We start from the raw sequence: 57,404 nt of genomic DNA on the forward strand, positions 1-57,404 counted from the left end.
CTAAAAAAAACGGGTAAATGAGGTTTCCTCATTCACCCGTTTTTCAATTCTGTATTAAAAATAGTCCATTCCTTGTGGTAGGGAGAGCCCTAAATAAAGGACGAATATAAACGCAACGATGAACAGTATCCACATGGCACCTGTACTTTTCCCTTTTTTCGTACGGACCAACACCATTTCCATCGCCGCAATCACGATGATTCCGACAATCATTTTTACTGCGTAAGCACCAAAATCCGTAATCAGCATTCCGCCAGTAAGGAAAATCAAAATATAAAATAAACGCGTAATCATATGTAACATTTTTGCTTTCGGATTTCCGCTTTTAAGCATCGAATATGTTACAAAGAAAAGAATGATTCCGATAACCCAAGCTGTTATGTGTATATGAGTCATTTTTTTGCCCCCTCTTTCAATATCCATTTCATCATATCATAGGCTTTTACAAAAAAACAAAACTAAGGGTTCACCTGAATAGGTAAAATCAACAATTTAATGAACATCAATTACATCTCTTCTCATTTAGTCCTCAGCGACGCATAACCGGTTTTTTACCATATGTAGCAAAACGCCATAAATATTCAACCGGTCCGTATTTATACAGACCCATCCACAATGAGGAAAGCAGCATTTGCAGGCAAAACAGGGCTATAAGGAAGACAAATCCTGTTGTGTACGAGACTGATCCATATAAACCAAGACCATATGAATAAAAAATGGAGGTACATACGATCGATTGGAATAAGTAATTACTCATCGACATCCTTCCGATATACGAAAGGGGGCGGAACAGGCGATAAGCCCCAGTTTTTTCAGCCAGAAGCGTGATGGCAGTGATATAAAACATCGTCAGTAGCGGTCCGCCAAAATAATCCTGAACGAATATCGTACCAAAATGGTATACCGTCACATATGGCAGGATCTTAATCGACAAACCCAACAGCAAGCTTACGATCAATATCGCTTTCAACTGTCGTTTATATTGATTAATATTTTGGAGAAAGCCTTGCTTTGCAACGCCTGCTCCAATTAAAAAAAACGGAAAAATCGATAAAAAGAGGATAATAGCATTGAATGGGTTATTCACCATATACCAATCTAGTGCCCTTTGACTCATTATTTCCGTAAATGTACCAGATTGATAAACTTCCATAGACTGTTTCATCATCGCCGAATCAGTCGTCATTTCCATTCCTTCCCTATCAAATATACCCATTATAAGAAATAGTGAACCCAATATAGCAAAAGGCAGAACATAACAAACCGAGCCTAGCAGAATTAAATTCCTGCCCTTCATCTTATAAAAAAACAAAAATGCAAACCCAAATACAGCATAATTAATAAGGATGTCCCCATGCCAGATGAAGAAGGCATGAATGCACCCAAGTGCCAGTAGGAAACCTAGCCTTTTCGTAAATAGTAAAGGAAATGAAATGCCCTTTTCTTCACTCCTAATAGCCAGTATGACAGCCCCGAAACCGAACAGAAACGCAAATAAAGGATAAAAGCTGGCTTGTGCGGCCACATCACTGAGTCTGTACAATATCCCGTCCCATCCTCCAGACCATCGTTCAGCACCATCTATGTATAAGAGCGGGGAGTGAAAAGAAGGCATATTCACTAAAAAAATACCTAAAATGGCTAACCCACGTAAAATATCGATGCTTACAATCCGTTTACTTTCCTGTATGGGTACAAACGTGCCCTTCATAGATTCACCTCTTTCATCCATAACAGATTTAACACCACTTCTATAACCTCATTGCTTCATCTTTAACCACTGTGGCCGATTTTTGCTTTTTTATTAGTATGACAAACAAGCTACCCAATAAGCAAAAGATTCCTGCAAGGAAGAATGCCCATGTATAGGAGTTGAATATTTTGAAGAGAAGCCCCCCGCCATATGCCGCCACTGCTGCACCCGCCTGATGCGCCGCGAATATCCAACCGTATACAATCCCGCTTTTCTCCAATCCAAAGACTTGCCTTGAAATGCTTATGGTCGGAGGCACTGTAGCTATCCAATCCAAGCCGTAAAAAACGGAGAAGATGATCAATAGCGCTATTGAGCCTTCATTTAGCGCATAAGGAAGCAATACGAGGGAAGCACCTCTTAGACCGTAATACCAAAACAACAACCAACGGTTATCAAAACGATCTGATAACCACCCGGATACAGTCGTACCAATCAAATCAAAGATCCCCATGAAAGATAACAGTGACGCTGCCGTAACAACGGGTATTCCAAAACTAATGCAGTAAGAAATGAAATGTGTGCCGATCAAACCGCTCGTTGAAAGTCCACATATAAAAAAGCTTCCTGCCAATAACCAGAATTCCTTTACTCTCACTGCTTCAATTAACGATTGAAAAGCCATACCGATGGGGTTCTTCTTTTGGACTGGGGCAGCCTCTTGGATTTCTTCTACTAATCCATATGGAAGAATGCCAGCTTCCTTCGGATCGTTTTTCATGAATAAAAGGATGATTGCCAGCATGATTAAGCAAAGGACCAAAATTAAACCAATTGCCCATCTAAAAGAGTAATCTTCAATGATGATTGCTAAAACCGGAAGTAAAATGAGCTGACCTGTGGCCGTACTTGCTGTTAGTATCCCGACCGCCAGCCCCCGCCTCCTTTCGAACCAACGATTTGCCACATATGGGCTCAATACCGTTAAAAACACTCCAGACCCCGAGCCAATGATAATCCCCCAAATTAGAATGAGCTGCCACTCATGCTCCATGAAAAAAGTGAGGAAAATCCCTGCCAATAAAGTTGACATGGCCAACACCATCATTTTCTTTAATCCAAGCACTTCAATTAGAGCAGCCATGAACGGACCCGATAAACCATAAAGAAAAAGACTTATAGCGAAGGCTAAAGAAATGACGGACCGGTCCCACCCGAACTCATTTTCAAATGGTACGATGAATACTCCTGATGATGATCTAACGATTCCGGCTACAATAATCGAGAAAAATGTAATGATTAGAATCACCCAGCTATAATGAATACGTTTCAATGTTCCCCCCCACAATCCAAAAACTCTAAAAGTAAACATGATGAAAAAAGAAAAGTTATAATAATTTGAAATATTTTATAATAGTAACATTTTATCGTTAAACAGGAAGTTTTATTTATCGAAACTAATTCCATTCATTATCTTAAAAAGTCAAAATGAATGAATCTGATTATGATGGCCTTTATCAAACAATGGCATGAGTTCCTGTGGCTGTGATTACGAAAGGGGACATTCATCATGGTCAAAGGTCAAAGGGAACCCCCACCTTCATTTCCCGTCAGGATCCATATCACACCAGATTGAATGGCCAAACCGAAAAAACGCTGATCACTTCTGATCAGCGTTAGCGGGCTCAATTGACGAATCTGCCTGTTTTCCCCTTAGATTCCCAGTAATCGTTACGTAGATGGATTTTTTGTATTTTTCCCGATGCCGTTTTTGGAAGCTCATCGACGAACGACACACTGTTGACTGATTTAAAATGGGCCATTTTTTCTCGTGTGAAGGTCTTTATATCATCCTCTGTTAATTCCACACCCATTTTTAGCACAATGAAGGCATGCGGCGTCTCTCCCCACTTTTCATGCGGAACGGCAATGACTGCCGCTTCAAGAATGTCCGGATGTTCATAGAGTATTCCTTCCACTTCTATGGAAGAGATATTTTCTCCGCCACTTATGATTATATCCTTTTTGCGGTCAACGATATCAACATTTCCATTTTCATCGATTGTTGCCATATCCCCAGTATGCAGCCATCCATTTCTCAGTGTCTGGTTGGTCGCTTCTTCATTTTTCCAATAACCTAACATCACACCATGACTGCGGACGATGAGCTCCCCGATGTCCACACCATCATGGACTACTTCCTCACCATTTTCATGTACAACCCTTACCTCACTGCCTATGATGGGATATCCGGCTTTCGCCTTCATTCTATATTTTTCCTTTTCCGAAAGATCATCGAATTCAGAACGAATCAGCGATATCAAAGTTACCGGTGTTGATTCAGTCATTCCATAAATTTGAATGAATTCCCAGCCTAACTCTTTTTCTACCCTTGTAACGAATGCAGGGGGCGGAGCGGAACCCGCAACAACAATTCGGATATCTTGCTCAATCACCGGAACATTCCGCTCATAATATTGAAACAAAGAATTCAGAACCGTTGGTGCCATATGCATAATGGAAACCTTATGCTTCTCAAGTGCATCAAATATTGTTTCGGGTGTGGTTTTCCTCAAACAAACTTGAGTGGCACCATTTGCCGTATAATAAAATGGGGCACCCCAACCATTTACGTGGAACATCGGCAGTACATGCAAATATGTATCGCGGTCATTGACTCTGAAGTGATGCATCGCACCTAGGGCATGCAAGTAATTGTTGCGGTGGGTCAGCATCACCCCTTTGGGATTTCCTGTGGTCCCGCTTGTATAAAGAAGGCTCGAAACATCATTTTCATCCACTGTCTCCCGATTAAAACTCCTGTTATCATAACTTTCCAGCCAATAGTTGTAATCGATTTCATTTATCTCTTCACCTTTATAATGTACAATTATGTGTTCCACCGATTCAAGTTCATCCTTGACAGGATAAATTAGTTGATACAATTCCTGATCTACGAAAAGAACCTTGGATTCACTATGGTTCAAAATGAATAAATAATCGGCAGGCTTCAAGCGGATATTCAATGGAACGATTACGGCCCCAAGTTGAAATACTCCATAAAAGCCTTCAAGCATTTCAATTGAGTTAGGTGCCAAATATGCCACCCTATCACCTTTTTTGACTCCAAGATCCCTTAAACCATTTGAAAGCTGGTTTACACGGCCGTTCAACTCTAAGTAGGATAAAACCTTGTCATCTCCAATAATGGCTTTCTTATCGCCATATAGTAAGGCTGCTCGATCTAAGAAATGCGATAATACTAATGGTACGTTCATTTCCTCACCCCTCATTTTATTTAAAAATTCTGAATTAATAAATATTTTACCATATCTGTTCCCGTTCATTCAATGACATCCTCACCTGTTATACAACAATAAATTGATAGGCAGATGAATCACATCAATCTTGAGTTTACATACAATACATTGATACTCCCTTCAGTGTAGGCTCATTGCCTAAGATTTAAGGGTAAAACCAGAATAAAAAAGGGTGATTTTCTTGCCGGCCATCGTAGGAATCGTTCAAGTCATCAATGCCAGTAACAGTGGAATTGTCCATATTGGTGACGTCTTTAAAATTAGTCCATATTCCGTTGCGAAAACTTTTTCGGGTGCTGGCTCGTTTAATACAGGTGAATCCATATCACTATATAATGCCTATAGCACCACAAATACAAATGATACAGATGGTATTGATCAGCCACTGGTCTTAAATCTCTAATGTTTTTAAGAAAGGAGTCAGCATGATCTTCAATATTCAACAGACCATACAAATCAATATGATAAAAATTCAAAGCATCGCCAATTCATCCGTTTTTCAAATAGGAAGTGCCGGGGTGATTAAACCATATTCCACATTAGCCAATACCGGTGGATTCACTGAGCCTGCTCCCGGAGTTGCAGCTGATGTAACCCCAGTAACCAGTTTCGTCCCATTTAATCGGCCTAATTCATAGGCATTCACCTACATCCAGCTTTTTCATATACTGTCATAAATGAATTTATCTTATTGTGAAGGCGAGGTGTTGAATCGTGAATCAGGATCTATATTCGTACTCCATACAAATGCAGTGTTTTCTTGAAGCCCAGGATAAACGGATCATGAAACTTGAACACGAACTCAAACGCCTGACAGATGAACTTGCCGAACTGAAAAACAAACCGCCAATCCATGTAGATAAAATTGAATATAAATTCGATCAGCTAAAAGTCGAATCTTTAGATGGAACGTTGAATATCGGTTTAAACCCCAATGATCTAAACAACATTGATGAATTTGCCGTCAACAACCAACCCGTTCCACCTGCTCCGAACCTATTTCCAGGCAGAGAAATCGTTGTCCAGGAAATTCACAACGATATACTTTCAGACTTGGAAAATATGATCCACGATGTGGAAACCCAGGTAAAAGTATCATTGGAACCCTCTTATCATGACTTCATTAAGCAGGACGTCGAACGCCAGCTTCATCAACGAATCAATATGTATTTCGATAATCTTAATTATGCGGAACGTGCACCGGAGCAACGGGATAATATCAAGGAAAAAATCAAGGAAAAGGTAAAATCCGATATTCAAGCTGCATTATTTCAATTCATTACCCATTCACAAGCCGAGACAGGAGGAAATCCAAATGGAGTTTAATGTAATCAATCACCAGCTTTGCGTAGGTGAAATTAAAGTTATCGGTGTAGCAAGCTCTGCTTTATTTCTAATAGGGGATGTGCAAACGGTTCAACTATCTTCCGCATTCGATACACCTCCAGAATCCCTTATCATCGGACCAGTCGTCCCATTTGCTCCAAAAGGATAAAAGAGATGTTTTCAAGAATGTCAAAAGTAAAGTCTATATCTACCAAGACAATTCTTTTTAGCTCCACCATGCAGATTGGAGACTGTTCTTATATTGACGGAAAATCATTTGCCTTGGCAATCCAGAAGAAAAGCGAAACTTTCGATTCAGTGGATGTTTACTTCGAAGACTATGACATTTTTAAGAAACCAATTTATATCCCTAGATTGAATGAACCCGTCATATCAAGATTTTCAAATCCGAATCCCTTTATTCGTGTTGGCAACGTCGACATAATCGGGGTATCAACTTCATCTGTTGTCGGTGTGGGGAATGTCGGTCATATACGTATGGAATCCAGAGTGAAACACATTCGGGAGATTTCTAAAAAAACCGAAGAGAAACTAATTGAGGGTTCAACCACCACCGCTTAAATTTTAAAAGGAGGGAATTCATATGCCAGCTATTGTCGGTCCAGTCCAAATATTCAACGTCGCGGAAGGAAACCTGTTATTCGGGGATGCAGCCGTCATTTCGCCGAAATCTTCCAACAAAACTGTCACCGGGTCTGGTTCATCTAACACAGGTGCAATCGTCTTTACGGCCAATGGGCTGAATGGAAGCAATGTCCTTGATGTCAATGGGGTTGACCAACCCATTGCAGGGAATAATTAGTCAAAGAAAAAGCCTCCTATATCCGGGAGGCTTTTAAGTTTGGCCTATTTTACTATCATGTTAAATACTTGCTCCACATCTTTATCACCCCGTCCTGACAAATTAACAATCAGGATGTCATCTCTTGTTAACTCTTTTGCTAACTTCATGGCGTAAGCTAGAGCATGCGAGCTTTCAAGAGCTGGGATGATCCCCTCTGTTTTGGATAACACCTGAAAAGCCTCAAGAGCTTCTTCCCCTTTTACCGTCACATACTCCGCCCGTCCGCTTTCTTTCAAAAAACTATGCTCGGGTCCAACACTTGGGTAATCCAAGCCGGCTGCTATGGAAAATGTCGGTTTTGGCTGCCCATGCTCATCCACTAACGTCAAACTTTTGAATCCGTGCAATACTGCCGGGACACCTTGCGAAATACTTGGGGCTTCAATTGGTTCTACACCAATTAAACGGACATTTTCTTCTTTGATATAATGTGCAAAAGCTCCAATCGCATTGCTTCCCCCTCCTGCGCAAGCAATGATGGCAGTTGGGAGCTTTCCTTCCTTTTCAACGATCTGGCGTTTTGATTCTTCACTTATGATTGCTTGAAAATGCTTAACGATCGTTGGATAGGGATGCGGGCCTACTGCTGAACCAAGCAAGTAAAAAGTATTTTCATAGTTTTGCACCAAATCATTTAATGCCTCATCAACGGCATCCTTTAATCGCCCCTGTCCCTTTTCGACCGCTATAACTTTTGCTCCCAACAATTCCATCCGAAAGACATTCAATGCCTGCCTCTCCGTATCCAGCTTACCCATATAGATTACACACTCTAAGCCAAACATCGCACATGCTGTCGCAGTCGCTACACCATGCTGTCCAGCGCCAGTTTCTGCGATGATGCGGTTAGCACCCATCCGTTTAGCGAGCAGGATCTGTCCGATCGCATTATTAATTTTGTGAGCACCTGTATGATTCAGATCCTCACGCTTCAAATATATTTTTGCCCCTCCAATCTTTTTCGTTAAATTCTGTGCATGAGTCAACGGGTTTTCGCGTCCGACATATTCTTTCAGATAGTATTGAAACTCCTCAATGAATTCCGGGTCATCCTTATATTTCAAGAATTCCGTTTCTAAAATATCCATTACTTCCTGTAGTTCAACCGGTACAAAGCTTCCACCGAACTCACCAAAGTATCCCTTGCTCTTGATCTCACTCGCCATACTCTACTCTACTCCTTTAAAAGGTATTTTTTCTCTCCTAGTATATAGTAACTTTTTATATTTTTTCAAACTATTCTGTTTATTTAACGGAAAAAGAGTGTCCCTCATCAAGGGGACACTCTTTCTCTCTTATACTTCCAATAAATGCGATCCGTCAAAGAAAAACAAGTAACGGCTGGTTACTTTCTTATTCAATATCCCTTCAACAGCCCTCGTATATAGCTGAAGCTGCATCCGGTATCGATCGGCAAGGATCTCTTTTGCCCCTTCATACCCGCTAGCAAAACGGCCGGTGATTGTATCCGTTTTATAATCGAGTAGCACAAGACCTTGTTCATCCTCAAAGATACAATCAATCACACCTTGGATAAGGATCTCCTCTTCGCCAGTTGTCCAATCGCTGTAAGCCTCTTTTGCAGGCACCGACATCATAAATGGCACTTCACGGCGAATACTCAAGGCCTTCTGCATTCTTTGGCCGATTTCACTGTCAAAGAAATCGACAATCGTTTCCGGATCCACAGCTTCTTTCTGTTCCTCCGTCAACAACTCTCGTTGAATCAAGTCTACCATCAGTTCCTGAATCGATTGTATGGTAATCTCTTTAGATAGATCAATATGCTGCATGACTAAATGTGTAATCGTCCCCCTTTCAGCTGGTGTCAGTGACTTTTCTTGCATGAAAGTGGGCCGCTTCGTGATAGGACGCTTAAATTTACGTAACAACTCCGTGGAGCTTTGCTCGTCCTTCAGTTCATATTGACGTTTTAGTTCAGAAACGGATTGTTTGGAACGATACACCGTCGCCTCATGCTCAGGGTACTTCCATTCGAGCTGTTCCTTGATATCATCATAAAACTCGGAAACCATACCGACCTTCTCTGATTTTTGGACATGATCGAGTATTTGCTCCTGTACCAGTGCCTCTTCCTCGTCCAGAACAGCAAGCTCTTCACTCGGAATGACGGAAATGGACCAAGTCGATGGATGCGACTCCATTTCCAAGCCAAGACAAGCAGCACCAAGGGAATGCCGATGACGGACAAGGGATGGACCAATCCAATCAAGATAGCTTTTTGCACCTGCCCGTACATAGTCCTTTAAAAGCCACTCTCCATGTGCCGCATTACTTGCCCAGTTCTGCTGCGTTTTTTCTGCATCATTGATGCTGGCAATTAAATAAAGCTTTTCCTTAGCTCTAGTTAGCGCCACGTAGAGGACCCGCATCTCCTCGGCAATTAATTCAAGCTGCTTTTTTTTCTTAAAAGCCAATTGAGGGAGGGATGGATAAGTTATCCGTAATTCGGAATTCACATACTTAGCCGCAAAGCCATAATCCTTATCCAGTAAATACGGCTTGCGTATATCCATCATATTGAATTGCTTGGAAAGACCGGCAAGAAAAACAATCGGGAACTCAAGACCCTTTGACGAGTGAATCGTCATCAGGCGGACTACATCTTCCTGTTCCCCTAAAGCCCGGGCTGCCCCTAAATCATCTCCACGTTCTTGCATCCTTTCTATGAAACGCAAGAAACGGAACAGACCGCGGAAAGAACTTGCTTCATATTGCCTTGCCCTGTCATACAACGCTCTTAAATTGGCCTGACGCTGTTTCCCCCCCGGCATCCCTCCTGCAAAATCATAAAACTGCGTTTCGCGATATAGAAGCCAGATCAAATCTGATAATGCTTCCTGCCTGGCAAGCTTCCTCCACTTTACTAGCTTTTTATAAAAAGTTGAGGCTTTTTCATAAAGCCCGGGATGTTCTTCCGGGTCACTCTTTCTGTAAAAATCAGCTAATGCTTCGTAGTAGCTCCCTGTATGGAATAAACGCACCTGTGACATTTCTTCTTCATCCAACCCGACGATAGGTGAACGGAGAACGGAAGCCAATGGGATATCCTGCTGCGGATTATCAATCACCTTCAATAAGGAAATCATGATGGCCACTTCGGTCGCTTCAAAATACCCTGTCGACAAATTGGCATAGACTGGAATCCCCTGCTTTTTAAATTCCTCCATGATTTGCGGTGCCCATGGCATCGAACGAAGAAGAATGACCATATCACGATATGTGGCGGATCTGTACTTTTTTGTTTTCGTATCATATATCCGATGCTTTTCGCCTATAGCCTTTTTAATGAGCTTAGCCATTTGCCTTGCTTCAAGCTGCGCTTTTTCAAGTTCCTCAGCCTCAAACCCGCCATCCAATCCTTCCGTTTCCGCATGAGCTTCCGAATCGGCTGTTCCATCAATTAAATGGAGTTCAATTGGATTGGGATCGTCTTCGGGATATGGGGCACCTTTTTTCAATTGGGCATCTTCATCATAATCAATCTCACCGACTGTAATGCCCATCAACTGTTGAAACAAGAAGTTCGTCCCATCGAGAACTTCCTTTCGGCTCCTGAAATTGCGGTTTAAATCTATTTTAAGTCCAGATTCAACACCATCATGGGTAAAACGTGTGTACTTTCCAAGGAAGAGATTCGGTTCCGCAAGCCTGAACCGGTAAATGGACTGCTTGACATCACCTACCATAAACAGATTCCCATTATATTCTCCGTCAGCCGTCACCAGTTTTAAAATGGATTCCTGAACAAGGTTCGTATCCTGATACTCATCTACGAGAACCTCTTTGAACTGATTCCTGTATTCGATGGCCGCCGCTGAAGGTTTTCGTTCACCATCCACAATCTCCCCTGTCAAAATCCGAAGACAATAATGTTCCAAATCAGCAAAGTCAACTAAGTTCTTTTCTGCTTTTGCAGCGAAGAATCTATCGTCAAACTGTTTAACAAGCATTACAAGTGTATCGACATAACCCTTGAGCTCCCTTATATCGCGCAGATAGCTTTCCGGTTTTCGGGAAAATAACTCTTCCTGTAACGATTTGATGATCTTCTTCGCCTTATCGCGATACTTGGTAGCCTCATCAGATACTTCCTTGATAAAATCTTCACCAGTAAGCCGTTTTGCCGTTCCAAATTTCACATTTTGGATTTCTTCATAAAGAGAATTCCAGGATTGGTCTTTCACTTCCGAAAGTTTAGCAACCAGGGCCAAATCGGCTAAATAGTTCTCAGCCCTTGGTGCCGGCCCCCCAGGGACTTTTGTCAACGCAAGCGACCGTTCCAATAAATCCCTGGCAGTGTCCAGTTGTAAACCAATATCGAATTTCAATGAATCGATAAACGAAAGATCATCAATCCCATCATCATCAGCCAACTCATACATGTTAGCTGCACCATTGAGCCATCTGTCCGGATCAGGATTCGATTGCGAGAAATCATACAGCGATCGAACTATATTCTGAAGTGCATCATCATTTCGATCGCTTGTAAAAGCATCAACCAAATTAAAGAACTCATCATTATCACTTAGGCCATACTGTTCCTCGAAAAGTTCTTCCATCACTTCATCACGAAGTAGCTGAATTTCTGTAGAATCTGCAATCCGGAAGCCCGGGTCGATTTCCGTCAGGTAATAATACTTCCGGATCACCTCTAAACAAAAGGAATGAAGTGTGGAAATTGAAGCTCGATTAATCAAGCTCAGCTGCTTACGCAGATGCTGTGAATGCGGATTTTCATTAATCGCTTTTTCTAATGCCTCGCTTACCCTATGGCGCATCTCGGCAGCCGAAGCATTTGTAAATGTAACGACGAGCAGTTCATCAACATCGATTGGATCTTCTTCTGAAATGACTTTTTGGATGATCCGATTGACCAGCACCGCTGTTTTCCCTGAACCTGCAGCCGCCGCAACCAGAATGTCCTGATCTTTAGCCCATATCGCCTTCCACTGATCTTCCGTCCAGGTCACGTCTCCTGGCAGAGCAGGGATTTTCGTTTTACTCATCGCTCTCCCCCTCCCCTCTTAATAGCTCAAGAACATCATTTTGTTTCTTCTGTGCTAAATTTCTAAATTGATTCTCCTCCAGTGACTGGTCGAATTGACATACCGATTTAAAGGAACAGAAGGTGCACGGCGTTTTTTCCTTCAATTTATATGGCGTTATATCCACATCACCATCGACCATTCGATCACCAGCCTCCTGATAAACGCGGCGCACATGATGATTCAGAAGCGAAAACTCTTCCCTGCTGGCTACTTTGGAAGCCGCGAGGAGCGAACCATCCTTTTTAAATCCAGCTGGAATGATAACCGACTTACCTGAATTTTCAATATCAAGCGAAGTATCCATCATCTGAATGACATTTGAATGATCCAGTACAAGTCCATTCATTTTAAAACTTTTATAAATTTCTTCTTCAATTTTATCCAAACTGAGCATTCCCTTTGATTTGACAACAGGATTATGCACATGAAAATACAAAACGCCGGCTGGAATAGCTTCCTTTCCTATTAGCGACTTCGAATGGGTGACGACGATATCAAGGTATGTCAACATTTGCAGCGCAAGTCCATAATATACTTCACTCATGTTCAGTTCCTTTTCACTCGACTTATAATCGAGCACACGCAAATAGACACCCTCACCTTCTTCCGCTTTATCCACACGGTCGATCCGCCCGATCAATTCCATCTTCGTACCGTTTTTCAATGTGAAAGAAAGTGGCGGCAGCTCTCCATTTTTTCCGAATCCGAGTTCTAACCCAATTGGAGCAAAGCCGCTCACCTTTGCATGTTCACTTAATACGATTGAGGCCCGTCCAATCACGTGTTCCAGTTTCCTGCGTAAATAGTGATGGCGGTTCGTACTTAACAAAATCTGATTTTGAAGTTTAGGAGCAAGTTTCTCCACAGCAATTCTTGCCAACTCCAAGCATTGTTCCTTCGTCAATGCAGACCAAGGAATCTCATGTTCCTTTAAGTAATCCGAAATCATTTTCAACGCTCCGTGGAACATCTCACCAATATCCGGTGCATCCAAACGGAAAATTTGCCTTTCCCTCAATTTCAAGCCATGAGCGGCATAATGGGAAAACGGACAGCTATTGAACATTTCCATGCGGGATACACTCGTAAGAATGCTCTCACCATATAATTGCTTGCTTGTTTCCTCTGATAATTTCTTTGTTCCATTTTGATAAAAAAGGCTCGATAAAACCTTGGTTGCTGAAGGACCGGCCTTTTCATCCTCCAAAATGGAATTATAAACATCCCACCAAAGTGAATGGATTGGATAGTTCCTTTTTTTCAGCTGCAATTGGGCAGCCAGGTACGATAGTGCCACATCATAATTCGCCGCATATTTCACCTGTTCCTCAGCAGATAAATCGGATGGATCGTTCATATAATACACATCGGAAACGTTAGGCAATACGTCCCTTACCCTTTTCAAATAGGATGAGGGTAAAAGTGCCTTTCCTTCCTCATCGGCAAGCGGATATGATAAATAAAGTGCCTCAGCAGGTGTAGTAAAAGCTTTATACGCAGTAAACTCCTCATCAAGGAGGCGCACCTTTGAACTTGGAGCAACATCAAGTCCACCAGACAGCAGCACCTCACGATCACTATCTGAAAATATTCCGTCAGATAAAGCCTTACCTGGCAAAACCCCTTCATTCAAGCCGATGACAAAAGCTGTCTTCACATCATCCAGGCGCGATAAATCGAGATTAGCGACTAGGACTTGGTCAATTGCCGGCGGTACCAAAGAAAATTCAAGGGACTCCAGACCAGCTTCAATGATTACCGCAAACTGTTTCATTGAAAGCTCTTCCCCGCTCAGCAGTTCAACGAATTGGTCTAGTAAGTCGACAACCGCATTCCACGTTTGCTCATGCTCTCTAGCCGATACCAAATCACCCGCTTCTTCTGCCTCCTGTTTCAGTTTTTCCAATTTTTCAGGTACATGCAATTCCTCAAGATATAGATAAAGGGCCTCACACAATTCCCTGCCATTAGCAGCCTTTTTAACACGTTTTGATAGCTTTAAGATGGGTTCGGTAAATAATTGCTTCATCTCATTCAGCTCTTGCTCAAGCTTCATTTCCTTATCCGTCTGGTTCCGGTCCTCCAGTTCCAGTCCGCGGAAACGCCGGTAGGTCCAACGATCTTTGGACGTCCACCTGCTTCCTTTAATTCCACGGGCCAGCACATAGTTTTCTAGCTTATCAACCTGTTCGCGCATCCTTTCGTTATTTTTTTGCAGCGGAAATAGGAGCTCCGTCTTGATTGCACGAAATACCGGCTCATAACGCCAATATCCATTGATGATCTCCAAAGTGGAACGAATCAGTTCGATCAGAGGATGATTCAGCATGGTCCGTTTGGAATCGACGAACAAGGGGATTTGATAATCCCGAAAAACGGTTTGTAAAATATCTGCGTATGCCTCTCCATTACGGACTAAAATCGCAATATCACGGAAACGGTGCTGTTTCTGTCTGACGAGCGTCAAGATGTCCCGGGCAACTCCTTCAATCTCAGCTCTGCGGTTAACTGCCTGGGCAATCGTTACATCAGGTGACTGCCCAAACGTCCGTGCAGGACGAATGTCAAAGTTAGTTTCCAGATGATTCAGCCCCGCACTCTTTCCAAACCTTTCCGTCCCTTTTAAAACTCGATCTTCTGAAATGGGTATACCGTTCCTCAATCCAGCCTGATAAAGGTTATGGTACAGATTTCCCGTTTGCCTGAACAATTGCAAATCATCCGGAGCATATTGTCTGTAGGGCTGATCTAACGTCAGCGAGACCGTTACGCTCCTGCACAGCTTCATCATTTCCTCCACAATCAACAATTCCTGTGGCGTCAAGCTATAAAAACCATCGATATAAATATCCGCATTCCTTATATATGAAGACTCAGACATTTTCTCGATAAGCAAAGTGAAATAGTCTTCGGAATCTAAGTATTTGCCAACCATTTCATCCTCAAATGCCTGATAGACCAATTCAAGGTCATGCAGTTTATCCTGAATGCCGCTGCCGGAGGGTGATGTTTCGGTCAAATAGTTTTGAATGTCATCCGGTTTGATGCAATACTGCTTGAACTCAGCCAGCATTAGCTCCATCTGTGCAATAAATCCCTGCTTATCAGCAGATCGACGAAACATCTTTAACTCTTCTTTTTTATCCTCCATGATTTTCCGTATTAACATATTAACGCCAACGCTGTCCAAATGGAGCCGGCTCATACCCCCAGTTTCCTGAAGAACACGCCAAGCAAGCCTGCTAAAACTGAAAACCTGCGTCCGGATCATTCCGGCAAGGCCTGGTGTTTTAATTAATTTATATTCAGATAGAAACGTCATCTGATCAGGAACGAGGTAGATAATTGGATTGCCTTCGGGATTTTCTGCCAATTTGGTGCGGATTTCGCCCAATATATTCGAAGTTTTCCCTGCACCCGATCTTCCCAGTAAAAAACGGAGTGACATCTCTTTTTCCCCCTTATACAACATAATATCTAGATCCATCATACCAGAAATACCTTCGTCCTTTTGACTAGGTTTCTGTTTCCAATTAGATTTACATTCTATTATTTTACCGTTTCCCTTTAAAAAACACCAATCGTACGTTCGTGTTTCCCCAAAAAGAAAAAGCCCTGATAATTTTCGGGCTTCCGCAATCATTCACCTGTAAATTTATTATTGAATTCTTTGATCGGCCAATATCGAACATCGACTTTACCGACAACATTTTCAACTGGAATGTAACCAAAGTGACGGCTGTCCGCACTTTCAAGGCGATTGTCACCCATGACAAAAAGCTTGCCCTCCGGGACGGTGGTCATATCCGTCAATTCTTTTAATGTAAAATCGCCCGTAAAATCCTGTCCCGGGAAACCTTCCTTGTATTTCTCAAGATAAGGCTCATCCACTTTCTTACCATTTACGTAAAGCCAATCATCTTTATAACGAATGCGGTCACCTGCAATCCCTATAACTCGCTTTACATAATCTTCCTGTGAATTCGCATGAAAAACTACAATGTCAAAACGGTCGATATCCTGAATCTGGTAATTGATTTTATTCACGACAAGTTTATTGCCGTCTTCAAGGGTCGGCTGCATCGAATCCCCTTCAACATCATAGCTTGAAAAGAAAAATGTACGGATTAAGATGTAAATAACAAAAGCTATCATGGCTGCTTTTATCCAATCGGATAAAGAATTCTTGTTTGTTTTTTCCATCTGATTCAACCCCTACTACATTTATATACTAATTTATTGTCCTTCTTCTCTCTTCATACTTTTATTTAATCGGACTTCCAGTCTTTTTCCCACATACCATAGGATAAAGATGACAATCCCGATAATGATCGTACGTACAGGCTTATGTATTAAGGATACCAAATCGTAACCTACGAAGCTGATCGTAAAAATCATCACCGCTTTCCCTCCAATGACTGCAAGTCCATATTGCAAGGGACTTACCTTTGAAAGTCCTGCCACAATATTCACGATGGCCGACGGTGTAAAGGGGAAGCAGAGCAGTATGAACAAAGGACCGAATCCATGGCTTTCCACCCAAACCATCAACCTCTGCACCTGCTTATGTTTTTGCAAAAATCGAAAAAACCTCATTTGACCATATCTTCTAATAACTAAAAAGACCAAAAAAGACCCCGCTACTGCACCAATCCAAGAAAATAAAAATCCCCACCAAAGACCGAAAGCCGTTGCATTTGCAAGCACGAACACCACTAAGGGTAAAAAGGGCAAAAAAGCTTCCAGCATCGGCAGTAAGATTCCGGGAATTGGACCGAATGAGCGATATTGCTGAATAAGCTCCGATATATTATCAAGTGTAAACCACTCACGTATAGTATCCAAATCCATAATTATCTCCCTCGGCATGCTACTATCAAAGCAGCATAAACTTATTAAAAACCGTTTATTTTAGATATATCACTTTCCCCTGAAATTGCAAGAATTATTATCCATATATCTTCATACTTTCCCTATCTCAGGAAAACATAATCTTGTTAACTAAAATTTCATCATTTATCAAAACTTCTTGCATATAAACTGAAAATACATTAGGATAAACAAACAGGAACAAGTGTTCTTGTTTTAACAAAGTATACATATTAATATTAAAAACGTGCTTTTTTAGAAAGGAGCGGTCATGATGACCCGCATTCCAGAAGATGACCGAAATATGATTGAAAAAGCCATCTACCTCCCTATGGTTATTACAGTCTTAAACCGGGATCTCAAGGTCATCGAAATTAGTCCGTTTAAGTTAAAAAGGCCCTATTCGGAACTAGTCGAGCATATATTAAAAGTCGTTCAGGACGATCTTGCCGAGGTACGGCGCTATTTGCGCAAAGAGAATATTAAAGTTAGTGAAATCAAACGCGATGAACCCTTCACGATGTATTGTTTTTTATATAAAGGATATGAAGAACATCATAATTATTTCAATCCCCGCCTTCGGAACAAAACCGAAGACTTGTTATGTTATTACTTTTTAGAAAGAAGTCATCGTCCCAAGAAAATTTAGCGGAATTAGCTTAGTTCAGACATCCTCCTAAACATAAAGGGAATGATAGATGATTTCCTTCACTGCCTTTAAGAAATGTCTGCCACGGATTTCAGATAGTTAATATCTTCTTCTGAGAACACCTTTTCCTCTCTATACATTACACAAAGAGTTCCGAATACTTCCCTTTCAAATCTTATAACGTCACTCCTAAAAAGCCTCTTACGTTTAACTGATTTGTTACTTCTAATTCTCTTGTTACGACACCCATCCTTCATTTAATATATCTTTTTCCAATATTATTATTTTAGGGTTAGCTCGACATTTTTGCAAAATTGTTATATGCCTACATTTGAATAAATGAATATGTTATCCATGTTCTATATTTAACTTGGTCATTATTACAGGCCTTTTATATAATGGGAAGATGAATAAAACGGCAAATTAATGGAATCTCTTATAACCACTATCATTATGTATAAAAAACCTTTGTGAACACTTTGTGAAACATTGAATATAACAGTTGGAATAAAGAGGTTATCTATTATATTATGAAGTGAATCACTAACAAACTTATACCCCTTTGTTTGATCGTGAAAAGTTTCTCCAATCCCCTTATTTCTTATTAAAAAATCATGCAAATGTATTATTTTCATGGTTTCAGACTGTAGACAAACTCGATGAAAATCGAGTTTGTCTACAGTTTTTTTATGGCTTGTACAATTTGAACGTTGATTGGAACGTAGGGCACTCGCTTTCCGCGGGCGGTCCGCCCTCGACTTGCTCCTGCGGGGTCTCCCTTAGACGCGCTTTTCCCGCAGGAGTCTCGCACCTTCCGCTCCAATCAACTTTGTTATAAAATTTAGATAGAACATCTTTTGCCTACAGTCTTTTTTAAATTACTACCTTGATTAGCAATACCCTTACTACTAATTTCTGACTCCACTTTCGCCATTGAAATTAGCTGTTCCTTTAACCCAGCACTATTAACCGTATTATAAGGTACTTCCCCTGCCAACAACAGTTGGTTTTTAGGTTTGTATGGCATAGGTTAGGGATAGAGGCTAATTCTTTTGCCTTCGAAACACCTTTAACTGCAGCTGCTTTTGTAGTCGCTACCCCTGTCTTCGTTACGGCTCCTGCCCCTTTTGTTCCTACTACTGATGTGACGACTGTTCCAAGCGCATAAGAAACCCAGTGTGCCCGAGAAGAGGCATCACCATTTACCATATCCGTTCATATGAATCCGAAATGGAATTTGAAATATATTTATAGGTTTTAATAGGGTGAATGGTCGAATTGACCACACCTTCAATGGTTTCCCCAGGGTCTGTGACAAAATCCCAAACTTAGTTTCTATATTTATTCAGGAAAGGAAGGGGATTCACCAAACAATCAATCATATATACCTAGGAATATTTAACTATTTTTTTGTTAAGTTGCTAAATTTCGATACTTACAATTCCTATTCTTATTATGTAATGAAGTGTTTGTTCCCAAAAAAATTATTTCAAAATCCCCATTTCCCTCCTTTCTCATGATAAATTAATACTCGGAGGCGAAAAAATGAAAAAACTTAATATTCTACTAGTAGCTGTTCTTATTTTATCATTCTTTACAGGGATCAAAACAACTGAGGCAGCATCAAATGTGAAGGTACACTTTATCAACGTTGGACAAGGAGATTCCATCCTTATTCAAACCGGTAATGAAAACGTTTTAATCGATGGTGGCGGTAAAGGCAAGGGCGACGAGATTGTTGCCTACCTAAAAAAACAGAATGTGAAAACTCTTAATGCCGTAGTTTCAACTCATCCAGACGCTGATCATGTGGGTGGATTAGCTTATGTAATTAAATCGCTTAATGTAAAATCTGTGTATGCACCTAAAGTTTCTCACACTACGCAAGCATACAAAGACTTTTTAACAGCTGTTAAGAAGAAGAAACTTACAATAAAAAAAGCGACGACTGGCGTAGAAATTACAACGAAGGCAAAGAATACTTCATTAAAATTCATTGCACCTGTTAAAGACTATGCTAAGTCTGATTTAAATAACTGGAGTGCTGTTCTTTTACTTAAACACGACAAAAAGACATTCTTGTTTACTGGTGACGCTGAAGAGAAGTCTGAAAAAGATATGCTGGCTAAAAAGCTAGTACCTAGTGTGGATGTGCTTAAAGTTGGCCATCATGGCGCAAAAACATCATCAAGCTCTGCTTTTATTAAGAAAACAAAACCGAAATACGCAATAATCAGTGTAGGGAAAAATGGATACGGGCACCCTACTTCTACAGTAGTAAACCGATTAAATTCGGTGAAAGCTAAAATATATCGTACAGATAAATCAGGTAACATTATTTTTACTTCTACAGGTCAGAAAATTACTGTAAAGACGGTGAAATAAATGGTACAAGGAATTATTGATCGCTTCGAAGGAAAGATTGCGGTCGTTGAAATCGATGGTGGAGATATGAAGGATTTTCCTAAAAGTTCTCTTCCTAAGGGAGCCAAAGTAGGAGATATGCTGATTATCGATGGTGATAACATAACCATTTCCAAAGAAGGCACTGAAAAATTAAGAAAAGAAATTGACGATTTAATGGATGAGTTATTTGAAGATTAATTCTGGAGCCCTTCTCAAATGAGAAGGGCTGTATTTGTACAATAATCCCTTTTGCTAGAGCAAGCATTTTTCATTATATCTTCTGATATGTATGATCGTATAGAAAGTATAATACTTGACATACCATTAAGATATACATTCATGGTACCTTTATCAAATACTCTACCCTTTCTTCTCTACCGCGGATTATACTTTGACATCATCTCTGAAGCTTTTCCCCCATTTGCATCGGTGAACAAATAGAAAGACTTTCTCTTTGTTTCCTCAATCCTCTGGATCAGTTTCGTTTTTAAAAAAGATGTCCGGTGCAGCTGGTTTTCGAAAGAACTGCATGATACTTCTATATCGATGGTTTGTCTATTCCTGAATGTGATGGTTGTATGTTTGGAATCCAGGCGATCATAGGATACCACATGCTCATGTGATAACCAGATGCATTGAGGACGCAACGGAGATGTAGTTGGAAAGAAGAAGATTGAACTGGTCGGATCAATTGCGATCGGTGCTTTATGTGTGATGTTTATGAGCTGTTTCGTGCCTTGTTTGCGTCCTTCATAACTTGATCCGAAAAACTCACAGCTTTTCTTTACAATTTCCAAAGGTTTAAAGGGGGAGATGAACTCGTCCTCCATTTCAACGATACGGGCATATATTTTACTTCCATAATTGATTGGTGAAACCATTAATGTATAGGGCGTGATTTCATATTCTTCGATGATTCCCTGACTGTTTTCCTTCATTTTCAATCCACCTCTTCCTCATTGCATTAAAAAGTAAAACTATAAACACCCTTTTACTTTACCAAATCTTATACTCTAATCGCTTCTACCCTACCATTCCCCATTGTACAAAAAGTTGAAAGGAGGTAGTAAATATATGCTAAATTCCTCACTATAATAGCACAACCTGTAAAGATAAAAAGCAAGTTCACAAAAAATTAAAAATTCTTTTAAAAAGTGATCATTTCGTCATCTAACCGACACATTCTCTATTAAGTTTAAATTTATTTGAATTTTCTGTTGATTTTATCCGTTCAAATCCATATACTAATAAAAAGGGTCAGGGGTGGTAACTTTGAAAAATGAAAAATCTTATTCAGAGTCAGTGAAGTCCTTATCAATGAGCGAAATGAAAAACGATGCTGTGGTTCAGGAAATGTTAATTGATATGATTATTCTGGAATCCGTCCTTACTACCAAAAAGAATATCCTTGCGAAACAGATTGATGAAGCCCTGGATATGAAAGACAAACCTTTATTCCTAAAACTAAGTTCTGAAATGAACGTTTTACTGAAACAGTTTGGAAATTAAAATGAATGACTAAAAAACTGCCCGATAATCAAAAAAGCCTCCCATAAAATTGGGAGGCTTTTCTAATTATCACTCTTTATGAAACATTCCCATGACCTCGGCTGTTTCCGTTATATTGACAAAAGCATTTGGATCCACTTCTTTTATCATCGCTTTTACATCGGTTAATTGATAACGGGTAATGACTGTCATCATTACTTTACTCTTTTCTCCAGAGTATGCACCTTCACCATCCATGACTGTAATTCCTCGATATAGGTTGGTCAGGAGCTTCGTTTTCATTTCGTCACTCTTTTTCGTAACGATCATTAATGTTAATTTAATATGATTGGAATGAATCGTGTCAATCACCTTTCCTGCTGCATATATGGAAATCAGCGTATATAATGCGGCATCCCAACCAAAGATGAAGCCTGAGATAACCACCACTACTGCATTCATCACCGAAAGCAATGTACCAAGTGGAAAGTCGCTCTTCTTAGCCAAAAGCATGGCAATGATATCAAAACCTCCGGAAGACCCTGAAGCGCGAAAGATGATGCCTATTCCGAATCCCGATATGATTCCGCCAAATAAAGAAGACAAAATCGGTTCAGTGGATATTCTATGAACCGGAATGAAATATAAACTGACAGATATAACGACAACTGAAAATATCGTATAGGTGATAAAGCGTCTTCCTAATTTCAGGTATCCCAGAATCAACAATGGCAGGTTCAATAGAAAATTCAATATTCCTGTGTTGACTGGGTAAATGATTCCGAACATAATCGCAAGTCCACTAAGTCCGCTGCTTAAAATTAAATGAGGTATCAAAAATAAGTTGTAGGCTACTGCAACAAGCACTGAGCCTATAGTGATGAAAAGTACATTATACATAACTGATCTCCTTAAAACGAACTGGGAATTTAATTTATTATAGTAGAGAACCTAAGATTTTTTTAAATAATAGTTTTTTCTGAAAATGAGATTTATACTTCCACTTTCCCGATATTAGGGAAGGAAAAAAGCCAGCTAATTTTCAGCTGGCTTTCAGTCCCTCTTTGTATCTGCATTTTCAACCGTGGAAATCCGCTCGAGCATGGGTGGATGGGAATATCGCAGCCACTTTACCAGGAATGGCGGGTTGACCTGGCTCAACCCCGACCTCGTGAGTTCCTGGAACGTGGTGATTGCTGATTCTTTATCCCCGGTCATTTCAATGGCATAACGGTCAGCCCTCGTTTCTTGATATCTGGAAACATAATTGGACAGCGGACTTGCAGCAAACAGCAGCACAGACGTTATTAAAAGAAATAATGGAAGAGAAGAGATGCTATAAACCGTACGCACCTTTAACTGGTGGCCCCAGCGCCTTATGATATAATTCATGATTTTCGATGTCAGCCATAGACCGATTAAAGTCATTCCTAAATAACCTGCAATCCCTATATAAATATGCTTTTCGACATAATGGGCCATTTCATGCGCCATGATGAAAAGGATTTCATCTTCCTTTAGCTTGTTCAGGGTCGTATCCCAAAGGACTATCCTAGAGTTGGAACCTATACCGTTCACGTATGCGTTCAAGGCATTTGTCTTTTCCGCCATATTTACTTCAAATACGTGTTCAGCCGGAATTTCAGCCTGTGAGGCAAGTGCCAATATTTCTGTTTCCAGCTCTTTATTTTTGAGCGGATAGAATTCATTATACAGCGGATCAATCAATACAGGCTGAACAAACATCAAGAACAAGGTAAATGGAATGGACAACATCCAAGCATAAAGCCACCACCTCTTCACACTTTTCTTCATTAACCAATATAAGACGGAAACGATGATGAACATCGTTCCAAAATTCACCCAGAATTCGATAACTCCATCCTTCATCCACGAGGTGAAACTTTGTGTACTGATATGGTAACTTTTACTCATCCGATAACCAATGAAGCGGATTGGAAATAGTGCCAGGTAGGAAATCACAGAAAGCCAGAATAAGTAAATGCCCGTTTGGATCACTTTCCGTTTCGAGACCGCCAAAGACGACTTTTCAAAAGCTTTTGAAAAACCAAATAATAAAATGAAGAAATACAGCAGCCATTCATATGGCGTAGAAACGAAAAAAATAAAATTCCGCAGGTCTGAATATTCTTCGCTAAGCTTTAGTTCTCTAGCATTCAAAAATGTTGCAGGGTCTGCTGCAGTACCACGCAATGCTTCGGGAATGGAAGTATCTGCCCCGTAAAAAATATACCAATACATCACTGCTGCATAAAAGATAAATAATAGAATCGCTCTTCCTGCCCATTTTCTAACCATGATGCCCCTCCTTAAACGAATCTCCCTCTTATTAGTTTAATCCAAAATGGACAGGTTAGAACCCCATTTTCCTTCTATAATTATTTATTCCATAAATGTTCAAATAATCTTGATCATTAAATGCACTTCAACGATGGTATGGTCATGGAAATACAAGGAGGCGGAACATATAGCTTGTACCAGAGACATTTAAGATATATAAAATGGAGGGATGGGAGGTATTACAAGGTATAGGTGAAGATATAAAAAAGATCACAGACCCGTTTGATTTTCTTTTTCGAGATTAGGCATGAAATAAAGATAAAATCAAAATTTAAACTGTAAAAAGGCTATCACCCGTTTGCCTTCAGGATGGTAGCCTTTTTCTTTGTTCCTCATCAATGAGCGTATCAAGTTTCATGATGCTTTCCTTTGCCCGGAGGAAATCAATTTTACGGTAATGGTGTTTTCCACCTTCTTCTTCATCTTTTTCGTCCGCCCATTTGACGACCTGCTGAAGCGGTGTTCGAATAATATCATTTGAAGGTAAAAACGAATCGGTGTGAAATAAAATGGCGAGGGAAATGGTCTTTGCCTTTATCGGGTTCTCTCCCAAACGGATTAACAGTTTATGTGCTCGTTCTGCACCTTTAATTGGATGGATATCATTTTGTTTGTACAGATCATAATCCCACTTACCATTGCGATACCAGGTGAAATGTCCCATATCATGTAGAAGTCCTGCTTTAGCTGCAATATCAGGGTCTATCTTATATTCGTTTGCTAGGTGAAACGAATGGTAGGCTACCGCAATCGCATGAGCCAGACCTGAACGGTTCAAGTATTTTTGAGCAATCGGATGTGTAAAAATATCTAAAAGCTTTACATCTCTCATCTAAACCCTCCTTACAATTATGTGGAAATTTTTAATGACAATCATAACTCTTTTCGAAACAAGAATCAAGGCTTTAAGCTACCCCGATATATTTTATGCAGCGTGATGCACATTGGCTGTACAAAAAAAGGACCATTGCAGGTTATAGGCAATGGTCTCCCTTTGATCAACCAAATTCAGTTTTGTATTACATGGGTTTTTAAGGAACGCCGTAAAATTTTACCGGTTGTGTTTTTTGGTAGTTCATCCAAAAACTCAATTTTTGCCGGAACCTTATATTTAGCCAAGTGTTCCATGCAATAGGCAAGCAGTTCTTCCTCGGTCAGTGCACTGTTATTCTTTACCACGAAACATTGAACAACTTCTCCCTGATTTGGATCCGGCACCCCTATAGCCGCTGCCTCAACTACTTCAGGATGGCCATACAGAATCTCTTCCACTTCACGTGGATAGACATTATAGCCACCGACGATGATTAGTTCCTTCTTACGGTCTACAATGAAAAGATACCCTTCATTATCCATCCTGGCTAAATCGCCTGTATATAACCAGCCATCTTTCAAGACAGCCGCCGTTTCTTCAGGCATTTTATAATACCCCTTCATTACATTGGGACCTTTGACAATCAATTCTCCTACACCATTGATCGGCACTTCTTCTCCAAGCTCATTGACGACTTTGTTTTCAACCCGGAGGATGGAGGTTCCGATGGATCCTGCCTTCCTTGGACGATCCAAAGGATTGAAGCAAGTAACAGGAGATGCTTCTGATAAGCCATACCCTTCTGATACCCTGACATTAAATTTTCGCTCGAATGATTCAAGCAGTGAAACGGGCATTGCGGATCCACCTGATATACATAATCGCAATGACTTCAAAGCGTCTTCTTTTACATCTGGATATTGGAAAAGAAAATTATACATAGTAGGCACTCCAGCAAAAACGGTTGCATCATATTTTTTGATTTGCCTGAATATTTCCCTTGGACTGAATTGCGGGACAATTAAAAGCATACCTCCACTCAACAATGGGGCATTAACAACTACCGTTAAACTGAAAACATGGAACATTGGCAATGTCGTAATGACACGGTCATTTTCCGTAATTTTCAAATATTCTCCCACATCATGTGCATTGGAGAATATATTGGTATGTGTGAGCATGGCCCCCTTTGGTTTTCCCGTTGTCCCGGAAGTATAGAGTATGATTGCCGTATCTTCAGGATCCAGTTCTGGTCCTTTAAAGCCCGCATCTCCCTTCTCGACCATTTTTGTAAACGATTTCATTTTTGGGTAGATGTTCAATTTGCTAATTTCCCCATTATCCGGCTGTGTTTCACAAATTACATACTTATCTACACTTGAGAGGATCGGGCTCATTTTCTCGAATAAGGGTACAAGCTTATCTAATGCTACAACAACCTTTACATCTCCGTTATTCAGGATGTATCCAATCTCGTCAGGTGTGTAGATTGGATTTACGGGAATTACGGTCGCCCCTGTACGTAAAGCACCATACAACGAAATAATGAAATGTGGAGAATTCCCTAAAACCAGCGCAACATTATCACCTTTTGAAACACCCAGCTTATGTAATTCGTCTGCAAACTTCGTAACGGCTATATCCAATTCCCCATATGAGGTGGATTGATCCATAAAATAAAAAGCTGGTTTGTCCGCCTTACTTAAAGCCGTTTGATGAAGCTGTTCAGATAAATTCATCGTTCTCCCTCCTCTGCAAATAACATGAATGAATGAGTAATCATTCATTTTTATTATATTAAAAGAAAATGATTACAGCAACAATTTTATCCATATTCAAGCAATTCCTGCCATAATTAGACACAAAAACCGTCCTAATAAGTCAGGACGGCATTTCAGGCTTAATATATTAAGGCCAATATTTCTTCTTTTGTTACATTGCCAAAATAATGTGGAACATCTATCTCATCTAGTACATGGCTGATCGCTTTCTTTTCATAGCGCAATCCAGTAAGCTTCTGTTCAATATCCGCAACCTCTCCAACCCCGAAAAAGTCACCGTAGATTTTACAATTCTCAATGTTTCCCCTGTTCACTTCAAGACGGATATCAACAGATCCCACTGCAAATCTATGTGAGTTTTGTAAGTTGAATTTAGGAGATTTTCCGTAGTTCCACTCCCAGTTTTGATACCTTTCTTCCGAGATTTTGTGAATTTTCTCCCAATCCGCCTCGGTTAAAACATACTCAGTGACCTCACCGCTTTCTTTAAAAATATTTTGCAGAAGGAATGAGCGGAATTCTTCAACAGACATCGGTTCCTTTAAGAAATCAGCGATATTACCAACGCGGCTTCTTATCGATTTAATTCCTTTAGACTCGATTTTATCTTTTTTCACTTTTAAAGCGGATACAATGTGATCCATTTCTGATTGAAACAACAATGTCCCATGACTGAACATTCTGCCCTTCGTTGAAAACATCGCGTTTCCGGAAATTTTCTTTCCTTCAGCCATGATATCGTTACGTCCGCTTAATTCAGCATGTATTCCTAGTTTTTCAAGCGTTTCCACGACTGGCTGGGTGAATTTCTTAAAATTATGGAAGCTATCCCCATCATCTTTCGTAATGAAACTGAAATTGAGATTCCCTAAATCATGATAAACCGCTCCACCCCCGGAAAGGCGACGAACAACGGTAATGCCATTTCCATCTACATAATCGGAATTGATTTCTTCAATCGTGTTTTGATTCCTTCCTATGATGATTGAAGGACGATTAATGTAGAATAGAAGATAGGTCTCCTCTATATTTAAATGTTTAAGCGCATATTCTTCGATGGCCAGATTAATCCTTGGATCCGTTATTCCTTTATTATCAATAAAAAGCACAGTTGTTCCTCCTTGTAGACTTCATTCATACCACTCATATTTCATTTATAGTTGGAATTCGAGATTGGTTTTAGCTATAGCTATTTCCCTTTTGAACACCTCGGATGCTTCTTTTTTCAGTTGATTAAGATCCCCATAATGAGGGAGATGAGTTAACAGCAAAAGCTGGACGTCAGCCTTTTCAGCTAGCATGCCAGCTTCTCTAGCCGTCATATGCCCTGCCTTTGAACCATCCATATCGCTGTAAAAGTTACTTTCACATAATAAAACATTTGCGTCTTTAGCGAAATCTGCAAGCTCATCCATATATGAACTGTCACCTGTGTAAACAATCGAATGATTTTCAGCTTCAATCCTCATAGCAAAACAAGGTACTGGATGTTTCGTTTTCATGAACGTAAATTTACACGGTCCAATGCTTAAGGGTTCATCAGCCGAGTAGGCTATTCCCTTTGTCACCTCTTTATAAGTTAACTTTCCAAATTCGGCTTCGTCTAAATCATGGCCATAAATAGGAATGGTCCTTTTCTCACTGCCCAATATCTGCTGTATGAGCGCGGCGTGTTGCAGGACACCAACATCCGCTACATGATCCGGATGATAGTGGGATAATACAACTGCACTAAGATCCTCCGGTTTCATATGATTTTGTAACTGTGATAGTACACCGCTGCCACAATCAAGCAGAATGCGAAAATCTTCATATTCAAGCAAATAGCCAGAACTTGCCTCATTTTTAGCTGGATATCCGCCCCAGCAGCCAATTACGGTGATTTTCATACTTAGGCACTCCTTTTTTTCTCAATGACTTCCCCATTAATATAAACTATTCTTGCCCTTATTTCACCTTTTTCACTTATGTTATAAAACATATATTGACACAGCAATTCTGTTATAATACAATGAAATCATAGAAAAGCGAATAATAAAAATACAGGAGATGATGTTCATGATTCAAAGTAGCATTGAGTTCTTTAAAAACCTGCCTCCGAAACAATGCATGGAATGCGGAAAAAAAATCGAAGAACAGCACGAATGTTATGGAAACCACTGTGATCATTGCCTTTCTGGAGAGTAGTGTTTTGTATTTCACCATCCGCTTCCCAATTAGCAGGATGATCTCATATTAAATTCAGTTTCGCAGCTGAAAACCATCCCCCATATAAAGAGGAGATACCTATGATCGGTTTCTCTTCTTTATATTTTTTTGATTCATTGCATTTTAAGCCAAAAAAATAGAATTATCACGGAGTGGATAATCCTTTGAATAAATATATTTTAAATAGTTCAGCAATTTTCTCTTTCCCTAATGGGTCATGATTCCTCTCCCAATCAAAAATAAGGGCAAGGTACATCTTTAGCATCAGGAAAGCTGTTATCTCTGGATCACAAGGCTGTATATAGCCTTTATTAATCGCTATTTTAAGTTTTTCCTTAATGTAAGATACAATGGCTTCTTCCATTTCATTTATCATTTCCTGAACGGCCGGAGTACCAATTTCCCGCTCTTCCTGAAGAAGTTTTAAAGATAATTGATGTTCCTGCCTGAACTCCAGGATTCGATAAACAGCCCGATGCAGATTTTCAAAAAAGGAGAGTTGTTCGTCCAAAGATTGTTCCGCCTCATATTTCATTTCCTCTATCATCCGCTGAACGATTTCTTTAAAAAGCTCTTCTTTATTTTTATAAAAGGTATAAATGGTACCTTTCCCCACATTGGCAATTTTAGCGACTTGATCCATCGTCGTTGCCTTATATCCAAAAAGTGAAAACGACTTGGTCGCAGCTTCTAAAATTAATTTTTTACGATTAACAGACATTTCCCACCTCAATTCTGACCAAACGGACAAAACAGTCATAAAGTTCAACAACATCATACCAAAAATATTCAGTCTTTTCAATTAAATTTTCAATTATCCAGAGAAATAATGGCCATCCTCATTACTGGACAGCCACTTTCCTAAAACAAGGTATAAAATTCATCACCAAGATACGCTTTTTCAGATGTAGTGCGTCTTTCAACTTCATTTAAAAATATGTAAGGTCATCGCAATCATGGATGAACTGTATATCCCATATTAACCAATCACTTTTCCTGTAATCTGTTTAAAATGATTGTGGCCAATGCATCGATGAATTCAGGTTTAACATTGGGCATATCCGGCCGGTAGTAACCTGCACCAATATCTTCCGTTACAACCTTACATTCATAATCGTTATCATAAAGGACTTCAAGATGCTCAGCAACAAAACCAACAGGTATATAAATGAAAGCTTTATAACCTTTTGCTTGATGAAGATCTCTAGTTAAATCCTGTACATCCGGTCCTAACCATGGTTCAGGTGTTTGTCCAGCGCTTTGCCAGCCTACTGCATAATTGGTAACCCCTGCGCCTTTTGCAATCATGTCTGCAGTTTCTTTCAGTTGATTTGGGTATGGATCTCCTAATTGCAATATCTTTTCAGGAAGGCTATGTGCAGACACAATCAAAGCGAAATTATCGCGCTCTTCCGAGGTCATTTTCCCTTTTACTTCTTTTAATTGGTCTACCCAATATTGAATGAATTTTGGCTCATCATACCAGCTTTCAACAGAAGTGATAGTCAAATCACCCAATTTAGCGGCTTCATCCTGAGCACGACCATTATAAGACTTCACGCTGAATGTTGAAAAATGCGGTGCCAATACAATACTTACCGCTTCTTTGATACCATCATCATGCATTTGTTTCACTGCGTCTTCAACAAAAGGTTCAATATGCTTCAGTCCTAAATATGCCTTGAATTCAATTTCTTCCTGAACGGAATTCAATTGCTTTTCAAGCGTTTCAGCTTGTGCTGCCGTTATTTTTGCAAGCGGGGATAACCCACCGATCGCTTCATATCTGCCTTTTAGATCAGCAATCAATTCGTCGCTTGGTCGTCTCCCATGACGAATATGTGTATAATATCTTTCAATATCCTCTTCAGTGTACGGAGTACCATAAGCCATGACTAGAAGGCCCATTTTTTTTCTTGACATCAAATTACACCTCTTTTAAGAATTTCGTTCTTTTATTGTGCATCCATTTAAGCATTCTTAGCAAATGGTTAGCACACCTTACTTCATTTTTGATGAATATTCATGAATGAAAGCGGTCAGCCTCTTCAGTGTTTCCGGGTTTACGGAAGGGAAAACCCCATGTCCAAGATTAAAGATGTAGCCATCCTGTTCCATGCCCTGATCCAGGATCCTTTTCGTCCGATCTTCTATAACATCCCATGATGATAATAGCAGGGCAGGATCAAGGTTACCTTGAACAGTTTTCTGTATTCCCATTTGTCTTGCTTCTGTAATTGGAAGTCTCCAATCAAGCCCGACCACATCAATTGGAAGATCATTCCATTCAAGTGCCAGGTGACTTGCACCGACCCCGAACATGATTAGCGGTACATTTTCTTCACGTAATGAAGAAAAAATACGATTCATGATTGGCTTGATGAATACGCGGTAATCTTCAACGTTCAATGCACCCACCCATGAATCAAAGATTTGGATAGCTTTAACGCCAGCTTTAATTTGTGACTTGACATAGATGATGATCATATCGGCTAACTTATCCATTAACGCAAACCAGGCCACTGGCTCGGAATACATGAAAGCTTTCGTCTTATTGTAGTTTTTGGAAGGGCCGCCTTCAATCATGTATGAAGCAATGGTGAATGGTGCACCGGAAAAACCGATCAAAGGTACAGACAATTGCTCAGTGGTCAATAATTTAATCGTGTCCAACACATATGGGATGTCTTTCTCTGGGTTCAATTCACCCAACTTTTCAACATCTGTCAACGATTGGATCGGATTGGATATGACTGGACCGATTCCCGACTTTATCTCAACATCCACACCAATGGCTGGTAGCGGTGTCATTATATCTTTATATAAAATTGCAGCGTCTACATCATATTGCTCAACTGGCAATCTAGTCACATAAGCGCATAATTCCGGCTGATGAGTAATCTCAAAAAGGGAGTACTTCTCTTTCAATTTACGGTATTCCGGCTGTGAACGACCAGCCTGACGCATATACCAAACAGGCACATGATCCGTTTTCTCTCCTCTCGCAGCTTTTAAAAATGTATCATTCGTAATTTCCTTAGACATTTATATCCACCTTTCAAGCAATCACGTTTCTATTTTTATTCATTACTTACATAGAATATCAGAAGGATGTTGAATTTCAAATCGAATCTCCTTAAACTATAGCTTTTTCTATAATAGAAGTATAGCCAACTTATTTATTTGTCAGGAAATCGACGTTTTTATAAAGATCTCACCGATTTCCAAGCCTTTTGGTTTGATTGGAAATGGTAAAAGCACTATTCATTGGGTAAAATGGGTATACAATTACTATATAGAAATTGGAGGGGAATTTATGAATGTATTCATCACTACAGGTACCTACGATTTTTTGAAAATCAAAAAAGATAAACACCCGAATGAAAAAATATTACTTATGCAAAATTCTGACACTACAGTTCTTTTACATGAAACATCAGGTAAAACGATCTTCAGCTCGCCACGTAAATATGAAGTAGTGGATGGGAAAGGAAACCTTCAAGATCATGGATATGTAGTCATGAACAATATCCCTGTCAGTGAAGAAGGACGGCCGGTATTCGAACATCGTTTTAAAAAAAGGACCGGTTTAATTGAAAATGAACCAGGTTTCGTCGCCCTCCGTATCCTGAGGCCAATCAGCTCTGAAACTTATGTAATCTTAACGATTTGGGAGAAACAAGCTGACCTTATGAATTGGCAGAAATCCAGTTCCTTTCAGGAGGCCCATAACAGCGACAAAGCTACTATAACGAATTCCAGTCAGAAGATGTTTTCTGGTGAAGCTTATGTAACACAGTATACATTGGTGAAGGATCCCCAAGAATAATCTTTTCCTGATCAATAAGAGTCCCATCCTCTCAAGGATGGGACTCATTGATTTCAGAGTGGTATTTCGGACGTCCAAATTATGAAAAGAAGGTAGTAAGCCAATAAACAATCCGACAAATTCCTTCTTTATTTCCGGGGAAATGTAACGGATATATACAAAGATTTCATGTTTTTTCAAATGCTCCTCCGTCCCAGGAACTTATACACATTAATCAAGGTTAAACTGTATGCAGCTCCTAATGCATAACCAGCCAAAATATCAGTTGGAAAATGAACGTTCATGGCGATCCGGCTGATTCCGTTTAGCAGAACCAGACAAACGAAACCGATTCCTACTACCCATTTCACTGAGTTTCCTTTAACTTCTTTTAGGAAGAAATAAGCAACCATACTAAAGAAAATAAGGCCTACCATTGCGTGGCCACTTGGAAAACTGTAGCCACCTGTCTCCATCAAATGTTTCTCAGGACGCACCCTTTGAATCTGATTTTTTATCCACTCGTTTAAAACATCGCCGCCAGCCATTCCGATAGAAAAGACGGCCACGGTGAAATAATTCTTCTTTATTATCCATAAATACAGGACACATAGTAAGCTTACAATTCCAATGACCTTGGATTTGCCAAGATAGGTAATGGACTTAAAGAAAGTGAACGGAAAAGTATTCTCACCCACGGCAAAAAGTTCTGCAATATATGTATCGAACGCTAAAGTTTTCTCACTCTGGACTTCATGCATCAAAAAAAAGAATAGCAACAAGCAAAGCAAAACCACAGCCATCCAAGAATATTTAATCATTCATATAACTCTCCTCAAGGTATTTAATTCACTTTGGATTATTCAGAATATGATATACTATTTACAATTAAACCAATCATTAGGAGGTGCAAAATGATACATCGATTACACGATCTTATAAATGGTTCTTATGAAGAAATGGTTTCCATCAGGCGTTATCTTCACCAACATCCTGAGCTTTCTTTTCAAGAAACCGAAACGGCTGCCTTCATCGCTGAATATTATGAAAAACTTGGAATCGAGCACCAGAAAAATGTAGGCGGTAATGGTGTGATTGCTAAGATTACCGGCAGTAAGCCTGGTAAAACGGTAGCATTGCGCGCTGATTTCGACGCCTTACCGATTCAAGATGAAAAAGAGGTTCCCTATAAATCAACCGTATCCGGGGTCATGCATGCGTGCGGACATGATGGCCATACAGCGTCTCTCCTGGTCCTAGCAAAAAATCTGAATGCCCTGAAGGATGAGCTCGAAGGCCAATATATATTTATCCACCAGCATGCTGAAGAATATGCTCCAGGAGGCGCCAAACCGATGATTGATGCGGGCTGCCTTGATGGAGTGGATGTAATTTTCGGCACCCATTTATGGGCTACGGTCCCTACTGGAACAGTCCAATACGCTTATGGACCTCTAATGGCTGCTGCTGACCGATTTGAGATCATCATTCAAGGGCAGGGTGGACATGGAGCACAGCCTCATAAAACCCGCGATGCAATCGTAGTCGGCTCTCAGCTAGTCATGGCCCTACAGCAAATCGTAAGCCGCCGCCTTAACCCAATAGATTCTGCAGTCATTACCGTTGGTTCCTTTGTAGCCGATAATGCCTTTAACGTCATTGCAGATAGGGCAAAAATTATCGGGACCGTCCGTACTTTCAAGGGAGATGTCCGCTCATTTATAAGCGAAGAAATAGAGCGGATTGTTAAAGGAACCTGCCTAGCTGCGGATTGCACCTATGAATATCGATACGTTCAAGGCTATCCAGCTGTCATCCCACACGATGAGGAAACTAAATTCCTGATCGAAAGCACTGAGTCCATCAAGGAAGTTTTGGTTACAGAGGAAATTGACCCGGATATGACAGGTGAAGATTTTTCTTATTATTTACAAAATGTGAAAGGTACATTCTTCTTTACAGGAGCCAGGCCAAAAAATGAACATACATACCCGCATCATCATCCTTTGTTCGATATCGATGAAAAAGCGATGCTCATTGCAGCCAAAATATTAGGCACTGCTGCTGTAACCTATCATAATAAGGAACAATCATCCCCAAGCGTGAATGAATCTTTATTGCGGTAACGGTAAAGGGACGGGTTTTCCCCGTCCCTTCACTCTTTAAGAAGCCTGATTCGGTAACAATTGATAGCCGTCTCCCCAAGCTGTTCCAGTAAATGATGATTTGCATATGCACCGACAGCTGCCCCAAATCCCGGGACGAGCTGGAAGATTTTGATGACATCGATGTGATCGCGATATTCCTGCTGAAATTCTTGCCAGTCCATTTCCGGCAAATTCCCTGAATCCCATTCTTCTATTATCCCTAACGTTTCCAGCCTTTTTTCCTCGCTTGAAAACGCCATCTGGAAGATATGGAGAATGAACATGCGTTCCTCATAACTATTTGGATCGAAACCGTATAAACTGGATATTTCAAATAATAACTTCATCTTGATGCTTAGCAGTAAAGGGAAATCAGCCAATCCGATAAAAAGCCCTGCTGCCCCGGTTCCCACACCTTCTATAACGGCCGTTTTCCGATATGCCGTTACAGTTTCCGCAACCCATTCTTCTTTTTGCTGCAAGGATAGAAGTACTACATTCTTTTCTTTAGACATATATTTCGAACCAGATAATACCGCCTCTATCATCCCTTTAATACTATCAGTAATCATTTTATGCACTCGGTCTGGAATATAACTGTTCATTTTGATTTGCGCCTTTTTGGACATCCGCTCAAGCCTGCCCGATTTCTTGGCTACTTTCTTTTTCCATGAAGCCAGTTCCGATAATGCCTTTTGCTCATATTCATCCATCTTTTTAACACCTCCATTAAATATGTATATACCCCCTTCAAGGCTTTTATTTTCAATTTTCATTTCTTAAAAGAAAAAGCTGATTTTATGAAAATCAGCTCCACTTAAAAGTTTTTAATTTTCTTTGTTGCATAATTTTTAAAACCGAATAAGAAAACAAGTCCCATTGCCAGAGCAGCTAAGGCGGACATCCATTCCCCTTTCACTAGCAGGACCAAGCAGAAGACAAGGTCCTCAAATAATAGGAAATAGGAAATTAGCATTATAACTGCAGATTCTCTCATTTTTGCTGGCAATGGATACAGAGAGACCCACACTTTCCATTCATGAGCCTTCCAAACAGGTAGCAATTGCAGGGCTGTCATAAATAGGAACATAAAAGTTACAATTAAATGTGCCCATATGTTAGTGAATACACTTAAAATAACTGAGCCGATGATAGTTAAACGAAAACAAAGTCCCACATAATCATTGGATCGCAACAAAGTTCGAGCGTAAAGGTAGGTATACGTTGATTTTTCACCATATGGAATGAATGATAAAAGCCAGTCCATCCATTTCCTTCTTGCTACCTTCCCTTTCAAATGGGGAACATCAGTAAACATGTTCGCTATTCGATAAAAAGAATTCATCCGCTTATTTTCCAGTTCCACCAGACGCTCCCACTTCAATACAAAATCTTTAGTTGCGCTCCGGTAATACATGTAAAGCCCAAACAATAATAAAATGGTTATAAGTGCAAACAGTATATTTGCCCTTGAACAGATGAAATAGAGCATCACTCCATTAAGTAAAAAGCGGATTAGAGAGTCCCAATTGCTCACTGATGTATCTTGATATTTCAATACTTGCCAACGCATAGTTAAATTCAAAAACTTCAAAATAAGCAATACAACCAGAATGATTCCAAAGTCTATACCTCCTGCACCCGTAACCTTCGTATACATCGGAATAAATGCAATTAGGACAACCAGAAGGATAAAGCCCTGCATGACCCAACTTAATACCAGAGAATTCTTGAAATAGCTTTTCAACTTCGTTTCAAGCGGAAGCAAGAATACCGTATCAGGTTCTTTCAAAAAGGTATTTATCGGGCTTCTGGTTACAATGATCGATAAAACAAAGGCCATGATCATTTCAGCCGGGAAATCACTTTTTAACGTCTTCACCCAATCGCTGTAATAATAAGCTAAACCACCAAGAACCAATACCATAACAAAAACCAGGTGGCCGTTAAAAATGTAGCGAAGATATTTTTGCGTTTCATTTATATAGCCTAAATATCTTTCCTTCCAGAGATTTTGACTATTCATGACCGATTTCTTCTTTCGTCAATTGAACATATAAATCGTCAAGAGTTGCCCCCGGCATGGAAAATTGTTCACGAAGCTGCTCAAGATTGCCTTTTGCACGGATCTCCCCATTATGCAGGATGATGAAAGAATCACAATACCGCTCGGCTGTAGCCAGTATGTGTGTTGACATTAAAATTCCCGCTCCGCTCTCTTTCATTTTCCTCATCAAATCAAGCAGGGATTGAATGCCTAATGGATCAAGACCTACGAAGGGTTCGTCGACGATATATAAAGACGGCTGGACTAAAAAGGCGCACATTATCATGACCTTTTGCTTCATTCCTTTTGAAAAATGCGCCGGAAACCATTTAAGTCTTTTCTCCATATGAAATTCCTTTAATAGTACGTCCATCCTTTCTTTATATGTGGATTCCTCCAAACCATGCGCCATGGCCGTCAGCTTTAAATGCTCCTCAAGTGTAAGCTCATCATACAAGATTGGCGTTTCTGGAACATAAGTGAATTGCTTACGATATGTATCCGGGTCCTGGCCAAGTGTTTTGCCATGAATCGAAACACTTCCGCCTTTCGGCTCCATGAGTCCGATGATATGTTTAATCGTCGTACTTTTCCCAGCCCCGTTGAGCCCGATTAACCCTACTAATTCATTTGGTTGAATGTCAAAACTAATTCCCTTTAAAACGGGCGTTTTCGTGTAACCACCCACTAATTGCTTGATTTCCAATAAGGACATATAAACGATCCTTTCTATATAGAGGTTCTTATTTCCATTTTATCAAATTATCCTGCTTTTATATAGTCGAGTGTTCCCGGAACAAGATTTCCATAAATAACTAATTATATTTTTCCTGCTTGGTGGTCATCATAAATAAGGAAGAAGGGGTTAGTCATTACGTGTGATTCACATCATATTGTAAATGAGGTGTCAGTTAAAGACGTATTACACTGAAATACCCAAATGTTTTATTACAATTGATTCACATCATATTGTAAATGAGGTGTCAGTTAAAGACGTATAACTGAATTAAACCAGAAACTTCATTTAAAAAAATCGTTTCGAGCAAGGAGATGGTTCTCTTGCACGTAAAAGCAGAAAAATCATTCAATAATTATCAATTATGCTTTGTAAGTTGATGAAACTTTAAAGATATAGGAGATGGTTGCTTTGAATGGAAAATCTCTAATCAGATAAATAACCATATTTTACTAAAATGTAGATGAGGTGTTTGTCGCAGAGAATTTATGCTAATGCGAATTTTGAAGTTAACCCCCTTTTTCAAACAAGCAGGGTGCAACTTAATGTTGCATCCTGTTTTTATGATTTTTCCTTTTCCCAAGGATTCATGCTATGGTACGATTAACCAAATACATTAACTTCTAAAGGAGCGTTTTTTAATGAGTGATTGCATTTTTTGCAAAATAATCGATGGAGAAATACCAAGTACCAAAGTCTTCGAAAATGAACATGTACTGGCCTTTCTCGATATCAGTCAAGTAACAAAAGGCCATACCCTGGTAATCCCTAAAGTACATAAGGAAAATCTATATGAGTTGACACCTGAAATTGCCAAGAATCTTTTTGAGGTGGTACCTGAAATTGCCCGCGCTATGAAACAGGAATTCCAACCTGTAGGCCTGAACCTTTTAAATAATAACGGGGAAGCCGCAGGACAGTCCGTTTTCCATTTTCATATGCATTTAATTCCTCGGCATGGGGAAGGTGACGGCTTTGGGGCTGTATGGAAAACGAATACACGCGACTATACACCCGATGACCTAAAACAAATCGCTGACTCCATCGCACAGCATATTAAGTGAAATTTATGCTACCTGTAAAGGGTTACTACCCACCTCCCAGCTAATGAAAGATTACAACTTACGTTCAACAATTACTCTAAAATAGTTCAGTTATACGTGACAAAAAATGCCCTAAATAGGTCCTCACTTATAGTGAAGGACCTATTTATTCCCTCCCCTTCTATTAATTCCTATTTCAATTTTTTATCTACTTAAAATTCTAAATTTTCCTCCTATTGAATTTAGTTTTCTGGTAGGATATATGAATAGTCTCAAATACTTTATCACATAGTCGCATAGGAGGAAAAAAATTGAAACGTGCACGCAATTTTAACGCTGGGCCAGCCGCCCTTCCCTTAGAGGTTTTACAAAGAGCCCAAAACGAATGGCTTAATATTGAGGATTCCGGAATGTCCGTCATGGAACTAAGCCATAGAAGTTCGGAATTCGAAAAAATTCATAACCATGCCATTCAATCATTAAAAGACCTTATGGAAATTCCTGAAAATTATGAAGTTCTTCTGCTGCAAGGAGGAGCAAGTCTACAATTTTCCATGATTCCCATGAACATTTTGAATGATGGAAAAAGGGCAGATTATGTCCTTACTGGTTCTTGGTCGGAAAAAGCATTAAAAGAAGCCAAAAAGGTTGGTAAAACGGCAGTAGCAGCTTCATCCAAAGATGAAAAATATACATTCATCCCTAAAGTTGAAGACATCGATTTGAATGATGATGCTGCATATCTTCATATCACAAGCAATAATACGATTTACGGAACGCAATGGAAGGATTTTCCGGAAACAGGCGACGTTCCTTTAGTAGCTGATATGTCAAGTGATATTCTTAGCAAAAAAATTGATGTTAGTAAATTCGGAATCATATATGCAGGTGCACAAAAGAATCTAGGTCCGTCGGGAATCACAGTCGTTATCATCCGTAAAGATTTAATAACGGATAATGAAAAAATCCCATCCATGATGAACTATTCTATCCATTCGAAAAATGATTCGTTATATAACACTCCTCCGACATTGGCAATTTACTTATTGTCCCTTGTGCTGGATTGGGCAAAAGAACAGGGTGGCGTGGAAAAGATTGCTGAAATCAATGAGGAAAAAGCAAAAGTCATTTACGATGCCATCGACGGCAGCAATGGCTTTTATAAAGGCCATGCCCTACCAGACAGCCGTTCATTCATGAATGTAACCTTCACGCTTCCATCTGAAGAAGCTGAAGTTCAATTCCTTAAAGAAGTGAAGCAAGCCGGATTCGTAGGACTGAACGGTCACCGTTCCATCGGTGGCTGCAGAGCATCCATCTATAATGCTGTCCCTTTATCCCATTGTCAGGAGCTTGCGGATTTCATGAAGAAATTCCAGGAATCGTATAAAGCTAAGGAAGCTCAAACTCTTTAATTCAAACAAATATAACTTCTAAAAAAATAGGTCTTATGATATACTATTTTAAACTTCTTGCAACAGGCAATAGTGCATTGTTGAAGAAAAGATGTTAGTTGAGATGAGAATAGGAGAGATGAGTAAATGAAAACAAAAACCCTTGTGTCACTGTCCCTATTTATCGGGATTGGGGCTGCCCTGCATTTTATCGTTCCTGGATTCTTCCTTGGAATGAAACCGGATATGATGCTGTTGATGATGTTTTTGGCGATCACGCTGTTTCCCGCGAAGAAGAATGTATTCATTGTCGCCTTGGCTGCTGGAGCCATCTCTGCCATGACAACTACATTTCCTGGAGGACAGATTCCAAATATCATAGACAAATTGGCAACAGCCTTTCTGTTTTACCTTTTATTCATCAGTATTAAGAAGTTTTCAACATCCGTTGTCACAGTTAGTGTCTTGACTGCCGTAGGAACAATAATTTCCGGTGCTGTCTTTCTTGGTTCGGCTTATTATATCGTTTCCCTTCCAGGGCCTTTCGTTGCACTTTTCGGCGCTGTTGTGCTTCCTGCCGTACTGCTAAATACAGTTGCGATGGTCATCATTTATCCAATTGTGAACGGCATCGTAAGAAAATCTAATACACCCATTAATGCTTAAACAGCAGGATCATCATACTTAAAAAAGCACCGGAAATGTCCGGTGCTTTTTTTCCAATCTTATGAATCTGGGAGTCTAGTCAGAATCATCCTTCTAGGGTCAATGAATCAATATCCACATAAACCAAATCAAAAGCAGCACCCCTCCGGGAAGACCCATAGCGAAGGCTCTGGCCTGGAGCACCCTCTTAGGCGGATAGATGCCAGGAGTTTTTGCTTTTCGTAGAAAATACCCCATCCCGCACAGGCATATCAGGCCTAATAAAAAAATGATTTTCATTATTAACCCACCAGTGCCATCCATGTTCAGACAGCTTGTTTTTACTATCTATATGCTGTTATTTCCTTTATATGAAGCATTTTTAATAAAGCTTCAAGTTATTTTTAAATATTATATATTTACTATCTAAGTTTAAAAAAATATTTTTGTGATATAAAGATAAAATGGTCGATACTCTTCCATAAGAATGAAAATTATGGTATTTTGATATCAATAGTATTTCTATCCCTATTTATCATAATTTCCAATTGATGCTTTTTTCAGCAGGGATTTAGACCATGTAAAGCGAAAACAATATTATAAAATGAGGTGATCCTAATGAAAGCAAAATCATTACTAATTGGCTTTTTAACCGGAACAGTCGTAGCGGGTGCAGCAACCTTACTTTCTACTCCAAGTTCAGGTAAAGACTTACGGACCCGCATCAAAACGAATACGGAAGAAATTAAGAATACAATTGATGAGTTAAAGGTAAAAATGCTAAATATTAAAGATGACACGATGGAAGCTACACAAATCAGCAAAGAAACGGTAAAAACCTTCATTTCGGATGTTCAGGTCGTCATCGAGAACTGGAAGCAGGAAATCGAACCAAATAAGAGTGAATTATTGAAGAACGTTCAAGAAATTGAAAATTCTTTAAAAGAATTGGAAACAGCAATCCCTGCTTCCAAAAATTAATACACACAAGCTTGGTTCTCCATTTTTACCAATAAATTACATGGTTTATTGGAGAAAAATGGAGAATCCATTGAAAAAACTAAAATTTTCTAAAAATTTCGCAAATATTTTCTTTATTAATTTTTATTTTATTGTCATAATAAATATACAGAATCTTAAAAGTAGGTGAGCCCATAATATGCAGAATAAAAATTATTCTATGAAAGAAGCAATGATTTTTAGTCAACGAATTGCACAATTAAGCAAAGCATTATGGAAATCGATTGAAAAAGATTGGCAGCAATGGATTAAGCCCTATGATTTAAATATCAATGAGCACCATATTCTTTGGATTGCCTACCATCTTAATGGCTCTTCCATTTCAGATGTTGCAAAATTTGGGGTCATGCATGTTTCTACGGCATTTAACTTTTCGAAAAAATTGGAAGAACGCGGGTTTTTAACATTTTCAAAGAAAGAAAATGACAAAAGGAATACGTATATAGAGATCACCCCAGAAGGTGAAAAGATTCTACTTGATTTAATGGAGACATATGATCCAAGTAAGAACTCTGCTTTCACAGGTGCACTTCCACTGCGTGAGCTTTATGGGAAGTTTCCGGATATGATTGAAATGATGGCTGTCATACGTAATATATACGGTGAAGATTTCATGCAAATTTTTGAACGATCCTTCGATAACATTGATCAAGAATTTACTGACGTGGAGGGTAAAATCGCAAAAAAAAAGATAGAGAAAGAAACTGAACCAGTTTAATCTCACACTCTATCCATTTCCTTCATGAATGATACATATAAACCTTGTGAGAGGCACGCATCAATGCATTCCTTTATGGTTATTTTTGGATTAACCTTTCTTTCAAATTGATTAAAAAGCGGTCGAAAGTTCATGTAACCTTCCGCTTTTTCTATTTCGTAGCGCTTGCTCAATGTATCACATGTTTCTAATAACTCTTCCGCTTCCTTCTTCGTGAAATTTTTTTCCACAAACAGAAAGTCCAACTTGGCCTCCGGATTACGTATCATATTTAATAAAAGCCGTTGATGAAACCGGAGTATTTCTATTTCTTCATTTATATTTTTCATACATTTTTAATCCCCAATCAATCATTCAATTTTATCATAAAAGACTTAAAACCAATTAGGTTTTCATGTTCAAAACCCGGCCTTAAACGTCTTTAGTATTCATCCACTCTAAAATGATTATTATCATAAAACTTAATCCAAGAATTCTATTGCTTTTTCCACGCATTCATCGTAATGTATGTAAGTAAATTCAACGGTCTTTGGAGGGCTGATTCGAAATGAATTCGTGGAAAACAATTGACGTGGCAAAACAATATGGGAATTGCCGTCTGATCTTATTTTCAGTTTTTACTATATTGATGTCTTTTGTTCTGATCTATACATTATTAAGTGTCTTTTCATCCCATGTTGTTTTGTATGACGATCAAACAATGGTATTTTTTAGCCTATTGCTCTTATTATATCCTGTTCACAAACTATTACACTATTTACCTTTACGATTATTATGTAAAAAAGTAAAAACTTCTTGGTCCTTGAAGTGGAAACTTGTGCTTACATGCAGGGTCAATGTGCATTATCCGATTCGAAAGCACCTATATCTCTTGACACTTGTGTTGCCTTTCTTCATTATGTCTGTCATATTGATTGGTTGTGCCCTTAGTTTTCCACATTACATCCATTATTTCACTATTTTATTATCCCTGCACACTGGATTATGCGTATCGGATTTTATTTATATAAAAAACCTGGTTGGTTCCCCAGGACATTCATTTATCGAAGAACATTTAGAAGGATACGATATACTTGTTCAAAAGTGATTTCTTATCTATTCATAAAGATGCCTGATAAGATTTTTAGGTATCTTTTTTCATTATAATTTGGTATCGTTATTTATACATGATGTTTTGCAAGGAGGGATTTTAGGTTTTGATCTCGTTCTGGTTTATTATTTTTGCTATTTTGATTCTTTATAATATTAATAGAATGACAAACTCTTTATGCATTCAAAAAGAAATTGCTGAAGACCGGCAGCCTAAAGTATTCAGGATCATTAATGTTTTAATTACTATTATGTTATTATCCTCCTATATTGAAATTTTGTATACGTAGAGATAAGCAACAAATGATGGCCATCATTTGTTACATACATTGGTGATAACCGGCGCATTATCCAACATAAAGAAAAAGGGCGAAGCTATCAGCTTCGCCTTTTGTTTATGAGTCTATAACCATGAAGCTCCAATGATGACTAACAGGATGAAAAGAACGACAATTAGAGCAAAGCCTCCACCTATTCCCCCAGACATTGATCTTCCTCCCTTCCATTCTTAAGTAATAGCATTTTCATGCACACACTTATATCCGCCAAAAGGAATCCATTCCTTTCATAGCTTGATAATCAATTCAATCTTTTTTGTAGCGGCTACCCTATCCTATTCAACTCCATGGCAAAAGGAGTGGGCTCTTTCCATTATTAATATTGCGAACTATTAGCAAAAGGATGCTCCTACAATAATTAATAAAATGAATAACACCACTAACAAAGCGAAACCTCCGTTAAATCCATTACCCATTATGCTACCTCCTTTTGATGTCCTCGATTTATCATATGTAATGGTTTACTATCTGGGTAGGCGTCCACCCATTTTCCAAAAATTCTTATTCATACACCAATATATTATTTTTTGTAAAGTAACCAGAATATGTTATAGTTAATTTTGTGGAAATACTAAGAAGAATAGCAAACCAGAAACTTAAAACTAGGAGTTGTTTTTATGAAGAAATGGGCATTATCGATTGCTGTTACTGCAGGGCTGATCGGACTTACAGCATGCAACAGCGACAAGGAAGCAGTCGTGGAAACTAAAGCGGGAGATATATCTAAAGATGAATTTTACAATACAATGAAAGACCGTTATGGTGAAACCGTCCTTCAAGAACTTATTTATGAAAAAGTTCTTTCTGAAAAATATACAGTAACGGATAAGGAAGTAAAAGCTAAAACGGACGAGCTTAAAGAACAAATGGGTGAAAATTTCCAAACTGCTCTGGCCTCTTCCGGATATAAGAGCGAAGATGATCTTAAACGTGCACTAAAAATCGGCATGCTTCAAGAAAAAGCAGCCGTTGCTGATATTACAGTAAAAGAAGCTGACGTAAAAAAAGCTTATGAAGACTATAAACCACAAATCAAAGCGAGACATATTCTTGTAAAAGACAAAAAAACTGCTGACGAAGTTGAAGCTAAATTGGACAAAGGCGAAGACTTCGCTAAACTTGCAAAAGAATATTCAACAGACACAGGCTCAGCTGAAAAAGGCGGGGAGCTAGGCTGGTTCGGTCAAGGTGAAATGGTTCCTGCATTTGAAGAACAAGCTTACAAAATGAAGAAAAATGAAATCAGCAAACCGATTAAATCCGATTATGGCTACCACATCATCCAACTTCTTGATACAAAAGAAAAGAAACCATATAAAGATATGAAAAAAGATCTTGAGTATGATTTGAAAGTCGCTCAAATTGACCAAACTAAAGTTCAAGATATTTTGAATTCAGAAGTCAAAAAAGCGGACGTGAAGATTAAAGATAAAGACCTAAAAGATGCCATCACTTCTGGTGACGCAACTAAAGCTGAAAAATAATTGGATAGAAAAAAGCGGCAGGCCTTTGGCCTGTCGCTTTTTTTCTCATCATTCAAGCTATGCTCCCTGATTTATATCCTTTTTACGCCTCTCACGCTCTTCTTCCATACGTTCAATGTACTTCTGACCTTCCTTCTCAATCCATGCATCATCTATGAGGCGTTCCTGCCTAGCTGTCCAAATTGACATGACTGCACTGACGATTATTCCAATAAACACGAACCAGATCCAAATTGGCATGTCCATTCCCTCCCAAAAAATCTACTATTCATTTAATAGAGAATATGCGTGAACAAAAAAAATATGCTTCTTTCTCCATCGAGAAAGAAGCATATTTCATTAAAATGTTGGTTTATAGAATGAACGATTATCGAGCGCAAAGACTCTTTCCGTAAATTCACCCGGTTTCACTTTTTCCAAAGCGCGGTCCATCATATTTATCTTGGCATCCATATTATCAATATAATGTAACACTTCCGCTTCCCTCACCATTGGCGGTTTGGGGCTGCCCCATTCCGCTTTACCATGATGGCTTAATATCAAGTGCTTGAGAATCATGATTTCTTCTGCTTCAATGCCTAATTCCTCTGCAGCTTTACCGACTTCATTTACCATGATGGTAATATGACCCAACAAGTTCCCTTCGACAGTATAAACAGTCGACACAGGCCCAGATAGCTCATGTACCTTTCCAAGATCATGCAGGATGACTCCTGCATACAAAAGATCCCTGTTGAGCGAAGGATATAGGGTTGAAATGGCCTTAGCCAGCCCTAGCATCGATACGACATGATAGGCAAGTCCCGACATATACTCATGATGGTTCTTGGTGGCAGCAGGAAACGTCAGGAATTCATTCTGATATTTTTTAATGAGGTGCCTAGTCACCCTTTGGATATTCGGATTCCTCATTTCAAAAATGAATTGAGTGATGGTTTCCATCATTTCTTCTTGACTTAAAGGGGCCGTTTGAATTAAATCGGCTTTGGTGACGCCATCGGCATCTGAAGTAAGTCTAATATTACGGATTTTCAATTGGCTGCGTCCCCGATAATTCTGGACTTCCCCTTGAACTTTCACCGTAGCTTCCGCACTGTATGTTTTCTCATCAGCCTCGGAAACATCCCATAGCTTTGCTTCGATTTCCCCGGTTTTATCACATAAAATCAATGTTAAAAACGGCTTTCCATTACTTGCAACCGCTTTTGTACTCGTTTTAATATACATATATATATCTACTACTTCACCAATTCCGTAGTGTATGATCCCATTTCCCATGCGACTGCCCCCGTTCAATTAAATATCAACATTATAACATATCAATCTAGTTAGTGCGTTTAGTTTTCGTAATAAGTGACAGACAATAGAAAGGAAAAGACTAAGCTGCCGTCACCCTCACCCCACAAGAAAACCAGGCTTGAACTCAAGCCTGGCTCTCCAATCGGATCTATTTCAACAGTTCTTGTTCGGACAATACGCGCACTTATCCTGGCCCTCGATTCGGAAATATAAACAGCATGTCACCCGTTTATAAGGATTCATGGACTCCGGAACACTTTTTTCCCCAATGAATCTTTTAAAAGGTGAACGTGTTTCAATATTCAGCCATGTTTCATCTTCAAGCAGCCTTTCAATGTCCCTTCCAACCCGCGTCTTTATATCGGTCTGCTTCAGTAACTCACTATACATCCAGACCGTGTAGCTCCAAATATTTTCCCAAAGTACAAGTTTCGATATTTTAGTAGTTTCGGAAAATGTGCGAATGGCATCCGCTCCAAAGCTGCTTAATATGGAATGTAGGGCAGAAGAGCTTTCCTTTTCCGTAACATTGCTCCACCTGTTAATTTTCAGCAAAAAATCAGGAAGCCAATGTTCATCTTCTGGATCATCCAAAACGCCAATGTCCTGAAGTGTGCCTTCCCAGATAAGCCGATGTTTACTGAACATGTAAAATTGTGCCGTGACAAAAAAAGCATAATGTCTGAACCACATTGAAATTGCTATTCTTGACGTTTCCGCCCCAGACCTGGCTTGTGCATACTCAATCAGCTCATCAACATGATTGAAGTTCTTGGAAATCTTGGCATCATCCCGAAAGGATATGCGATATCCTTGCAGCTCTTTTTCAATAGATGGTGAGAGGTTATGCATTGGCCAGCGCTTTCACCTGACTTCGAGCGTAACGGCCTTTACCAAACGGGATGCACATGGGACTGCCAAAAATTGGATCAAAAGAAATTTGACACTCCATGCCGAATACATGCTGCACCAAGTCAGGCGTGATGATATCCTCTGGCCGACCTTGAGCATGTATCACTCCGTCTTTAAGTGCCACCAGATTATCTGCATAACGACAAGCTAAATTCAAATCATGAAGCACCATCACGATCGTTCTGTTCTCAAACTCATTCAACTCGAACAATAAGTCCAAAATCTCGATTTGGTGGGTCATATCAAGATATGTAGTCGGTTCATCCAACAAAATGATGTCCGTATCCTGAGCCAGAGTCATCGCTATCCATGCGCGTTGCTTTTGACCTCCCGATAATTCATCGACTGCCCGATCTTTCAGTCCGGTCAGGTTCGTTGCCTCAATTGCCTTTTGAACTTTTTCTTCATCCACGGAACTCCACTGTTTTAACCAACTTTGATAAGGATATCTTCCTTGTTTAACAAGTTGATAGACTGTGAGTCCTTCAGGAGCAACAGGCGATTGCGGAAGGATCGCCATCTTTCTTGCTATATCCTTCGATGACATGGTTGAAATCGCTTTGCCTTCAAGAAAAACTGAGCCGGATTGAGGTTTTAACAAGCGGGCAACCGACCTTAGCAGTGTTGATTTTCCACATCCATTAGCACCGATGAACACGGTGATTTCCCCATCGGGTATTTTTATATTCATATCATTTATGATTAATTTATCACCATAACCGAGCGATAAAGACTGTGTGTTAATAGCTGGTCGCATTAAAATACTCCCCTTTTAGTCTAATAACACCAGTTTAATGAAAATGATTCTCAGTGTCAATCTTTAAAAAGAATATAGTCCAAAATTTCATGGCCCATTCCTCTCAAATGATTCATAAAGTGACACTCGATTAAAGATATAGCTTTCTTTGGAAACATTAATGTAAAAAATTTCAGCCCATTATAGTAATTTTAGCCCTATCATTACCACTTGCCTTTAGCTTCCTCACAAACGATTCATTAGTCCATGTTCCCCCTTTAGGGCAATCGCCTGTTGGAACCTCCAAACTCCATTTAGATGAAAATAAAAAAACCCTCCATTTGGAGAGCCTTTTAACCGACCAGCAAGCGGTTAGTACAGTGTGCCAGAGATTCATCTCTAATGAAGGTAAATAAAGCCTGATCGATAAAAGGGACTAATCCTTCGGCGATGTTCCAGGCATTGACCTCTATTTGATAAAGGATTTCTGACTTTCCTGTATTGTATAGCTCCTCACTAAGCACAGCAAGATCGGGGTCTAACGCGTGGCCCATCTCATGTGAGAGAATCACCCATGTATATTCCTCAAGCCTCTCAAGCGAGCCTAGGGAGCGTTCACACTGTATTTCGATATCTCTTCTATACAAAGTGATCGTATGTCCTTCGGCAGAATATTTCCCCCCAACACATCGTGCACCAGGAAACTCCTTTTCGATTATTAGCTCCAAAGAAGAATCATGGTGGCCTACAAACTCATTCATATTCAATGACTTCACTCTCTTTTTTTATAGTTTAAATCCCATTATATTTCGGGGATGATCAAATCATTCTTTTTTGGCGCAATACGGGACTGGATAGATGAATTACTTGATTTTCAGTAAAGTGTTCCATTACATGTCGATGACAAGTAAAAAAGAAAATTTGCCGCTTTTCCGATACCTTTTTCAATAACTCAAGCGTCCGTTTTGTCCTTTCCTCATCAAAATTGACGAAACTATCATCAATGATGAGAGGGAATGAATCATATTCAAAAGTATGATCAGCAAGTGCGAGCCTTAGGGAAACATATATTTGCTCTGCTGTCCCGCGGCTGACCTCTTCAACCCTGAAACTCAAGCCATCACTTCGCTGTACCCAAATTCCTTCTCCCGACTGGTCAAGGATGATTTTCCGATAGCTTCCATTCGTTAAAAAGGCAAAATGCCCCTCTGCATCGGCGATGACCTTCGGAAGGCGTTCCCTTTTATATCGGTCCAAGGTTTTATTCAATAAGCTTTTGGCTATTGCCAATTTCGCCCATTCCTTAGCTTCTTCGTTAAACGCAGCCTTTTCTTCATAAAAACGATGGAGTAGATCATCATGAATCCCTGAAGCTTCAAGCTGTTTTATCCTATGCTTCGCATCCGACTGTTTCTCTAATAAAAGTGATTTCACCTTTACAGAATCCTTCCGTTTCCGTTCCAAATTTTCAAATGTATATGTGGTGATCCCCTGTTTTAGGTAAGTTTGGATTTGATCAGGCAGCATTCTCGATTGCCCAATTTGAATGGTAACCAAATCAAGTTGTTTTTGGAAAGTGACTTTCTTTTCGGACAAGGCGGCGTCATGTCTGAACTCTTCCTCACCCTTTACCTTCGCTATCTTAAAAAGCTGTTCCATTTCCGCATCGAGATAGTCTTTTTCCATCGTCAAATGCTCGATTTCGTTCGCCAAATGACTCCGTTCCTGCATCCATTGCGTTAATTGAACGGAGAATTCAACCGCTTTATTCATTTCCCGTTTCAAAAGGCCAATCGCTTCCCGCCATGTGGCAGGTTCGAAATCAAGGCTGTGTGCAAAATGAAATAAAGCCTTCGATTTACTTTCAAACTCTGTATGTAGAAATTGGTACCGATTGATTGTTTCATATTTTCTGTCAACGGCTTCCTTCCATTTCTCAAGCAGTTCAAATACAGATTCAAGATTGTATTCCATTCCGGGATAAGACATGCCCCAACCGCTTAGGATGCCTCTCATCTCTTTATCCAATCGGTCCCAGCTAGCTTCCCAAGCGGTATATTCCTGAATGGTCGATTCAAACGCTTCCTCTCTTTCTTCATACTTGAACCTTTCACTTTCAAGCCGCCTTTGTAGACGTTGGTCCAGTTCAAGCAACTGTCCCATCGACTCTCCTTCACTCCCTTTATTAGTTTCACTCCCAATTGCAGCCCTTTTCCTTTTCATCTCATCCAATTGCCGGATATACCCTGACAATATATCATCACCTTTGAAGAGGGACCTGGAAACCGCAAACAGAACAGCCATGGCTAAAAGGATAATTCCCAACAAAATCTGTTCACTGAAATAACTTCCGATCGCACCTAAACAAAGAATTACTATAAAACTGCCATTCATGATAAGTGAACGTTTGCGGTTATGCGCTTCCTTCTTCCTCTGTAATGCCAATTGTTTTTCTGCTTCAAGTATTTGTTCATCAAGAATAAGGGTTTTGGCTGCTTCAAATTCGATGTTATGCCGCTTGTTGTAAAAGGATTCCAGCTCGTTTCTTTTTTCTTCCGGCATTATCTGGCCCTTTATCTCCTTCAAGCGGGCTTCTGTCATTTCCAGACTTCCCTTTTGCAGTCCATATTTCTCATCAAGCTGTTTTTTATCATTTTGAAGTTGATGCTTTTCCCTCTCCGCCCTTTTGACCCTTTCCTTCATAAAACTACTGATATCAAGTTTTCTTATTTCATCATCAGAAACATCCAAGAATAATTGCTGCTTCACCTTTTCGATATTCTTTTCTTCCATCAGCCTTTCATGTTCCGCTTTTCTTATATCCAGCTCAAGCTTCTCCAGCAATGTTCCTTGATCGATAGCATGCTCAATCTGCTCTTTATGTTCCTTGATGAACGGATTGATTTCGATTTCCGTGAGATTGCCTTCAAGTTTGGCCATCTTATCCGTCAATGCGGCCAGTTGAGCTTTCATCGGCATTCCAACTGCCTGTAACTGTTCAAGTCTCTTTAAACCATCGACAGGAAAACTTACATCCTTGATTTTACTTATTTCGGTTTCAAGGTCCTCCTGTTCTTCAACCAAGGGCTTAATTTGCAAAAAAGTGCTCACGTTAACAAGGCTTTCTTCAATCTCTTGAATATCTATCGTGACTTTAGAGAGCTCCTCCTTGAGTTTTGCCTCTTCATGAAGCAATGCCGTATATGACTGCTGTTCTTGTTCTGATGCTTTTACCTTTTTCTGCAATTCCTTAAGCTCTTTTAATCTCACATTCAGTAAAGGTTTTTGGCCTGATGGCTTGAACTTTAAATCAAGCTCTTTTTGCAATTTCGTTTCGGCTTCAAGAAGTTTATCATTCCCAATCAGCCCAGCTGAAAGCAGATATTTACTCATGGTCCCTTCACTTAGTGTATGCAAGCCCTGCAGACCTTGAAGGTCGAAAGAAAAAATGGCTTGGTAATAGTTTTTATCAACGCCATGAAGAATCTCATTCAGTTCTTCCTCGCCGCCAACCCTTCCATCTTCGAAAGTCAATTTCACATCACCAGTAGCTTTTCCCTTCACTCGTTCAATAACGATTTCCCCATCTTTTTTTGTTATGAGACTGAGCCTTCCCCCATATTTGGCATGCATTTTAGGCTCGTAACGCGGTTCACTTTGAACCTTTGTCGGAAATCCAAATAACATACTATGAATGAATGACATAATGGTTGACTTGCCTGATTCATTTTCCCCAAAGAAAATCTGCAGCTGTCCCAATTCTGGAAAACGCTGATTTTCCAGTTTGCCGTAACCATAAACATGGAGGTCTTTAATAATCAAATTCGTTCCTCCTCCCTAAACCTATTTATTCGGTTCAAACACATGCAAAAGCCATCTTTCCGCTTCATGCAAAAGCTCCCTCTGCTCTTCCAGTTCTATTGAATCAAGAAACCTTCTTGCACCCGGATGATTATAAAGCGGGGCCAGAGCAGTCTCCGTATCATCAAATTCAGAAGCAAGCATGGATACCTCAGCCACAAATGGCGATATCCTTTCATTTGACCTAATCATTGGCATGAACTGGATGACTTTGATTTTGTACACCCAGATAAACGATTCGCCTTGCTCCTCATCCTGCAAAATCCGGTTTAATTCCTCAAGATATTCCCCGGAAGCGTCTGCTGCGTCACCAACATTCAGCTTCATTTCCAAAAGAAAACTTCTCCCATCGAAACTCTTCTGTTCAATTACTTCCTTGCATTGCTTGAACAGGGCATCAAATCCACCCTCCGCGGATATTTCAATTGTTTCACTATCCCATATCACTTCAGAGGTTTCAATAAAGGAATGGCGCTTCGTGTCTCCATCTAATTCGACAAGAAGGCACCCTTTTACGCCAGATTCCTTTCGGTTCCTGCCTTGAATATTCCCTGGGTAAATCACCAGCGGATCTTCTGAAACCACCTGATGCTTATGAATATGGCCTAATGCCCAGTAATCGAAATCTTTAGCAGCTAGTTCCTTCAAAGAAAAAGGGGCATATGGGCTATGCTCGGAATTGCCTTCCAAATTTCCATGAAGCAGACCAATATGGTAATCGGCCCCTTCAGCTTTTATGTAGGTTTCGACCATTCTCTCCCTTACATGACGGCGTGGATAACTGAATCCATAAAGGTGGACAGTCGTCCCATCAATTTTTTCAAACAGTTTCACTTCCGTTTGCCCTGAAAATATGTAGACATTATCCGGTAGCTCCACAGTAATCCATGAGCCGCTGAGATGATCATGATTACCATGAATGATATAAGCAGGGATATGATGTTGCTGGAGTTTTTCCATTTCGGTTCGAAAGCGGACCTGTGTCCGGAGACTCCGATTTTCTCCATCGAACAAATCCCCAGATAACACGATAAAGTCAACCTTATGGGAAATTGCTTCATTAATAATATTTTGAAAAGCTTTAAATGGACTTTCCCTTAATTTCTTTAATATAGATGACGGCAAATCCTTCAACCCTGAAAAGGGACTATCCAAATGGAGATCCGCCGCATGAATGAACTTCACACTGCTCATTTTATCACCTCGAATTCTATCAACATTTCACATTTGATTTTAACATAAGCAGAACATACTTTCCCATATATTATTACTTTAATACTTTATCACGGGACCAGATAATCCAGTATGGGCAAATTCAACAGAAAAAAGACCGAATGGCGTGAACATTGTTTCATGCACGGCATTCGGTCTTTTTCCTATTTAAAAATATCCATACTTAAATAACGTTCACCATTATCAGGTGCAATACATAATACTCGTTTTCCACTTCCAAGACGTCGAGCTTCCTGTAGGGCAGTCCATACAGAGGCACCGCCTGATGGTCCAATCAAAATGCCTTCCTTTGAAGCCATATCCTTCATGGTAGAAATGGCATCTTCATCAGCCGCTTGAACGATTTCATCAAATACTTCTGTATTTAAAATGCTTGGGATGAAACCAGGGCTCGTACCCACTAACTTATGAGGACCAGGCTTTCCGCCGGAAAGAACAGGAGATCCCTTAGGCTCGACAACGACAACCCTTAAATCCGGGAGCTGTTCTTTTAATGCTTCACCTGTACCGGTAATCGTTCCTCCCGTTCCTGCAGTAGCTACAAACACATCTAGCTTTCCATCCATCTGATCAAGGATCTCGACTGCAGTCGTAACTCTGTGAATATCAGGGTTGGCTTGGTTTTCGAATTGCTGCGGAATAAAGCTATTTGTGATCTCGGCGGCGAGTTCCTCAGCTTTACGAATGGCTCCGGGCATCCGCTCTGACGCAGGGGTGAGGACAACTTCCGCTCCATATGCCTTTAATATATTGATTCTTTCTTTTGACATATTATCCGGCATGACCATAATGGCCCGATACCCCTTTGCCGCGGCATTCATTGCAAGTCCAATACCTGTATTTCCTGATGTTGGCTCTATGATCGTTGCCCCTGATTGAATGATTCCATCCAATTCAGCCTGCCTAATCAAGTTAAAGGCAGCCCGATCTTTTACACTGCGGCTCGGATTGAAATATTCAAGTTTAACAAATACTTCAGCGTCACCCTTCGCTGTTAAATGATTGATTCTTACAACAGGTGTATCTCCTATCAATTCCGTGATATTATTAACGATTTTTAGCGTCATTCAAAAAACTCCCTTCATCCCATACACTTCTACATTCACTTTTCCTCAAGATTATTATATCATTTATGATTTTTTATTTTAAAGAGAGAATTCCTCTAGTTTAAATAGGTTTTGTTTTCATGCTTTTCAGCTTATATAAAAAAACTCTAAAGTTTGTTCGGTATAGTTATTTTCCATCTTTTATGAAGATATTCAGCTACTCATCAATATTCTCATTGTTAATATATTTCTCTTACATAATAATAGTCAAAATTGACAGATAATGATAAAATTTTTATAACAGACCTATCTTTAGAAAATAGACAGAATTATACTTGAAAAGGGAGTTTTAAACATGAGCAGAATATACAAATTAACCGTTTTTGAACCGTCAGGGGAAAAACTATTGGATGAATCATTTACAGCCGAGAATGATAAACAAGCAAAAGAATTGGGACAAAATCTATTGAATGAAAAAAATTATCAAGATCAAACGCACCGCTGTACATCACCTTCAGGCACGCTATTGCTGTTTCATCGCTGATTGAAATTGGAAGCGCAATCAAAGGTGTGATCCAGTTTTCCACATTTTCATTTTTAATTATATGGAAAAACCGTCACTAAAAAACATAGAGGAAGAAACGTTAGAATATGGCACCATTTACTGTTTGACTATTTTAATATTCTAGAGATTCTCAGTGTACGACAATAAAACACAAAACAACAAAAATATCTAAGGTCTAATGTTCTATAATCGTAAAAAAATAAAATATTAATTATTCTACTGTATTAGGATTCCTTTTCCCTTATTCAATAGCAGTAGAAAATAATGTTCTACTTTAAGTTTTTTAATGAGTATGGGGTGGAAAAAGAAGCTCAAGAAGAGCTATAATCAGCAAAGGACATGAGAGTTAAAACTTAGGCAGAGCAAAATACTATAGAGGTTAACCTAAACTTTAAGCACAATAGCTATAGTAGAGAAAGCTTATAGTTTTAAAAAAACAACATTTAAAAATTTCCTGTACATAATTTAACAAACTATCACCTTCTGAAGGAATATTCAATAATGTTGAAACCAAGAACCTGTAATAGGCTCTTGGTTTTCAATTTATTTGCTGGATTATAATAATCACTTCTAGTCCTTTCCAAAGACTTTTAGGTGATTTTTAGTCATACATACTCTAGTTAAATACCTTGGTAGATGTTGGCTTGCTCGATAACTGAAAAAGGAGAGATTACAATTAGATTAATCTCGCCTTTTCATAATTACCCTAGATAGATCACAAGATATGCTGTTTCTCAACTTGTGTATTATTTTCAGTTTAAGTTTTAAACTCACAATAGCAGCAAGTATAATAATTAAACCAGCCGTCATAAATACTGTTATAATCGAGGTCATTTCCATAAAGAATCCAGAAATACTTGTGCCGATTAGTAAAGAGCCTGTGAATATTGGAGTAATTAAACCATTAATCCTACCGATATATGACTCTTGTACAGACGTTAGCATGAGAGTTGCTAATATAGTTTGTATAAAAGCTAAAAAGATGCCAGTGAGAAAACGCATTGCACCAGTTAACAGCGGCCACATGGACCACACTTCTATTATAGTCGCAATGCCTAAAAAAAAGAATCCAGTAAAAATAACTAAATGACCTTTGATTTTTTTGGATACAAGAGCTGCAATCCCCGCTCCTATTAACATCCCTACTCCAGATAATGCTGTAAACCATTTTAGATTTTCCATTTCCAAGGCCAATCTATCGATAACAATAAAAACATCCAATGGTTGAACTAGGCCTACTCCTAAAGCTAAAATTGCATATATCAACATAAGCACCTGCAAATTTTTACTTTGAGTAACATACATTATACCAGCTTTAAGATCACCAATTGCTGTTTCGTTTTTTTCATATTTAACCTTTTCTGTTCTTGGTAAAAAGGAAAGAATTAAAGCAGAAAAGGCAAAAATAATCAACAGGCTCATTAATACCCGTTCAATACCAAAATACTGATAGATCGAAGTACCGATTATAGGTCCAATAATAACAAATAGTGACATTAGACTTTGGGAAAACGCAATGGCGGATGGGATGTGTTTTTCTTCCACATTTTGTTTAATTAGCTTCATTGAGGAGGGTTGTGAAAATTGAGAAACAATAGCTGATACAGCTGTTACTAGAAAAACTGCCTGCCAATGTCCGGATTCCACAACTATAATGATAAATATTATTGAAATAAAACTAAGGATATCCCCCAGAATCATAGTCCTTTTAGGTATCCATCTATCTGCTAATACACCACCAATAATCGAAAATATTAATATCGGTAAATATTCAATTATTGTTAGAATTGAAATAGCTATTGGACTACCATTAGTTCGCTCAACCACGAAAAATAATAACGACATATTACGAATCCATATTCCGATATTTTGTAATAAATCCGATGCCATAACAATCATAAATGGCCGATTAGAAAATAAAGTTTTCATATTCGCTCCTCAATTAAACTGAACAGTCAGTTTAATAATTATTTAAACATTTGCTCCAAAATAGAGTATTCAAAACTTACAAACAAAACCGAACGTGCGGTTTATTTTGTAAGCGTTATTTATTCAATATGTAAGATTTCCTTCATTGGAATCGGATACTACGTTACTATCTTTTACCTTGGTTTCTTTTTTTACTGTTATCTAATACTTCCCCTAAATCCCTAGTGAATTTTTCAATAGTTTCAATTTCCTTTAACGTTTCATTAACTTGAGGTACATTTTCTACTTTAATTTTACCTACTTGTATCCATTTATTATCCTTTTCCTTCAATTTATTCACCCCTTAAAATCATATAAACACCATCAAAACTTCATTTAATTACTCTCTCACTAATTATAGTCAACAAGTAATACTTTTCAGCCCCCTTACTAATAGATAATAAATAAGATAAAAGTTTTTTGCTAATACCTTATTTATTTGTTCAAAACACCATTCAAAAAG

General features: G+C 39.3%; 60 protein-coding genes (1 of these 60 running past the window's edge). 22 read left to right on the top strand and 38 right to left on the bottom strand.

The annotated features are described in order from the left end of the window. Window positions 1-54: 54 nt before the first annotated feature. The 4 genes from ACQKKK_RS04755 to ACQKKK_RS04770 all read right to left on the bottom strand — a co-directional run bounded on the left by ACQKKK_RS04755 (window position 55) and on the right by ACQKKK_RS04770 (window position 4,971). Window positions 55-396, bottom strand: a complete 342-nt coding sequence (locus ACQKKK_RS04755; RefSeq protein ID WP_427614449.1) for a YisL family protein — start codon at window positions 394-396, stop codon at window positions 55-57. Window positions 397-529: 133 nt separating this feature from the next. Continuing rightward, the gene (locus tag ACQKKK_RS04760; RefSeq protein WP_427614450.1) at window positions 530-1,711 is read right to left on the bottom strand and encodes a DUF418 domain-containing protein; all 1,182 of its coding nucleotides are present in this window, start codon (window positions 1,709-1,711) and stop codon (window positions 530-532) included. Between the two features lie 40 nt (window positions 1,712-1,751). Continuing rightward, window positions 1,752-3,026 (bottom strand): MFS transporter, encoded by a 1,275-nt coding sequence (locus ACQKKK_RS04765; RefSeq protein WP_427614452.1) that lies wholly within the window; start codon window positions 3,024-3,026, stop codon window positions 1,752-1,754. A 352-nt stretch (window positions 3,027-3,378) separates the two neighbouring features. Continuing rightward, entirely contained in the window at window positions 3,379-4,971 is a 1,593-nt protein-coding gene (locus ACQKKK_RS04770) for a long-chain-fatty-acid--CoA ligase (RefSeq protein ID WP_427614454.1), read from the bottom strand. Window positions 4,972-5,194: 223 nt separating this feature from the next. Between ACQKKK_RS04770 and ACQKKK_RS04775 the strand changes: the two genes are divergently transcribed. The 6 genes from ACQKKK_RS04775 (at window position 5,195) to ACQKKK_RS04800 (ending at window position 7,162) form a co-directional block, all read left to right on the top strand. Continuing rightward, on the top strand, window positions 5,195-5,416 hold the full coding sequence (locus ACQKKK_RS04775) for a spore germination protein (RefSeq protein WP_387596356.1): 222 nt from the start codon (window positions 5,195-5,197) through the stop codon (window positions 5,414-5,416). Window positions 5,417-5,438: 22 nt separating this feature from the next. Then, the gene (locus tag ACQKKK_RS04780) at window positions 5,439-5,651 is read left to right on the top strand and encodes a spore germination protein GerPB (protein WP_427614456.1); all 213 of its coding nucleotides are present in this window, start codon (window positions 5,439-5,441) and stop codon (window positions 5,649-5,651) included. A 76-nt stretch (window positions 5,652-5,727) separates the two neighbouring features. Beyond that, window positions 5,728-6,339: a spore germination protein GerPC gene (gerPC, locus tag ACQKKK_RS04785; RefSeq protein WP_427614457.1), complete on the top strand. Its 612-nt coding sequence runs from the start codon at window positions 5,728-5,730 to the stop codon at window positions 6,337-6,339. Continuing rightward, the gene (locus tag ACQKKK_RS04790; RefSeq protein WP_260283961.1) at window positions 6,329-6,508 is read left to right on the top strand and encodes a spore gernimation protein GerPD; all 180 of its coding nucleotides are present in this window, start codon (window positions 6,329-6,331) and stop codon (window positions 6,506-6,508) included. Before gerPC ends, ACQKKK_RS04790 begins: the two co-directional genes overlap by 11 nt. 17 nt (window positions 6,509-6,525) lie before the next feature. Beyond that, window positions 6,526-6,921: a spore germination protein GerPE gene (locus tag ACQKKK_RS04795; protein WP_427614459.1), complete on the top strand. Its 396-nt coding sequence runs from the start codon at window positions 6,526-6,528 to the stop codon at window positions 6,919-6,921. 22 nt (window positions 6,922-6,943) lie between these two features. Continuing rightward, entirely contained in the window at window positions 6,944-7,162 is a 219-nt protein-coding gene (locus tag ACQKKK_RS04800; RefSeq protein ID WP_427614460.1) for a spore germination protein, read from the top strand. 44 nt (window positions 7,163-7,206) lie between these two features. Here ACQKKK_RS04800 and trpB read toward each other — a convergent pair whose 3' ends face one another. The 5 genes from trpB to ACQKKK_RS04825 form a co-directional block, all read right to left on the bottom strand. After that, window positions 7,207-8,370: a tryptophan synthase subunit beta gene (trpB, locus tag ACQKKK_RS04805; RefSeq protein WP_427614462.1), complete on the bottom strand. Its 1,164-nt coding sequence runs from the start codon at window positions 8,368-8,370 to the stop codon at window positions 7,207-7,209. 129 nt (window positions 8,371-8,499) lie between these two features. Beyond that, window positions 8,500-12,234 carry a helicase-exonuclease AddAB subunit AddA gene (gene addA, locus ACQKKK_RS04810; protein WP_427614464.1) on the bottom strand — a complete coding sequence of 1,245 codons (3,735 nt, stop codon included), beginning with the start codon at window positions 12,232-12,234 and terminating at the stop codon, window positions 8,500-8,502. Next, complete coding sequence (addB, locus tag ACQKKK_RS04815; protein WP_427614466.1) at window positions 12,227-15,724, bottom strand: helicase-exonuclease AddAB subunit AddB; 3,498 nt, start codon at window positions 15,722-15,724, stop codon at window positions 12,227-12,229. The genes addA and addB overlap by 8 nt, the downstream gene beginning before the upstream one ends. Before the next feature lie 191 nt (window positions 15,725-15,915). After that, a complete protein-coding gene (lepB, locus tag ACQKKK_RS04820; protein ID WP_427614467.1) occupies window positions 15,916-16,479 on the bottom strand; it encodes a signal peptidase I in 564 nt (187 codons plus the stop codon). Window positions 16,480-16,512: 33 nt separating this feature from the next. Next, window positions 16,513-17,127: a TVP38/TMEM64 family protein gene (locus ACQKKK_RS04825; protein ID WP_427614468.1), complete on the bottom strand. Its 615-nt coding sequence runs from the start codon at window positions 17,125-17,127 to the stop codon at window positions 16,513-16,515. 292 nt (window positions 17,128-17,419) lie between these two features. Here ACQKKK_RS04825 and ACQKKK_RS04830 point away from each other — a divergent pair, with 292 nt between their 5' ends. After that, entirely contained in the window at window positions 17,420-17,794 is a 375-nt protein-coding gene (locus tag ACQKKK_RS04830; RefSeq protein WP_427614799.1) for a hypothetical protein, read from the top strand. A 951-nt stretch (window positions 17,795-18,745) separates the two neighbouring features. Here the strand turns inward: ACQKKK_RS04830 and ACQKKK_RS04835 are convergent. Continuing rightward, complete coding sequence (locus ACQKKK_RS04835; RefSeq protein WP_427614470.1) at window positions 18,746-19,003, bottom strand: hypothetical protein; 258 nt, start codon at window positions 19,001-19,003, stop codon at window positions 18,746-18,748. 336 nt (window positions 19,004-19,339) lie between these two features. Between ACQKKK_RS04835 and ACQKKK_RS04840 the strand changes: the two genes are divergently transcribed. Further along, entirely contained in the window at window positions 19,340-20,179 is an 840-nt protein-coding gene (locus tag ACQKKK_RS04840; protein WP_427614472.1) for a ComEC/Rec2 family competence protein, read from the top strand. Continuing rightward, window positions 20,180-20,398, top strand: coding sequence for a DUF3006 domain-containing protein (locus tag ACQKKK_RS04845; RefSeq protein ID WP_328114163.1), 219 nt, complete (start codon window positions 20,180-20,182; stop codon window positions 20,396-20,398). Between the two features lie 176 nt (window positions 20,399-20,574). Here the strand turns inward: ACQKKK_RS04845 and ACQKKK_RS04850 are convergent, their stop codons facing one another. Continuing rightward, window positions 20,575-21,138: a competence protein ComK gene (locus tag ACQKKK_RS04850; RefSeq protein WP_427614474.1), complete on the bottom strand. Its 564-nt coding sequence runs from the start codon at window positions 21,136-21,138 to the stop codon at window positions 20,575-20,577. Between the two features lie 334 nt (window positions 21,139-21,472). On the opposite strand from ACQKKK_RS04850, the gene ACQKKK_RS04855 reads away from it, so the two are divergent. Next, window positions 21,473-21,709 (top strand): IDEAL domain-containing protein, encoded by a 237-nt coding sequence (locus tag ACQKKK_RS04855; protein ID WP_427614475.1) that lies wholly within the window; start codon window positions 21,473-21,475, stop codon window positions 21,707-21,709. Window positions 21,710-21,778: 69 nt separating this feature from the next. Here ACQKKK_RS04855 and ACQKKK_RS04860 read toward each other — a convergent pair whose 3' ends face one another. From ACQKKK_RS04860 to ACQKKK_RS04885, 6 genes are all read right to left on the bottom strand, one after another. Then, window positions 21,779-22,588: a YitT family protein gene (locus tag ACQKKK_RS04860; RefSeq protein WP_427614476.1), complete on the bottom strand. Its 810-nt coding sequence runs from the start codon at window positions 22,586-22,588 to the stop codon at window positions 21,779-21,781. Between the two features lie 153 nt (window positions 22,589-22,741). After that, entirely contained in the window at window positions 22,742-24,007 is a 1,266-nt protein-coding gene (locus ACQKKK_RS04865) for a M48 family metallopeptidase (protein ID WP_427614478.1), read from the bottom strand. A gap of 346 nt (window positions 24,008-24,353) precedes the next feature. After that, on the bottom strand, window positions 24,354-24,881 hold the full coding sequence (locus ACQKKK_RS04870) for an HD domain-containing protein (RefSeq protein WP_427614479.1): 528 nt from the start codon (window positions 24,879-24,881) through the stop codon (window positions 24,354-24,356). Between the two features lie 176 nt (window positions 24,882-25,057). Then, entirely contained in the window at window positions 25,058-26,602 is a 1,545-nt protein-coding gene (locus tag ACQKKK_RS04875) for a fatty acid--CoA ligase family protein (protein WP_427614480.1), read from the bottom strand. Window positions 26,603-26,763: 161 nt separating this feature from the next. Further along, the gene (locus tag ACQKKK_RS04880) at window positions 26,764-27,753 is read right to left on the bottom strand and encodes a lipoate--protein ligase (protein WP_427614482.1); all 990 of its coding nucleotides are present in this window, start codon (window positions 27,751-27,753) and stop codon (window positions 26,764-26,766) included. Window positions 27,754-27,798: 45 nt separating this feature from the next. Continuing rightward, window positions 27,799-28,533: an MBL fold metallo-hydrolase gene (locus tag ACQKKK_RS04885; protein ID WP_427614483.1), complete on the bottom strand. Its 735-nt coding sequence runs from the start codon at window positions 28,531-28,533 to the stop codon at window positions 27,799-27,801. 169 nt (window positions 28,534-28,702) lie between these two features. Between ACQKKK_RS04885 and yhfH the strand changes: the two genes are divergently transcribed. After that, on the top strand, window positions 28,703-28,831 hold the full coding sequence (yhfH, locus tag ACQKKK_RS04890; protein ID WP_081108720.1) for a protein YhfH: 129 nt from the start codon (window positions 28,703-28,705) through the stop codon (window positions 28,829-28,831). 166 nt (window positions 28,832-28,997) lie between these two features. Here the strand turns inward: yhfH and ACQKKK_RS04895 are convergent, their stop codons facing one another. The 3 genes from ACQKKK_RS04895 to hemE all read right to left on the bottom strand — a co-directional run bounded on the left by ACQKKK_RS04895 (window position 28,998) and on the right by hemE (window position 31,897). Beyond that, window positions 28,998-29,573, bottom strand: a complete 576-nt coding sequence (locus ACQKKK_RS04895) for a TetR/AcrR family transcriptional regulator (protein WP_427614485.1) — start codon at window positions 29,571-29,573, stop codon at window positions 28,998-29,000. 266 nt (window positions 29,574-29,839) lie between these two features. Continuing rightward, on the bottom strand, window positions 29,840-30,775 hold the full coding sequence (gene hemH / locus ACQKKK_RS04900; protein WP_427614487.1) for a ferrochelatase: 936 nt from the start codon (window positions 30,773-30,775) through the stop codon (window positions 29,840-29,842). Window positions 30,776-30,853: 78 nt separating this feature from the next. Further along, window positions 30,854-31,897, bottom strand: a complete 1,044-nt coding sequence (gene hemE / locus ACQKKK_RS04905) for a uroporphyrinogen decarboxylase (protein ID WP_427614489.1) — start codon at window positions 31,895-31,897, stop codon at window positions 30,854-30,856. 271 nt (window positions 31,898-32,168) lie between these two features. On the opposite strand from hemE, the gene ACQKKK_RS04910 reads away from it, so the two are divergent. Continuing rightward, window positions 32,169-32,681, top strand: coding sequence for an antibiotic biosynthesis monooxygenase family protein (locus ACQKKK_RS04910; protein ID WP_427614491.1), 513 nt, complete (start codon window positions 32,169-32,171; stop codon window positions 32,679-32,681). Window positions 32,682-32,857: 176 nt separating this feature from the next. On the opposite strand, the gene ACQKKK_RS04915 is transcribed toward ACQKKK_RS04910, so the two are convergent. Continuing rightward, window positions 32,858-33,481, bottom strand: a complete 624-nt coding sequence (locus ACQKKK_RS04915; protein ID WP_427614493.1) for a phosphatase PAP2 family protein — start codon at window positions 33,479-33,481, stop codon at window positions 32,858-32,860. Between the two features lie 93 nt (window positions 33,482-33,574). Here ACQKKK_RS04915 and ACQKKK_RS04920 point away from each other — a divergent pair, with 93 nt between their 5' ends. Continuing rightward, on the top strand, window positions 33,575-34,786 hold the full coding sequence (locus tag ACQKKK_RS04920; protein ID WP_427614494.1) for a M20 family metallopeptidase: 1,212 nt from the start codon (window positions 33,575-33,577) through the stop codon (window positions 34,784-34,786). A gap of 29 nt (window positions 34,787-34,815) precedes the next feature. On the opposite strand, the gene ACQKKK_RS04925 is transcribed toward ACQKKK_RS04920, so the two are convergent. The 3 genes from ACQKKK_RS04925 to ACQKKK_RS04935 all read right to left on the bottom strand — a co-directional run bounded on the left by ACQKKK_RS04925 (window position 34,816) and on the right by ACQKKK_RS04935 (window position 37,569). Then, on the bottom strand, window positions 34,816-35,520 hold the full coding sequence (locus tag ACQKKK_RS04925) for an EcsC family protein (protein ID WP_427614496.1): 705 nt from the start codon (window positions 35,518-35,520) through the stop codon (window positions 34,816-34,818). Window positions 35,521-35,624: 104 nt separating this feature from the next. Beyond that, entirely contained in the window at window positions 35,625-36,833 is a 1,209-nt protein-coding gene (locus ACQKKK_RS04930; protein WP_427614498.1) for an ABC transporter permease, read from the bottom strand. Beyond that, window positions 36,826-37,569, bottom strand: coding sequence for an ABC transporter ATP-binding protein (locus tag ACQKKK_RS04935; protein ID WP_427614500.1), 744 nt, complete (start codon window positions 37,567-37,569; stop codon window positions 36,826-36,828). The genes ACQKKK_RS04930 and ACQKKK_RS04935 overlap by 8 nt, the downstream gene beginning before the upstream one ends. 662 nt (window positions 37,570-38,231) lie before the next feature. Here ACQKKK_RS04935 and ACQKKK_RS04940 point away from each other — a divergent pair. The 5 genes from ACQKKK_RS04940 to ACQKKK_RS04960 all read left to right on the top strand — a co-directional run bounded on the left by ACQKKK_RS04940 (window position 38,232) and on the right by ACQKKK_RS04960 (window position 42,410). Next, complete coding sequence (locus ACQKKK_RS04940) at window positions 38,232-38,654, top strand: HIT family protein (RefSeq protein WP_089364647.1); 423 nt, start codon at window positions 38,232-38,234, stop codon at window positions 38,652-38,654. A gap of 290 nt (window positions 38,655-38,944) precedes the next feature. Continuing rightward, window positions 38,945-40,048 carry a 3-phosphoserine/phosphohydroxythreonine transaminase gene (serC, locus tag ACQKKK_RS04945; protein WP_427614502.1) on the top strand — a complete coding sequence of 368 codons (1,104 nt, stop codon included), beginning with the start codon at window positions 38,945-38,947 and terminating at the stop codon, window positions 40,046-40,048. A gap of 126 nt (window positions 40,049-40,174) precedes the next feature. Continuing rightward, complete coding sequence (locus tag ACQKKK_RS04950) at window positions 40,175-40,693, top strand: tryptophan transporter (protein WP_427614504.1); 519 nt, start codon at window positions 40,175-40,177, stop codon at window positions 40,691-40,693. A gap of 597 nt (window positions 40,694-41,290) precedes the next feature. After that, window positions 41,291-41,653, top strand: coding sequence for a YtxH domain-containing protein (locus ACQKKK_RS04955; protein WP_427614505.1), 363 nt, complete (start codon window positions 41,291-41,293; stop codon window positions 41,651-41,653). Window positions 41,654-41,831: 178 nt separating this feature from the next. Further along, entirely contained in the window at window positions 41,832-42,410 is a 579-nt protein-coding gene (locus ACQKKK_RS04960; protein WP_427614507.1) for an HTH-type transcriptional regulator Hpr, read from the top strand. A 2-nt stretch (window positions 42,411-42,412) separates the two neighbouring features. On the opposite strand, the gene ACQKKK_RS04965 is transcribed toward ACQKKK_RS04960, so the two are convergent. After that, on the bottom strand, window positions 42,413-42,739 hold the full coding sequence (locus tag ACQKKK_RS04965) for a DUF1878 family protein (RefSeq protein ID WP_427614508.1): 327 nt from the start codon (window positions 42,737-42,739) through the stop codon (window positions 42,413-42,415). A 218-nt stretch (window positions 42,740-42,957) separates the two neighbouring features. Between ACQKKK_RS04965 and ACQKKK_RS04970 the strand changes: the two genes are divergently transcribed. Beyond that, the gene (locus ACQKKK_RS04970; protein WP_427614509.1) at window positions 42,958-43,497 is read left to right on the top strand and encodes a DUF3267 domain-containing protein; all 540 of its coding nucleotides are present in this window, start codon (window positions 42,958-42,960) and stop codon (window positions 43,495-43,497) included. Window positions 43,498-43,606: 109 nt separating this feature from the next. After that, a complete protein-coding gene (locus ACQKKK_RS04975) occupies window positions 43,607-43,789 on the top strand; it encodes a hypothetical protein (protein ID WP_061462017.1) in 183 nt (60 codons plus the stop codon). A gap of 113 nt (window positions 43,790-43,902) precedes the next feature. Here ACQKKK_RS04975 and ACQKKK_RS04980 read toward each other — a convergent pair whose 3' ends face one another. Together ACQKKK_RS04980 and ACQKKK_RS04985 are read right to left on the bottom strand one after the other, a co-directional pair. After that, window positions 43,903-43,986, bottom strand: coding sequence for a YjcZ family sporulation protein (locus tag ACQKKK_RS04980; protein ID WP_034314699.1), 84 nt, complete (start codon window positions 43,984-43,986; stop codon window positions 43,903-43,905). A gap of 183 nt (window positions 43,987-44,169) precedes the next feature. After that, window positions 44,170-44,253 (bottom strand): YjcZ family sporulation protein, encoded by an 84-nt coding sequence (locus tag ACQKKK_RS04985; protein WP_427614801.1) that lies wholly within the window; start codon window positions 44,251-44,253, stop codon window positions 44,170-44,172. 201 nt (window positions 44,254-44,454) lie between these two features. Here ACQKKK_RS04985 and ACQKKK_RS04990 point away from each other — a divergent pair, with 201 nt between their 5' ends. Continuing rightward, the gene (locus ACQKKK_RS04990) at window positions 44,455-45,321 is read left to right on the top strand and encodes a peptidylprolyl isomerase (protein ID WP_427614510.1); all 867 of its coding nucleotides are present in this window, start codon (window positions 44,455-44,457) and stop codon (window positions 45,319-45,321) included. A 57-nt stretch (window positions 45,322-45,378) separates the two neighbouring features. Here ACQKKK_RS04990 and ACQKKK_RS04995 read toward each other — a convergent pair whose 3' ends face one another. The 8 genes from ACQKKK_RS04995 to cysK all read right to left on the bottom strand — a co-directional run bounded on the left by ACQKKK_RS04995 (window position 45,379) and on the right by cysK (window position 54,429). After that, window positions 45,379-45,561: a sporulation YhaL family protein gene (locus ACQKKK_RS04995; RefSeq protein WP_053344914.1), complete on the bottom strand. Its 183-nt coding sequence runs from the start codon at window positions 45,559-45,561 to the stop codon at window positions 45,379-45,381. A 99-nt stretch (window positions 45,562-45,660) separates the two neighbouring features. After that, window positions 45,661-46,599, bottom strand: a complete 939-nt coding sequence (yhaM, locus tag ACQKKK_RS05000) for a 3'-5' exoribonuclease YhaM (RefSeq protein WP_061462013.1) — start codon at window positions 46,597-46,599, stop codon at window positions 45,661-45,663. 174 nt (window positions 46,600-46,773) lie between these two features. Continuing rightward, window positions 46,774-47,472: a (2Fe-2S)-binding protein gene (locus tag ACQKKK_RS05005; protein ID WP_427614512.1), complete on the bottom strand. Its 699-nt coding sequence runs from the start codon at window positions 47,470-47,472 to the stop codon at window positions 46,774-46,776. After that, window positions 47,465-48,289, bottom strand: coding sequence for an ABC transporter ATP-binding protein (locus tag ACQKKK_RS05010; protein ID WP_427614514.1), 825 nt, complete (start codon window positions 48,287-48,289; stop codon window positions 47,465-47,467). Before ACQKKK_RS05010 ends, ACQKKK_RS05005 begins: the two co-directional genes overlap by 8 nt. Window positions 48,290-48,621: 332 nt before the next feature. Continuing rightward, window positions 48,622-49,029: a hypothetical protein gene (locus ACQKKK_RS05015; RefSeq protein ID WP_427614515.1), complete on the bottom strand. Its 408-nt coding sequence runs from the start codon at window positions 49,027-49,029 to the stop codon at window positions 48,622-48,624. A 58-nt stretch (window positions 49,030-49,087) separates the two neighbouring features. Then, window positions 49,088-52,090 (bottom strand): AAA family ATPase, encoded by a 3,003-nt coding sequence (locus tag ACQKKK_RS05020; RefSeq protein WP_427614517.1) that lies wholly within the window; start codon window positions 52,088-52,090, stop codon window positions 49,088-49,090. 21 nt (window positions 52,091-52,111) lie between these two features. Continuing rightward, complete coding sequence (locus tag ACQKKK_RS05025; protein WP_427614519.1) at window positions 52,112-53,323, bottom strand: metallophosphoesterase family protein; 1,212 nt, start codon at window positions 53,321-53,323, stop codon at window positions 52,112-52,114. Between the two features lie 182 nt (window positions 53,324-53,505). Next, complete coding sequence (gene cysK / locus ACQKKK_RS05030) at window positions 53,506-54,429, bottom strand: cysteine synthase A (RefSeq protein WP_427614520.1); 924 nt, start codon at window positions 54,427-54,429, stop codon at window positions 53,506-53,508. Between the two features lie 334 nt (window positions 54,430-54,763). Here cysK and ACQKKK_RS05035 point away from each other — a divergent pair, with 334 nt between their 5' ends. Beyond that, entirely contained in the window at window positions 54,764-54,952 is a 189-nt protein-coding gene (locus ACQKKK_RS05035) for a YhzD family protein (protein ID WP_427614521.1), read from the top strand. Between the two features lie 702 nt (window positions 54,953-55,654). On the opposite strand, the gene ACQKKK_RS05040 is transcribed toward ACQKKK_RS05035, so the two are convergent. From ACQKKK_RS05040 to ACQKKK_RS05050, 3 genes are all read right to left on the bottom strand, one after another. Next, the gene (locus ACQKKK_RS05040; RefSeq protein ID WP_427614522.1) at window positions 55,655-56,902 is read right to left on the bottom strand and encodes an MFS transporter; all 1,248 of its coding nucleotides are present in this window, start codon (window positions 56,900-56,902) and stop codon (window positions 55,655-55,657) included. 166 nt (window positions 56,903-57,068) lie between these two features. Then, window positions 57,069-57,233: a hypothetical protein gene (locus ACQKKK_RS05045; protein ID WP_427614523.1), complete on the bottom strand. Its 165-nt coding sequence runs from the start codon at window positions 57,231-57,233 to the stop codon at window positions 57,069-57,071. A 143-nt stretch (window positions 57,234-57,376) separates the two neighbouring features. Further along, window positions 57,377-57,404 carry the end of a TetR/AcrR family transcriptional regulator gene (locus tag ACQKKK_RS05050; protein WP_427614524.1) on the bottom strand. Its footprint extends 560 nt past the window's final position, so the window shows 28 of its 588 coding nt (coding positions 561-588); its start codon lies beyond the right edge, outside the window; it ends in the stop codon at window positions 57,377-57,379.

The organism is Peribacillus sp. NPDC006672, assembly GCF_050274955.1.
GTDB lineage: Bacteria > Bacillota > Bacilli > Bacillales > DSM-1321 > Peribacillus.

What these genes read in the sequence shown, in the direction of transcription:
- ACQKKK_RS04795 (WP_427614459.1), top strand. Translation starts at nt 6,526, where the DNA reads ATGTCAAAAGTAAAGTCTATATCTACCAAGACAATTCTTTTTAGCTCC.
- cysK (WP_427614520.1), bottom strand. Translation starts at nt 54,429, where the DNA reads ATGACGCTAAAAATCGTTAATAATATCACGGAATTGATAGGAGATACA.
- ACQKKK_RS04960 (WP_427614507.1), top strand. Translation starts at nt 41,832, where the DNA reads ATGCAGAATAAAAATTATTCTATGAAAGAAGCAATGATTTTTAGTCAA.
- ACQKKK_RS04980 (WP_034314699.1), bottom strand. Translation starts at nt 43,986, where the DNA reads ATGTCTGGGGGAATAGGTGGAGGCTTTGCTCTAATTGTCGTTCTTTTC.
- ACQKKK_RS04995 (WP_053344914.1), bottom strand. Translation starts at nt 45,561, where the DNA reads ATGCCAATTTGGATCTGGTTCGTGTTTATTGGAATAATCGTCAGTGCA.
- ACQKKK_RS04910 (WP_427614491.1), top strand. Translation starts at nt 32,169, where the DNA reads ATGAATGTATTCATCACTACAGGTACCTACGATTTTTTGAAAATCAAA.
- ACQKKK_RS04930 (WP_427614498.1), bottom strand. Translation starts at nt 36,833, where the DNA reads ATGAATAGTCAAAATCTCTGGAAGGAAAGATATTTAGGCTATATAAAT.
- ACQKKK_RS04885 (WP_427614483.1), bottom strand. Translation starts at nt 28,533, where the DNA reads ATGAAAATCACCGTAATTGGCTGCTGGGGCGGATATCCAGCTAAAAAT.
- ACQKKK_RS04935 (WP_427614500.1), bottom strand. Translation starts at nt 37,569, where the DNA reads ATGTCCTTATTGGAAATCAAGCAATTAGTGGGTGGTTACACGAAAACG.
- addB (WP_427614466.1), bottom strand. Translation starts at nt 15,724, where the DNA reads ATGTCACTCCGTTTTTTACTGGGAAGATCGGGTGCAGGGAAAACTTCG.
- ACQKKK_RS05015 (WP_427614515.1), bottom strand. Translation starts at nt 49,029, where the DNA reads ATGAATGAGTTTGTAGGCCACCATGATTCTTCTTTGGAGCTAATAATC.
- ACQKKK_RS04760 (WP_427614450.1), bottom strand. Translation starts at nt 1,711, where the DNA reads ATGAAGGGCACGTTTGTACCCATACAGGAAAGTAAACGGATTGTAAGC.
- lepB (WP_427614467.1), bottom strand. Translation starts at nt 16,479, where the DNA reads ATGGAAAAAACAAACAAGAATTCTTTATCCGATTGGATAAAAGCAGCC.
- ACQKKK_RS05010 (WP_427614514.1), bottom strand. Translation starts at nt 48,289, where the DNA reads ATGCGACCAGCTATTAACACACAGTCTTTATCGCTCGGTTATGGTGAT.
- ACQKKK_RS04895 (WP_427614485.1), bottom strand. Translation starts at nt 29,573, where the DNA reads ATGTCTGTTAATCGTAAAAAATTAATTTTAGAAGCTGCGACCAAGTCG.
- ACQKKK_RS04755 (WP_427614449.1), bottom strand. Translation starts at nt 396, where the DNA reads ATGACTCATATACACATAACAGCTTGGGTTATCGGAATCATTCTTTTC.
- ACQKKK_RS05035 (WP_427614521.1), top strand. Translation starts at nt 54,764, where the DNA reads ATGAGCAGAATATACAAATTAACCGTTTTTGAACCGTCAGGGGAAAAA.
- hemE (WP_427614489.1), bottom strand. Translation starts at nt 31,897, where the DNA reads ATGTCTAAGGAAATTACGAATGATACATTTTTAAAAGCTGCGAGAGGA.
- yhaM (WP_061462013.1), bottom strand. Translation starts at nt 46,599, where the DNA reads ATGGGAAATGGGATCATACACTACGGAATTGGTGAAGTAGTAGATATA.
- addA (WP_427614464.1), bottom strand. Translation starts at nt 12,234, where the DNA reads ATGAGTAAAACGAAAATCCCTGCTCTGCCAGGAGACGTGACCTGGACG.
- ACQKKK_RS04865 (WP_427614478.1), bottom strand. Translation starts at nt 24,007, where the DNA reads ATGGTTAGAAAATGGGCAGGAAGAGCGATTCTATTATTTATCTTTTAT.
- ACQKKK_RS04955 (WP_427614505.1), top strand. Translation starts at nt 41,291, where the DNA reads ATGAAAGCAAAATCATTACTAATTGGCTTTTTAACCGGAACAGTCGTA.
- ACQKKK_RS04970 (WP_427614509.1), top strand. Translation starts at nt 42,958, where the DNA reads ATGAATTCGTGGAAAACAATTGACGTGGCAAAACAATATGGGAATTGC.
- trpB (WP_427614462.1), bottom strand. Translation starts at nt 8,370, where the DNA reads ATGGCGAGTGAGATCAAGAGCAAGGGATACTTTGGTGAGTTCGGTGGA.
- ACQKKK_RS04845 (WP_328114163.1), top strand. Translation starts at nt 20,180, where the DNA reads ATGGTACAAGGAATTATTGATCGCTTCGAAGGAAAGATTGCGGTCGTT.
- ACQKKK_RS05025 (WP_427614519.1), bottom strand. Translation starts at nt 53,323, where the DNA reads ATGAGCAGTGTGAAGTTCATTCATGCGGCGGATCTCCATTTGGATAGT.
- ACQKKK_RS04920 (WP_427614494.1), top strand. Translation starts at nt 33,575, where the DNA reads ATGATACATCGATTACACGATCTTATAAATGGTTCTTATGAAGAAATG.
- ACQKKK_RS04915 (WP_427614493.1), bottom strand. Translation starts at nt 33,481, where the DNA reads ATGATTAAATATTCTTGGATGGCTGTGGTTTTGCTTTGCTTGTTGCTA.
- ACQKKK_RS04925 (WP_427614496.1), bottom strand. Translation starts at nt 35,520, where the DNA reads ATGGATGAATATGAGCAAAAGGCATTATCGGAACTGGCTTCATGGAAA.
- ACQKKK_RS04780 (WP_427614456.1), top strand. Translation starts at nt 5,439, where the DNA reads ATGATCTTCAATATTCAACAGACCATACAAATCAATATGATAAAAATT.
- ACQKKK_RS04965 (WP_427614508.1), bottom strand. Translation starts at nt 42,739, where the DNA reads ATGAAAAATATAAATGAAGAAATAGAAATACTCCGGTTTCATCAACGG.
- ACQKKK_RS04940 (WP_089364647.1), top strand. Translation starts at nt 38,232, where the DNA reads ATGAGTGATTGCATTTTTTGCAAAATAATCGATGGAGAAATACCAAGT.
- ACQKKK_RS04985 (WP_427614801.1), bottom strand. Translation starts at nt 44,253, where the DNA reads ATGGGTAATGGATTTAACGGAGGTTTCGCTTTGTTAGTGGTGTTATTC.
- ACQKKK_RS05040 (WP_427614522.1), bottom strand. Translation starts at nt 56,902, where the DNA reads ATGAAAACTTTATTTTCTAATCGGCCATTTATGATTGTTATGGCATCG.
- ACQKKK_RS04790 (WP_260283961.1), top strand. Translation starts at nt 6,329, where the DNA reads ATGGAGTTTAATGTAATCAATCACCAGCTTTGCGTAGGTGAAATTAAA.
- ACQKKK_RS04850 (WP_427614474.1), bottom strand. Translation starts at nt 21,138, where the DNA reads ATGAAGGAAAACAGTCAGGGAATCATCGAAGAATATGAAATCACGCCC.
- ACQKKK_RS04840 (WP_427614472.1), top strand. Translation starts at nt 19,340, where the DNA reads ATGAAAAAACTTAATATTCTACTAGTAGCTGTTCTTATTTTATCATTC.
- yhfH (WP_081108720.1), top strand. Translation starts at nt 28,703, where the DNA reads ATGATTCAAAGTAGCATTGAGTTCTTTAAAAACCTGCCTCCGAAACAA.
- ACQKKK_RS04830 (WP_427614799.1), top strand. Translation starts at nt 17,420, where the DNA reads ATGACCCGCATTCCAGAAGATGACCGAAATATGATTGAAAAAGCCATC.
- ACQKKK_RS04770 (WP_427614454.1), bottom strand. Translation starts at nt 4,971, where the DNA reads ATGAACGTACCATTAGTATTATCGCATTTCTTAGATCGAGCAGCCTTA.
- ACQKKK_RS04825 (WP_427614468.1), bottom strand. Translation starts at nt 17,127, where the DNA reads ATGGATTTGGATACTATACGTGAGTGGTTTACACTTGATAATATATCG.
- ACQKKK_RS05005 (WP_427614512.1), bottom strand. Translation starts at nt 47,472, where the DNA reads ATGCATAACCTCTCACCATCTATTGAAAAAGAGCTGCAAGGATATCGC.
- ACQKKK_RS04860 (WP_427614476.1), bottom strand. Translation starts at nt 22,588, where the DNA reads ATGTATAATGTACTTTTCATCACTATAGGCTCAGTGCTTGTTGCAGTA.
- ACQKKK_RS04875 (WP_427614480.1), bottom strand. Translation starts at nt 26,602, where the DNA reads ATGAATTTATCTGAACAGCTTCATCAAACGGCTTTAAGTAAGGCGGAC.
- ACQKKK_RS04870 (WP_427614479.1), bottom strand. Translation starts at nt 24,881, where the DNA reads ATGAGAGATGTAAAGCTTTTAGATATTTTTACACATCCGATTGCTCAA.
- ACQKKK_RS04950 (WP_427614504.1), top strand. Translation starts at nt 40,175, where the DNA reads ATGAAAACAAAAACCCTTGTGTCACTGTCCCTATTTATCGGGATTGGG.
- ACQKKK_RS04990 (WP_427614510.1), top strand. Translation starts at nt 44,455, where the DNA reads ATGAAGAAATGGGCATTATCGATTGCTGTTACTGCAGGGCTGATCGGA.
- ACQKKK_RS04800 (WP_427614460.1), top strand. Translation starts at nt 6,944, where the DNA reads ATGCCAGCTATTGTCGGTCCAGTCCAAATATTCAACGTCGCGGAAGGA.
- ACQKKK_RS04835 (WP_427614470.1), bottom strand. Translation starts at nt 19,003, where the DNA reads ATGGTAAATGGTGATGCCTCTTCTCGGGCACACTGGGTTTCTTATGCG.
- hemH (WP_427614487.1), bottom strand. Translation starts at nt 30,775, where the DNA reads ATGTCAAGAAAAAAAATGGGCCTTCTAGTCATGGCTTATGGTACTCCG.